Origin of the sequence: Oceanisphaera submarina, assembly GCF_046521305.1 — a bacterium.
GTDB lineage: Bacteria > Pseudomonadota > Gammaproteobacteria > Enterobacterales > Aeromonadaceae > Oceanimonas > Oceanimonas submarina.
In genome coordinates this window covers 57,062-114,091 of sequence record NZ_JBKGFN010000008.1, presented here as the reverse complement: position 1 = coordinate 114,091, position 57,030 = coordinate 57,062, and the positions used below count along the sequence as shown (strand labels likewise).

At 56.9% G+C, this 57,030-nt stretch carries 50 protein-coding genes (1 of these 50 running past the window's edge); 25 read left to right on the top strand and 25 right to left on the bottom strand.

Annotated features, from left to right (window positions below):
- The first annotated feature begins 139 nt into the window (after window positions 1-139).
- The 8 genes from cpaB to ACLEIV_RS09660 all read left to right on the top strand — a co-directional run bounded on the left by cpaB (window position 140) and on the right by ACLEIV_RS09660 (window position 7,829).
- On the top strand, window positions 140-1,078 hold the full coding sequence (cpaB, locus tag ACLEIV_RS09695) for a Flp pilus assembly protein CpaB (RefSeq protein ID WP_410456447.1): 939 nt from the start codon (window positions 140-142) through the stop codon (window positions 1,076-1,078).
- Window positions 1,079-1,093: 15 nt separating this feature from the next.
- On the top strand, window positions 1,094-2,341 hold the full coding sequence (locus tag ACLEIV_RS09690) for a type II and III secretion system protein family protein (protein ID WP_410456446.1): 1,248 nt from the start codon (window positions 1,094-1,096) through the stop codon (window positions 2,339-2,341).
- Window positions 2,342-2,352: 11 nt separating this feature from the next.
- Window positions 2,353-3,525 (top strand): CpaE/TadZ family protein, encoded by a 1,173-nt coding sequence (locus ACLEIV_RS09685; RefSeq protein WP_410456445.1) that lies wholly within the window; start codon window positions 2,353-2,355, stop codon window positions 3,523-3,525.
- On the top strand, window positions 3,522-4,772 hold the full coding sequence (locus ACLEIV_RS09680; protein WP_410456444.1) for a TadA family conjugal transfer-associated ATPase: 1,251 nt from the start codon (window positions 3,522-3,524) through the stop codon (window positions 4,770-4,772). The genes ACLEIV_RS09685 and ACLEIV_RS09680 overlap by 4 nt, the downstream gene beginning before the upstream one ends.
- Window positions 4,773-4,805: 33 nt before the next feature.
- Complete coding sequence (locus ACLEIV_RS09675; protein WP_410456443.1) at window positions 4,806-5,681, top strand: type II secretion system F family protein; 876 nt, start codon at window positions 4,806-4,808, stop codon at window positions 5,679-5,681.
- 1 nt (window position 5,682) lies between these two features.
- Window positions 5,683-6,570 (top strand): type II secretion system F family protein, encoded by an 888-nt coding sequence (locus tag ACLEIV_RS09670; protein WP_410456442.1) that lies wholly within the window; start codon window positions 5,683-5,685, stop codon window positions 6,568-6,570.
- Complete coding sequence (locus ACLEIV_RS09665) at window positions 6,567-7,481, top strand: tetratricopeptide repeat protein (protein ID WP_410456441.1); 915 nt, start codon at window positions 6,567-6,569, stop codon at window positions 7,479-7,481. Before ACLEIV_RS09670 ends, ACLEIV_RS09665 begins: the two co-directional genes overlap by 4 nt.
- A 66-nt stretch (window positions 7,482-7,547) precedes the next feature.
- Window positions 7,548-7,829, top strand: a complete 282-nt coding sequence (locus ACLEIV_RS09660; protein ID WP_410456440.1) for a DUF3613 domain-containing protein — start codon at window positions 7,548-7,550, stop codon at window positions 7,827-7,829.
- A gap of 2 nt (window positions 7,830-7,831) precedes the next feature.
- Here ACLEIV_RS09660 and ACLEIV_RS09655 read toward each other — a convergent pair whose 3' ends face one another.
- The 3 genes from ACLEIV_RS09655 to ACLEIV_RS09645 form a co-directional block, all read right to left on the bottom strand.
- Window positions 7,832-8,575 (bottom strand): response regulator, encoded by a 744-nt coding sequence (locus ACLEIV_RS09655; protein ID WP_410456439.1) that lies wholly within the window; start codon window positions 8,573-8,575, stop codon window positions 7,832-7,834.
- A gap of 125 nt (window positions 8,576-8,700) precedes the next feature.
- Window positions 8,701-11,358: a PAS domain-containing sensor histidine kinase gene (locus ACLEIV_RS09650; RefSeq protein ID WP_410456438.1), complete on the bottom strand. Its 2,658-nt coding sequence runs from the start codon at window positions 11,356-11,358 to the stop codon at window positions 8,701-8,703.
- Window positions 11,359-11,367: 9 nt separating this feature from the next.
- A complete protein-coding gene (locus ACLEIV_RS09645) occupies window positions 11,368-11,838 on the bottom strand; it encodes an A24 family peptidase (RefSeq protein ID WP_410456437.1) in 471 nt (156 codons plus the stop codon).
- A gap of 212 nt (window positions 11,839-12,050) precedes the next feature.
- On the opposite strand from ACLEIV_RS09645, the gene ACLEIV_RS09640 reads away from it, so the two are divergent.
- Window positions 12,051-12,212, top strand: coding sequence for a transposase (locus ACLEIV_RS09640; RefSeq protein WP_410456436.1), 162 nt, complete (start codon window positions 12,051-12,053; stop codon window positions 12,210-12,212).
- A 98-nt stretch (window positions 12,213-12,310) separates the two neighbouring features.
- On the opposite strand, the gene ACLEIV_RS09635 is transcribed toward ACLEIV_RS09640, so the two are convergent.
- From ACLEIV_RS09635 to ACLEIV_RS09615, 5 genes are all read right to left on the bottom strand, one after another.
- Entirely contained in the window at window positions 12,311-14,272 is a 1,962-nt protein-coding gene (locus tag ACLEIV_RS09635; protein WP_410456435.1) for an acetoacetate--CoA ligase, read from the bottom strand.
- Between the two features lie 2 nt (window positions 14,273-14,274).
- Window positions 14,275-14,928, bottom strand: a complete 654-nt coding sequence (gene maiA / locus ACLEIV_RS09630; RefSeq protein ID WP_410456434.1) for a maleylacetoacetate isomerase — start codon at window positions 14,926-14,928, stop codon at window positions 14,275-14,277.
- Window positions 14,915-15,901 (bottom strand): fumarylacetoacetate hydrolase family protein, encoded by a 987-nt coding sequence (locus ACLEIV_RS09625; RefSeq protein WP_410456433.1) that lies wholly within the window; start codon window positions 15,899-15,901, stop codon window positions 14,915-14,917. Before ACLEIV_RS09625 ends, maiA begins: the two co-directional genes overlap by 14 nt.
- Before the next feature lie 38 nt (window positions 15,902-15,939).
- Window positions 15,940-17,070: a homogentisate 1,2-dioxygenase gene (locus ACLEIV_RS09620; RefSeq protein WP_410456432.1), complete on the bottom strand. Its 1,131-nt coding sequence runs from the start codon at window positions 17,068-17,070 to the stop codon at window positions 15,940-15,942.
- 174 nt (window positions 17,071-17,244) lie between these two features.
- Window positions 17,245-17,814 carry a DUF2939 domain-containing protein gene (locus ACLEIV_RS09615; RefSeq protein WP_410456431.1) on the bottom strand — a complete coding sequence of 190 codons (570 nt, stop codon included), beginning with the start codon at window positions 17,812-17,814 and terminating at the stop codon, window positions 17,245-17,247.
- Window positions 17,815-17,988: 174 nt separating this feature from the next.
- Between ACLEIV_RS09615 and ACLEIV_RS09610 the strand changes: the two genes are divergently transcribed.
- The 4 genes from ACLEIV_RS09610 (at window position 17,989) to bfr (ACLEIV_RS09595) (ending at window position 20,980) form a co-directional block, all read left to right on the top strand.
- Window positions 17,989-18,381, top strand: coding sequence for a SpoIIAA family protein (locus ACLEIV_RS09610; protein ID WP_410456430.1), 393 nt, complete (start codon window positions 17,989-17,991; stop codon window positions 18,379-18,381).
- Window positions 18,382-18,562: 181 nt separating this feature from the next.
- Window positions 18,563-19,762, top strand: a complete 1,200-nt coding sequence (locus ACLEIV_RS09605; RefSeq protein WP_410456429.1) for a CehA/McbA family metallohydrolase domain-containing protein — start codon at window positions 18,563-18,565, stop codon at window positions 19,760-19,762.
- A 268-nt stretch (window positions 19,763-20,030) separates the two neighbouring features.
- Complete coding sequence (bfr, locus tag ACLEIV_RS09600; protein ID WP_410456428.1) at window positions 20,031-20,495, top strand: bacterioferritin; 465 nt, start codon at window positions 20,031-20,033, stop codon at window positions 20,493-20,495.
- Window positions 20,496-20,509: 14 nt separating this feature from the next.
- On the top strand, window positions 20,510-20,980 hold the full coding sequence (bfr, locus tag ACLEIV_RS09595) for a bacterioferritin (RefSeq protein ID WP_410456427.1): 471 nt from the start codon (window positions 20,510-20,512) through the stop codon (window positions 20,978-20,980).
- A gap of 100 nt (window positions 20,981-21,080) precedes the next feature.
- Here the strand turns inward: bfr (ACLEIV_RS09595) and ACLEIV_RS09590 are convergent, their stop codons facing one another.
- The 3 genes from ACLEIV_RS09590 to ACLEIV_RS09580 all read right to left on the bottom strand — a co-directional run bounded on the left by ACLEIV_RS09590 (window position 21,081) and on the right by ACLEIV_RS09580 (window position 25,169).
- Entirely contained in the window at window positions 21,081-22,562 is a 1,482-nt protein-coding gene (locus tag ACLEIV_RS09590; protein WP_410456426.1) for a helicase HerA-like domain-containing protein, read from the bottom strand.
- An 84-nt stretch (window positions 22,563-22,646) separates the two neighbouring features.
- A complete protein-coding gene (gene putP, locus ACLEIV_RS09585) occupies window positions 22,647-24,140 on the bottom strand; it encodes a sodium/proline symporter PutP (RefSeq protein ID WP_410456425.1) in 1,494 nt (497 codons plus the stop codon).
- Window positions 24,141-24,401: 261 nt separating this feature from the next.
- A complete protein-coding gene (locus tag ACLEIV_RS09580; protein WP_410456424.1) occupies window positions 24,402-25,169 on the bottom strand; it encodes a helix-turn-helix transcriptional regulator in 768 nt (255 codons plus the stop codon).
- A 295-nt stretch (window positions 25,170-25,464) separates the two neighbouring features.
- Between ACLEIV_RS09580 and ACLEIV_RS09575 the strand changes: the two genes are divergently transcribed.
- Window positions 25,465-26,589 (top strand): S-(hydroxymethyl)glutathione dehydrogenase/class III alcohol dehydrogenase, encoded by a 1,125-nt coding sequence (locus ACLEIV_RS09575; protein ID WP_477529387.1) that lies wholly within the window; start codon window positions 25,465-25,467, stop codon window positions 26,587-26,589.
- A gap of 154 nt (window positions 26,590-26,743) precedes the next feature.
- Window positions 26,744-27,580: an S-formylglutathione hydrolase gene (gene fghA, locus ACLEIV_RS09570; protein ID WP_410456423.1), complete on the top strand. Its 837-nt coding sequence runs from the start codon at window positions 26,744-26,746 to the stop codon at window positions 27,578-27,580.
- A 33-nt stretch (window positions 27,581-27,613) separates the two neighbouring features.
- Here the strand turns inward: fghA and ACLEIV_RS09565 are convergent, their stop codons facing one another.
- The 3 genes from ACLEIV_RS09565 to ACLEIV_RS09555 form a co-directional block, all read right to left on the bottom strand.
- Window positions 27,614-28,393, bottom strand: a complete 780-nt coding sequence (locus ACLEIV_RS09565) for a response regulator transcription factor (RefSeq protein ID WP_410456422.1) — start codon at window positions 28,391-28,393, stop codon at window positions 27,614-27,616.
- Window positions 28,394-28,493: 100 nt separating this feature from the next.
- A complete protein-coding gene (locus ACLEIV_RS09560) occupies window positions 28,494-29,600 on the bottom strand; it encodes a class II histone deacetylase (RefSeq protein WP_410456421.1) in 1,107 nt (368 codons plus the stop codon).
- Window positions 29,601-29,620: 20 nt separating this feature from the next.
- Window positions 29,621-31,066, bottom strand: a complete 1,446-nt coding sequence (locus ACLEIV_RS09555; RefSeq protein ID WP_410456420.1) for a Na+/H+ antiporter NhaC family protein — start codon at window positions 31,064-31,066, stop codon at window positions 29,621-29,623.
- Window positions 31,067-31,330: 264 nt separating this feature from the next.
- On the opposite strand from ACLEIV_RS09555, the gene ACLEIV_RS09550 reads away from it, so the two are divergent.
- The 3 genes from ACLEIV_RS09550 to ACLEIV_RS09540 are packed head-to-tail and all read left to right on the top strand — an operon-like array spanning window position 31,331 to window position 34,337.
- Window positions 31,331-32,293, top strand: a complete 963-nt coding sequence (locus ACLEIV_RS09550; RefSeq protein ID WP_410456419.1) for an HlyD family secretion protein — start codon at window positions 31,331-31,333, stop codon at window positions 32,291-32,293.
- Entirely contained in the window at window positions 32,286-33,215 is a 930-nt protein-coding gene (locus ACLEIV_RS09545; RefSeq protein WP_410456418.1) for an ABC transporter ATP-binding protein, read from the top strand. Before ACLEIV_RS09550 ends, ACLEIV_RS09545 begins: the two co-directional genes overlap by 8 nt.
- A 36-nt stretch (window positions 33,216-33,251) precedes the next feature.
- A complete protein-coding gene (locus ACLEIV_RS09540; RefSeq protein ID WP_410456417.1) occupies window positions 33,252-34,337 on the top strand; it encodes an ABC transporter permease in 1,086 nt (361 codons plus the stop codon).
- Here ACLEIV_RS09540 and yjeH read toward each other — a convergent pair.
- Complete coding sequence (gene yjeH / locus ACLEIV_RS09535) at window positions 34,318-35,592, bottom strand: L-methionine/branched-chain amino acid transporter (protein WP_410456416.1); 1,275 nt, start codon at window positions 35,590-35,592, stop codon at window positions 34,318-34,320. The genes ACLEIV_RS09540 and yjeH overlap by 20 nt on opposite strands.
- A gap of 140 nt (window positions 35,593-35,732) precedes the next feature.
- On the opposite strand from yjeH, the gene ACLEIV_RS09530 reads away from it, so the two are divergent.
- From ACLEIV_RS09530 to ACLEIV_RS09515, 4 genes are all read left to right on the top strand, one after another.
- Window positions 35,733-36,158 (top strand): Lrp/AsnC family transcriptional regulator, encoded by a 426-nt coding sequence (locus tag ACLEIV_RS09530; RefSeq protein ID WP_410456415.1) that lies wholly within the window; start codon window positions 35,733-35,735, stop codon window positions 36,156-36,158.
- A 9-nt stretch (window positions 36,159-36,167) separates the two neighbouring features.
- Window positions 36,168-38,183 carry a UvrD-helicase domain-containing protein gene (locus ACLEIV_RS09525; RefSeq protein ID WP_410456414.1) on the top strand — a complete coding sequence of 672 codons (2,016 nt, stop codon included), beginning with the start codon at window positions 36,168-36,170 and terminating at the stop codon, window positions 38,181-38,183.
- A 263-nt stretch (window positions 38,184-38,446) separates the two neighbouring features.
- Complete coding sequence (hppD, locus tag ACLEIV_RS09520) at window positions 38,447-39,526, top strand: 4-hydroxyphenylpyruvate dioxygenase (RefSeq protein ID WP_410456413.1); 1,080 nt, start codon at window positions 38,447-38,449, stop codon at window positions 39,524-39,526.
- A 176-nt stretch (window positions 39,527-39,702) separates the two neighbouring features.
- Window positions 39,703-41,070 carry a sodium-dependent transporter gene (locus ACLEIV_RS09515; RefSeq protein ID WP_410456412.1) on the top strand — a complete coding sequence of 456 codons (1,368 nt, stop codon included), beginning with the start codon at window positions 39,703-39,705 and terminating at the stop codon, window positions 41,068-41,070.
- A 68-nt stretch (window positions 41,071-41,138) separates the two neighbouring features.
- Here the strand turns inward: ACLEIV_RS09515 and ACLEIV_RS09510 are convergent, their stop codons facing one another.
- Complete coding sequence (locus tag ACLEIV_RS09510) at window positions 41,139-42,239, bottom strand: FAD-binding oxidoreductase (RefSeq protein WP_410456411.1); 1,101 nt, start codon at window positions 42,237-42,239, stop codon at window positions 41,139-41,141.
- A gap of 87 nt (window positions 42,240-42,326) precedes the next feature.
- Window positions 42,327-43,634: an NAD(P)/FAD-dependent oxidoreductase gene (locus ACLEIV_RS09505; protein ID WP_410456410.1), complete on the bottom strand. Its 1,308-nt coding sequence runs from the start codon at window positions 43,632-43,634 to the stop codon at window positions 42,327-42,329.
- A gap of 222 nt (window positions 43,635-43,856) precedes the next feature.
- Between ACLEIV_RS09505 and ACLEIV_RS09500 the strand changes: the two genes are divergently transcribed.
- On the top strand, window positions 43,857-44,810 hold the full coding sequence (locus tag ACLEIV_RS09500) for a LysR substrate-binding domain-containing protein (RefSeq protein ID WP_410456409.1): 954 nt from the start codon (window positions 43,857-43,859) through the stop codon (window positions 44,808-44,810).
- A 76-nt stretch (window positions 44,811-44,886) separates the two neighbouring features.
- On the opposite strand, the gene ACLEIV_RS09495 is transcribed toward ACLEIV_RS09500, so the two are convergent.
- The 7 genes from ACLEIV_RS09495 to ACLEIV_RS09465 form a co-directional block, all read right to left on the bottom strand.
- The gene (locus ACLEIV_RS09495; RefSeq protein WP_410456408.1) at window positions 44,887-45,249 is read right to left on the bottom strand and encodes a RidA family protein; all 363 of its coding nucleotides are present in this window, start codon (window positions 45,247-45,249) and stop codon (window positions 44,887-44,889) included.
- A 78-nt stretch (window positions 45,250-45,327) separates the two neighbouring features.
- Window positions 45,328-46,956 carry a BCCT family transporter gene (locus ACLEIV_RS09490; RefSeq protein ID WP_410456407.1) on the bottom strand — a complete coding sequence of 543 codons (1,629 nt, stop codon included), beginning with the start codon at window positions 46,954-46,956 and terminating at the stop codon, window positions 45,328-45,330.
- A 157-nt stretch (window positions 46,957-47,113) separates the two neighbouring features.
- Entirely contained in the window at window positions 47,114-48,364 is a 1,251-nt protein-coding gene (locus ACLEIV_RS09485; RefSeq protein WP_410456406.1) for a M24 family metallopeptidase, read from the bottom strand.
- A gap of 51 nt (window positions 48,365-48,415) precedes the next feature.
- Window positions 48,416-49,651 carry an aromatic ring-hydroxylating oxygenase subunit alpha gene (locus tag ACLEIV_RS09480; protein WP_410456405.1) on the bottom strand — a complete coding sequence of 412 codons (1,236 nt, stop codon included), beginning with the start codon at window positions 49,649-49,651 and terminating at the stop codon, window positions 48,416-48,418.
- 504 nt (window positions 49,652-50,155) lie between these two features.
- Window positions 50,156-50,767, bottom strand: coding sequence for a LysE family translocator (locus tag ACLEIV_RS09475; protein ID WP_410456404.1), 612 nt, complete (start codon window positions 50,765-50,767; stop codon window positions 50,156-50,158).
- 114 nt (window positions 50,768-50,881) lie between these two features.
- A complete protein-coding gene (locus ACLEIV_RS09470) occupies window positions 50,882-52,246 on the bottom strand; it encodes a sigma-54-dependent transcriptional regulator (protein WP_410456403.1) in 1,365 nt (454 codons plus the stop codon).
- Entirely contained in the window at window positions 52,240-54,108 is a 1,869-nt protein-coding gene (locus ACLEIV_RS09465) for an ATP-binding protein (RefSeq protein ID WP_410456402.1), read from the bottom strand. Before ACLEIV_RS09465 ends, ACLEIV_RS09470 begins: the two co-directional genes overlap by 7 nt.
- Before the next feature lie 350 nt (window positions 54,109-54,458).
- Here ACLEIV_RS09465 and ACLEIV_RS09460 point away from each other — a divergent pair, with 350 nt between their 5' ends.
- Both ACLEIV_RS09460 and cydB read left to right on the top strand, forming a co-directional pair.
- Window positions 54,459-55,865 (top strand): cytochrome ubiquinol oxidase subunit I, encoded by a 1,407-nt coding sequence (locus ACLEIV_RS09460; protein ID WP_410456401.1) that lies wholly within the window; start codon window positions 54,459-54,461, stop codon window positions 55,863-55,865.
- Between the two features lies 1 nt (window position 55,866).
- Window positions 55,867-56,856: a cytochrome d ubiquinol oxidase subunit II gene (gene cydB / locus ACLEIV_RS09455; RefSeq protein ID WP_410456400.1), complete on the top strand. Its 990-nt coding sequence runs from the start codon at window positions 55,867-55,869 to the stop codon at window positions 56,854-56,856.
- 158 nt (window positions 56,857-57,014) lie between these two features.
- On the opposite strand, the gene ACLEIV_RS09450 is transcribed toward cydB, so the two are convergent.
- On the bottom strand, window positions 57,015-57,030 hold the end of the coding sequence (locus ACLEIV_RS09450) for a Na+/H+ antiporter NhaC family protein (protein ID WP_410456399.1). 1,466 nt of this gene lie beyond the right edge of the window; only the last 16 of its 1,482 coding nucleotides appear in the window; its start codon lies beyond the right edge, outside the window — the gene reads right to left on this strand; the stop codon is at window positions 57,015-57,017.

Here is a 57,030-nt window from a genome sequence, read left to right as displayed (position 1 = left end):
GCTCTCTGGTCCGTGGTCGTTAGTGAATAAGCTGTCGTTAATAAATAGTGATATTCGCATTCCATACCGACTGACTCATATCTCGTTGCATATGGATGCTCTGCTATGTCGATAACAATACCAAATCAAGGAGCACGGGATGAACAGTCGACTGACCCTGGTGTTGGCCGGTATGCTGCTGGTGGGAGCCGTGGTGGCCGGATATCAGGGTATCAAGATCAGCAACCAGATGGCGGAGGCAGAGCAGCCGGTGGTATCGGAACGGACTTTCGTTACTGAACCGGAGCCAGGCATTCCGCAACAATTGGTGCAGCGAGTAGATGAAGAGCAGCGCAGCCCGGTGGTGGTACTGGCAAAACCGCTGCAACCCTTCGAAGTGATTTCCGCCGAGCATTTGGCGACGGAGCAGCTGAAAATAGCCCCTCCCGATACCTTTTCCGATCCCTCGTCGTTAATCGGCCGTCATGTCTGGCAGGCGCTGCCGGCCGGCATCATCTTGAATCAGTCTTTGCTCCAGGCCGGCGGCCCGCTGGCCCGTCTTATTGGTGATAAAGAACGAGCCCTGGCCATCGCCGTCGATGAGGTCATTGGCGGCGGCGGCTTTATCAGCCCCGGTGATTACGTCGATGTACTGCTCTACCTGCGTGAAACCGGCCGAAACCGGAATCAAACCGCCCAGGTGGTGGTGCCGGCGTTACGGGTGTTGAGCTTCGGTGAGCACGTGTCGGTTACCGTCAGCGGAGAGCCGGCGTTGTACCCGACACCGGATGACGACAAGGCCCGCCGGCAACGGCCGGCCAGCACAGCGGTGTTGGCGGTACCGGCTCCTCTGCTGACCCGTTTCATGCTTGCTTCCCAGGTTGGAACCCTGCGACTGGCCGTGCGCAGTGCCAGCGAGCAGCGCCTGGCCGGCTATTACAGGAATGGTATTGAAGACAACGAAATCAAGGAAATGGAGCGGCAGCTGTTTCAGTTTGAAACGCTGGCTTTGCGCCAGGCCAGACCGGCGGTACGGGCTCGCCGCGCATCCAGCGTAACCATTCATCGTGGGCCGGAAGTATCCCGGCAGACTCCTTAAACAGTAGAGCAGATCATGAAACGAGCTATTTCTTCTTCACTATGTTCTCCGTTGAGCTGGGTGGCCGTGTTGGCCTTATGGGTGCCGCTTGATGCCAGTGCCAACAATTGTGCGGCCTTGTCATCGGTGCCTGCGGTGATCGAAATCAATCAGGGAATGCAACAGGAACTCCGCCTGCCGGTGCCGGTGACCCGCCTGGCGGTGGGGGATCCCAAGGTGGCCGATGTGCGACTCGTCGATCGTAGTGCTGTGCTGCTCAGCGGTGTCAACAGCGGGGTAACCAATCTGAATATCTGGACCCGTTGCTCGGCCACTCCGCGGCCGAGTATGGTGTTTGTGCAAGGCCTGGCGACCCAGGCGCTGTTACCCTCCGTGTTACCGGCCGGCCACACGGCGGCGTTGCCCAGCCAGGTACAGACCGATATCCGCTTTGTGGAGGTTAACCGAAGCAAGTTGAAGGACGTGGGAGTGTCGTTGTTTGGCAAGCGTGGCAGTTTTCTGTTTGGCGCGCCGGGCAATACTACCGGCAGCGTGGGTCTTGGTGGCCTGCTGCCTGATGGCAGCGCCACCCCGGTCCCTTTGCAAAACAGCGGCTTCAATATTGCTTGGGGCGGCGGCAGCCGGGAAATTCTGGGGGTATTGAATGCCCTGGAAAACAGTAATTTTGCCTATACGCTGGCCAATCCCAGCCTGGTTTCCCTGAGCGGACAAAGTGCCAGCTTTCTGGCCGGCGGAGAGTTTCCGGTGCCGGTACCCAGCAGTGGCAGTGATTCTGTGTCCATCGAATATAAGGAGTTCGGGGTACGGCTGACGCTGACACCGACCGTGGTCGATGAAAACCGGATATTGCTGAAAGTGGCTCCGGAAGTCAGCGAACTGAATTTCAATACAGGTGTTTCTATTGCCGGCACTACAGTGCCTTCGCTAAATGTGCGCCGTACCGATACCAGCGTGGCCCTGGCCAGCGGCGAAAGCTTTGTTATCAGTGGCTTGATAAGCGCCCGCAACTATGCGGACGTCGACAAGTTGCCCGGGTTGGGGGACATTCCCGTGCTGGGCGGCTTTTTCCGTTCCTCCCGTATCGAACGGGAAGAAAAGGAGTTGCTGATGATAGTCACGCCGCACCTGATATGGCCGCTGGCCGCCGAGGCCCGCCTGCCGGAGCTGCCGGGAGAGCGTTTGCGTCAATATAACCCCAACGTGTTTGAGCTGCTGTTTCTGGAGAGCGGTGATTTCGGCATGCATAACGGACTGTCCCGATAAGGAGGATGACCATGGAACAGACTTTTCTTGTTTATTCCTCCAATCAAACGGATGTGGAATGGCTGCAGTCCACCTTGCAGCCGGGCCAGGTGCTGGCGGTGAACGATCGGCTGGATGAAATCCTCGGCCTTATCGATATTACCGAAGCCGGCATCATCTTCGTGGGGTTGGATCCGGAAGACATGACCAGCCAGTGCGGCCTGATTGAAGGGTTGCTCGAGGCCCGTCCCTTGCTGACGGTGGTCGGCTTGGGTGATGGTCTGGACAATCAGTTGGTCATTAATGCGATGCGTGCCGGTGCCCGGGATTTTATCGTGTACGGTATGCGCAGCAGTGAGGTCATGGGGCTGGTGCGCCGGCTCAGCCAGCGAGCGCCGGTGGTGCCGCTGCAAAAGCACAATAACAGCCTGACGCTGCTGTACGGGGTGCAACCAGATCCGGATGCCGCCCTGGTCAGTGCTCATATTGCATATTCTCTGCAAAAGAAAGGGAAGAGGGTGCTGTTGCTCGACCTTGGCTGGCCTGCCGGCGAGAGCCTGGAAATACTGGGGCTGCCGTCCGGTTTTTCCTTTGGTGATGCCCTGCGTAACTTGCGCAGGCTGGACGGCAACCTGATTGAAAGTGCCTTCAACCGGCATGATGGAGGCCTGCATGTGCTGGCGCTGGGAGCGGAAGATCCGGCATTCAACCAGGTGCCTTCAACCGAGCTTTATTTGCTGAAAGGAGCCTTGAGTCAGCACTTTGATCATGTGGTGATCAATCTGGTTGGTCAGAGTGATTGCGAACAGCTGCGCACCCTGGTGAACCAGTGTCAGCAGGTGTATTGGTATGTGGATCAAAGCGTTGCCTGCTGCAAGCGCAATCTGCAAGTACTCGGCAGTTGGCGCGAGCAGGGGATGCGCCTGGAGCAGGCCGGGCTGGTGGTGGATCGTTATATCAAGCAGGTGGCACCTGATGCCGCCACACTGGCTTCCGCCTTCGGGTTGCCGTTGGCGGCGAGCCTGCCCGCAAGCCTGTCGGCCAGGCTCAAGGTGAAGAACAACGGCCAGCCGCTGGATAGGCTGGAGCCGAGAGATCCGCTGAATAAGTCGCTCGGACAGCTGGCCACCCAGGTTGCCAAAAACAGCAGCGGCGCCAATCAGGATAAAGGCTGGCTGCAACGTCTGGTGGGAGCCGTGTCATGAGTCATGAGCCGCTGTTTGGACAAGAAGGCCACCAGAGCCATCATGCTCCTCTGCTGAAGGGGGCCCTGCATCGCTACATTATCGATGCGCTGGAAGAACAGCCCGACCACCTGCTGGACAGCAGCCGCCACCTGCTGGTGCAGTTTGTAAACACCAGGGTAGGGGAGTATACCAAGGTTCGCCATATCCCGCTGTCTCGCTACGAGCAGGACAAGCTGACGGAAGAGCTGGTGGACGAACTGGTGGGGTTTGGTCCCTTGGAGGTACTGCTGCGCGATTCTTCCGTAACGGAGATCCTGGTCAATGGGCCACACCGGATCTTTATTGAGCGGAAGGGGACTTTGCACCGCAGCGATTTACGCTTTATCGACGATGCACATCTGTTAAGGGTGATCCAGCGGATCCTGGCGCCGGTCGGCCGTCGATTGGATGAGTCTTCTCCTATGGTGGATGCCCGCATGCCAGACGGCAGCCGGATCAACGCGGTGATCCCGCCGGTGGCCATTGACGGGCCCTCTCTGTCGGTGCGGAAGTTCCGTCAGGATATGCTCAAGAGTGCCGACCTGCTGGCATCGGGATCGCTCGACAAGGCCATGCTGAATTTCATGGAATTAGCGGTGACGCGGCGTTGCAACATTTTGGTCAGTGGTGGTACCGGTACCGGAAAAACCACCATGCTGAACATGCTTAGTCAGATTGTTTGTCCGGCCGAGCGTATCGTGACGATTGAAGATACGGCCGAATTGCAATTGAAGCACGAGCATGTGGTGCGGCTCGAAACCCGCCCCCCCAACGCCGATGGCTACGGAGAAATTGCGGCCCGGGATCTGGTGCGCAATGCACTCAGGATGCGCCCGGACCGCATCATCCTGGGGGAAATCCGTGGGGGGGAAGTACTGGACGTGTTGATGGCCATGAATACCGGCCACGACGGCTCCATGACCACATTGCATGCCAACAATGCCCAGGATGCCTTGCTTCGCCTGGAAAGTCTGGTGGGCATGTCCGGGCTGCAGGTGGCTGAACGTACCTTGCGCCAGACCATTTGTTCGGCCATTGACGTCGTCATTCAGTTGGTCAGGCTGGCGGACGGTCGCCGTTGTATCAGCGAAATCCTGGAAGTCGTTGCATTGCGGGACAATCAGTATGTCACCAATACCCTGTTTAAATTACAGCGTGACGGGGCCCGCACCTTTGTGCGGGAAGCGGTTAATCCGGGTGGCGAAAAGTTGCAGAATATTTTTTGAAACCCATGAAGCGTAATCAGGATTGAGAGACTTATGGAGATGCCGCTGCTGCTGGGTGTGCTGGCTCTGATATTGTTGCTGGGATCATTTGTGCTGTTTCGTAAGGCGAGGCTGAAAGCGAGGGCCGAGTCTGTTGCCGGACGACTGATGCAAGCCCGCGTATCGGATCCGAAAGCGCTGGGTTCGATAGACAGGACCCTGTTAAAGTCCGGTTTTCAGCTGTCTCCCGTATCGGTATGGTTGCTGAGTGGTTTATTCACTGGCTGTCTGCTGCTGCTGTATATCATCTGGGGAAGCCTGGCTGCTCTGGGCGGCGGGGTTTTGTTATTACTGGCTGCCCGGCTTTACGTGGGGTGGTGCTTCCGGCGCCGGGTAAGCAAGATGATAGTACAGTTACCGGCCATGCTGGATCATATGATCCGCAGTTTGAAGTCCGGGCGGACGTTGGCGGAGGCATTGTCGTTGGCGGTGGCTGCCGCTCCAGCTCCTTTACACCAGGCTCTTGGGCGGAGCCAGCGTTTCATTGAGCGAGGCGGTAGCCTGGAAGAGGCAATGGAGGGATTTGCCGAACTCTACAATAGAACAGAGTTCCGGTTGCTGGCTCTGGCCATCCGGGTAAACCAGAAGTACGGCGGCAATGCTGTCGAAGTGCTGGGCAACCTGATTTCGCAGATACAAGAAAAAGACAAGGCCAGCAGACAACTGAAAGCGATGACGGGTGAAACCCGGATCAGTGCCCTGGTGCTGGGAGGGCTACCGGTAGCGCTGGCGGCGTATATTTTTATCTCCAGCCCGGATTTCTTTATGGGGCTATGGCAGGATCCATCCGGAAAACTGGTGCTGCTGAGTGCGTTTGTTTTTCAGATACTGGGCTTATTAGCCCTGTGGCGCATGCTGAGGAGTATCTGATATGAATGCCTTTATCGTCAGTTCTTTATTGCAACTGAGCTTGGCCATTCTGCTGCTGGTATTACTGGTTCAGGACCGGCGGCAACGCCGTTCGGTAAATCATCGGCTTGGTAAAAGGACAGAGGTCGACAAAGAACGATTGCTGAATGAGTTCGGCCAGAGCCGGCTTGGCAGAAAAGGCCTCAGTCTCGATGTTGAAACATTGAGGCTGCTGGAACAGCTTGGCTGGCGCAAGAACAGCCAGAAAGCCTTGTTTGTGGCTATTCAATTCGGTCTGCCGATTAGCCTGGTCGCCCTTGTCCAACTGGCCAGCTTGTTGTTTCAAGGAACTGGCGGGACGTCTTGGCTGACACTGCTGTTTGTATTTGGTATCGGTTACCTTATTCCGAAGCGTATGTTGGCCGGCTCGGTGAAGCGGCGGCGGCAAAAACTGGCCGAAGAAGTCGAAGCCGCTCTGCCGTTGCTGCGTATCCTGTTCGAGGTGGGCATGGTCGTGGAACAGGCCATAAGAATGCTGGCCGTCGAGGGAAAGCATGTTTTGCCTGAGCTTTCGACCGAATTACGTTTGTTGCTACAACGGGTGGATGCCGGCCTGGATTTACAGGGTGAGCTGCGTCGTACTGCTCAATTGGTTGATGTGGATGAAGTGAGTGACTGTTTTAACGTGCTTGAACAGCTTTCCCGTCAGGGTAGTGGAGCCATGGCATCGTTGCATGCCATGAAGGAACTGTTGACCGAACGGCGTATTACGGCCTTGCAAGAAAAAATATCTAAAATGTCTGCCAAGATGTCGATTGTAATGGTAGGTCTTTTGTTTCCGGCTTTATTGATTGTTTTAGCGGGCCCTGGCTTTCTTGCGATTATCAGGGCCTTTGGGGAGATGGGATGAAGCGAGTAACTGGGCTGGTGTTGATTGCCGGCGTGTTGAGTGGCTGTGTGTCAACACCGGCCAGCAAGGTGAATGAATTATCCGACAGTTCACCTTATCTGATCAATCAGACACAGAATAAGCCCCGAGCTTGTGAGCCGCTAATCAGGGATCAGGAATTGGCCTTGAATCTTTCAAGGGAAATGGTGGCGGGCAAGCGGCTTCATGCCGCTTTGGCCAATCTCGAACGTCTGCCGTCGGAACTGCCCGAAGCGCGTCTGGGCAAGGCGCAGGTTTTGCGCCTGCTGAGTCGTCCCGAGGCGGAGGGGCTTTATCAGAGCCTGCTCGATACCTGTTTGGTGGCTGAAGGGCATCATGGCCTGGCGCAGATGGCCGTGCTCCAGAACGATAATAAAGCAGCGCTGCAACACTTGCAGCAGGCTATCGGTTTGGAGCCAACCAATGAAGCCATGCGCAATGATCTGGGCGTGGTTTACATGAACCAGCGCAAGTTGGATGAGGCGCGGTTTGAATTTCTTACCGCCATTGAACTGAACGAAGGGGAACAGAGGGCGCTGCGCAATTTGCTGGCGCTGGTGCTCTATCAGGATAACTTCGACGCAGCGGCAAAGTTGACATCCCGCTACCAGTTGAGCAGTGGCCAATATCAGGCTGCGCTCGGCCGGGCTCAGGCGATGAAGCTGGAAGATGGCCAAAGGCAGCTCGTCCGCGGGACCCTTGCCCCCCGGGCTATCTCTGTGATGGAACGTAATGCACCGGCGCTTGCGCTGCAGCCCAACGAAGAGGGAATCGAGGCTGAGACTGCGGCTGTCTCTTCGCTGCAAGCCATGTCTGTCGGAGTCTCTCGTGTGCAGGGCGTGCAGCGGATAGAGGCAGCTTCTCAGCCTGTAGTGCCCATCATTGTAAGGTGACAGGCTTAGGTTTATGGGGAGTGCGCTCCCCGTGTCATGGCACAACGAAAAACTGAGGGAGTCATTATGAGCGTTAACGGGTATTTGGTCGGTGCTGTGCTGATGGTGGTTTCTGCCAGTGTAACCGCGAACAGTTTACTCGCTCAGGGGCGTGCTATTGGCACCGAGCCCCGTCCGCAGACCGAGCGATGGTTACAGTTACAGAGGGAAGGAAATGCCGCTTCCAGATACAGCCAAGCTGCAACGCCAGCCGAGCGGGAACTCGCAAATCGGCGTTGGCTGGAAAGTTATGAACACCCCATACCAGACTTTTTTGAGCAGGGAATTGAGGGTAGCATTGATAACTGAGGTTATTCTCCCGACAGAGACAAGGCCAGCTGGGTACGGTTACGCATCTTGGTAAGCCGAAGTGTCTGGGATACATAGAGCTTGACGGTATTTTCGCTGATCCCCAGGCTCAGGGCTATCTGGTAATTTGTCATGCCCTTGCCGATGAGCAATGCTACCGATTGCTGGCGTGGCGACAACTTGTCCAGTATTGCCTGGCCGGCTACCGAACGGTGACCCGCCGGCGCTTCAGGATCTGCCGTCGGGGTCGTATTTTGTAACAATGAAACATCCTGCTTAAGACTGTCCATAAAGTCCGATAGCTGGTGAAGTTTGTTGTTGATTTGTTGGATGAAAAGAGGGCTTGCTTCCTGCTGGATACAGTCTCTGAGTCTTTCGACCCCGTGTAATACTTCGTCCATGTCTAACGGTTTGGCGTAATAGTCGGAGATACCGACTCGCAGTGCGCTTATCACGTCCTCTTTTTCGGAGCGACCAGTAAACAGCACTGATTTTAGTGGTCTCTGCTCTTCCATTGCCTGATTCAACAAGATCTTGAGCAATTCCAGCCCGTTCTTCCCTGGCATATGCAGGTCGCTGAGTACGATACAAATATCTTTGTGGTGCTTGAACAAGCGGATGGCACTTTCGGCTTCATAGCAAGAAATGCACTTGAATCCCTGATCGGTGAAGAACTCGCATAGTTCCTCACCGATCAGGGGCTCATCGTCAACGATCAATATGCTATTGAACTGAACCTTGTCCATGGAAACATCCATATATATATCCATAAAGAGTTATATTTTTTAAACTATAACTCTTTATGGATATATATAAAATACTCTAGGTCAAAAAACTGGAATCAGCCCCTTTGTTGTGAAATGCTGTGCTTTTACTTGTTCTTTAATTGTATTTTTATTACAAAAATTGCGCCATTGTCAGTATTTTCCGCTGTCAGGTTGCCGTTCATTTGTCTGATTATGCCAAAGCTAAGGGGCAAGCCCAGGCCGGTTCCTTTGCCTGGCGGCTTGGTAGTGAAGAAAGACTCAAAAATATGCTCCAAGTGATGACTCTGTATGCCGCCACCGTTATCTTCAACCTGAATGATGAGGCTGCCTTCTGACGGATATGTAGTGATGTCGATTTGGCCCTGAAACCCCGGCTCTTTTTCCTGACGCTGAACTATGGCATCTTTTGCATTGACAAGCAGATTGATCAATACCTGTTCAAGCTGATCATGGTGTCCCATTATCATAGGGGATGGTTTGCTGGAAATGTGAATATCTATACAATTATTTATCAAAGTATCCCGAGTTAGAGAGAGAGCCCCATCGATGGCATGCTGTGGGTTAAAAAGGGTCATCTCGAGTGCCGAGCGTCGACCAAAGAACCTGAGATGCTCTATTATCTTTGAACTCCTTACTATCTGCTCTTCTATTCTGTTCAGTTTCGATTTGACATATTCCTTGTTATATCCATCATTATTTATTTTTCTCAGCAGGTTGGTTAGCGATATTCTCATTACGTTAAGGGGTTGATTCATTTCATGAGCCAGGGTTGTGGCCATTTCGCCTATAATAGCCATCTTTGCGCTCTGGTACATATCAAGCCTGGCTTTATATACCTCGGTGTTATCACGTCCAACAGCCTGGATCTCGTGGAGTTTTCCATTATCATCAAAGACTCCTCGCTCTGCCCATACAACCCATATCGGCTCCCTGTTTGGGAGGTGGAGACATATTTCGGCATTCATAATAGGATCATCGATGGAAAGGGATTCTATACGTTTACGGAAAGAAGAGAATTGCTCTTCTGATAAGTACTGTTTAAGATTAATATTTTTTTCAGAGATTGAATTGATACCTAAATACGAAAGAAAGAGATTATTGGCAAAGGTGAGCTCTAGATTCGTATTGTATCTGCAAATAATTGCTGGCGAGTCTTCTACCAGAACTCGATACCTTTCTTCACTTTTAGACAGCTTATCACTGGTGACAGTGGCGTCGGTAACATCTATATATAGGCCGACCACTTCCTGAGGTTTCCCCCATTGATCATGTAATAATTTGGCCTCATCGATAAACCAGTGATACTTTCCGTTGGTATCAATGAGACGATAGTTGCAACTCACGATTCCATCTTTAAGTAGTGTTTTGTTTTTTTTGTAAAATATATCCTTATCATCAGGATGAATGCATTTTAATAACGACTCGTTATTGAACTCCTCGGGGGCCCACCCCAGTAAAGTGCCAAGGCTGTTGCTGAAAAATACATTTATCAATGCCCCATCATGATACTTTTGAAAATAAATGATAGCGGGTGCATTGGCTACCAATGAGCGTATACGTTCGTTGGCAGCTAAGGCTTCCTGTTCATGAAATAGTATCTTGTCTATATTGATCAAGCTGCCAATAATAGAATGTGAGTCTCTAACAGGTTGGGGAGTGAAACTAAATTGAAACCACTGTTCGGTCCCTTCTATCATGAGCCGTAGATTTTGTTGAAAGGGAAGTTTTTTTGTAGATGTATCAATCAGTCGATCTCTGAACTCATCCAAATCTGCAGGATAAACAAGCTGAAATAACTCACTGCGTGTGCAGTCTCCCATGAACCCCAGTTTTATCTGCATTTGCTCAGAGAACTGGAATATGTCTTTTTCAATATTATATTCCCACCAAAAAACACCATGTGACTGAGAAATACAGTGACTTCTAGCTTTCTCATTTAGGTGGTGCATTTCATTTTTTTTAGTAATTACAGCCGCCAATAAAGTGTTGGCAATGTGGTTCCAATACTTTTCGTTGATGAATTCTTTGTTTCTTGTCGGTGGTAATAGACTTACTAATAACCAGGCATTCACCTCATGTTGTCCATGATATGGAATAGCGATGCAGGTAAAATTATTGTTATGTGTTATTCCAGTGGGTACCCTGACCAGATTTTTATTGTTTTCTCTGTCTAGTAGCCTTGAGAGCTCTTTGTTGTCCAGATAAATAAAACAAGAGTTTGAGAGATGAAGTTGCTGATAAAATGACCATTGGTTCTTGTTATTTCTTGTCAACACCGAAATTCCGGGGACATGTAACAATTCTGTAAGCTCGATCAGGCCCTCTGACAAGGTTTCCGGCATGCGATCAGGTGTGCTTTTTATTATCTTGTCAGCAATGCTCATGGTGCCGGTGAGCAGCTTCAATTTTAATTCCCTCTTTTTATCTCGGGTTACCGACTCTGTGTTGTCAATGAGTATTAGCTTCCAGTTGTCATCTGTCTCGTGCAGGCTTCCCTGCATATGGATGAGCTGTTTGTTTTTAGTTCTCAGGGAGAAGGACAGGTGTTGCCCCAGCCATTGATGAGGTTGGCTGTCAATCAAGGGCGTGGCAATGATGTCGCTCAGCGATTGACAATTTGAGGGGAAAAGAGAGGTAAGTGCGCCATACATACTTAATATGTGGCACTCGTCATTAAGGTGTAAAATAACACCTGGGTGTGAGTGCTCAGCAATCACCCTGTCGACAGGTTTTTTTTTGCCGGATCGAAGCCAGTTCTTCAAGATGAATCCTTACTTTAGTAACCAGGATGAAAACAAAAAACCGGAAAAAACAAAAGGAGCATAAGGGGGGGATTTTATATGTCCTGGCGATAAATGATTTACTTTATTTCTCAAGTATTCCGGCACCAGTTGCCAGGTTTTGTTGATACTCAGGGCCCAGAGTAGCATCGTCAGACCGGCCAGGGCGACAGTCCATAAAAGATGCATTTGATCGGTAGCGAGAGAAAGGGCTAACAGCATTTTCACATCACCTGCCCCCAGCTTTCCCGACAAATATCCTGGCAAGGTAATAAGTAAGGTGAATATGACAGTGATAGCAGCTTGTATTGGTGGGGCGCCGGTAATGGTCAAACCATTGATAAATATCCAGGCTAGGGCAATGGCACAGGCAGGGAGTGTCAGATAATTGGAAATTTTCTTCTGGTTAGCATCCTGTAGGGCACAAAAGAAAGCCCAAAGCATCAAAACGGGATAAGCCATTATCCTGCTCCGTATTTTTATAAAGTGATAATATAATGACAGTAAATACCCCGTGGGTCCATTGGCTACCACCAGTTTTGATGTGGTTAAGTTGGAAAGCACATTGTGTCGCCAGGCCTTTTATTTTTTATTCACTGTTTCTGACAACCTGTTTGAGATTTTTCCTGGATATCGGATGCTGGGAAGATGAAACGAAAAAATATTCCGGTGACATGACCAAAGAGCATTTTCAGAGTATCAGGCCGTTACTGGAAAATGCCAACAAACGCACCAATCCGCATACGGTTGGCCTGTTCGAACTGTGGTGTGCCGTGTTCTACCTGCTACGTACAGGATGCCGGTGGCGGGTATTACCCAGCGATGTCCCCAAGTGACAAACAGTGTATTCGTATTTCGTCAAATGGAATAGGCTCTCTGACCGAGGGATGAGCCTGTCGGAGCGGGCATAGATAGTGGCGGCGGCTTCATGAAATCACTCTGTGAGTTCTGGCAAGTCTTTGAATAATGTCAGCGCCTCAGGGTTAGCCAGGGCGCCGATATTTTTCACCGGCTTGCCTTCCACCACGTTGCGTACCGCCAGTTCGACGATTTTGCCTGACTTGGTTCTGGGGATGTCGGTTACGGCCAGTATTTTGTCCGGCACATGACGCGGACTGCACTGGTTGCGAATGCGTCGGCAAATGGCCGCTTTCAGGGCGCCGTCCAGAGTCTCGCCGTCGGCCAGCTTGACGAACAGCAGTACTCGCTCATCAAAGCGCCAGTGCTGGCCTACCACCACCGCATCCACTATCTGCTCGAAGCGGCTGACCTGACGATAGATTTCGGCGGTGCCGATGCGTATTCCCCCTGGATTGAGTACCGTATCCGAGCGGCCATAGAACACAATACCGCCGTGGGCGGTCTTCGCCACCAGATCGCCATGGTGCCAGCAACCCGGATAGGTCTGCCAGTAGGCGGCATCGTAGCGGTGGCCATCGTCGCCCCAGAACCCCAGGGGACGATTGGGAAAGCTGTTGCAACAGACCAGCTCGCCCTGCTGCTCCAGTAACGGCTGGCCCTGTTCGTCGAATACCCGCACATCCAGCCCCAGACCGATGCCCTGACACTCGCCACGGTAGACCGGGCTGATGGGGTTACCGAGCACGAAACAGCCGCAGATATCGGTACCGCCGGCGATGGACGCCAGTTGCAGATTGGACTTGATGCGGCGGTAAACAAAGTCGAACTGCTCGGGAGCCAGGGCCGAGCCGGTGGAGCACAGAGTACGCAGTGCCCCAAGATAATGGTGATCCCGCGGGTGGACTTGCTGTTTTTCCATGGCTTCCAGGTATTTGGCGGAGGTACCGAACAGAGTGATGTTTTCCTGTTCGGCCCAGTCCCACAGTACCTTGCCATCGGGAAAGAAAGGCGATCCCTCATAGAGCAGCAGGGTGGCACCGCCGGCCAGGGCCGAAACCAGCCAGTTCCACATCATCCAGCCACAGGTGGTGAAATAGAACACCCGGTCTCCGGGACGAATGTCACAATGCAGCCGATGTTCTTTCAAGTGGTTGAGCAGGGTTCCGCCCGCGGCATGCACTATGCACTTTGGCTGCCCTGTGGTACCCGAGGAGTAAAGTATATAGAGCGGTGCATTGAAGGGCATGGGAGTAAAGCGCAGCGGCTGTCCGGCGTGGCGAGCCAGTAATTCCGGCCAGTGTTGAACCTCGTCGCTCGGGGTGAGCTGAGGCGTGCCTATATAGGGGATCTGTACCCAGTGTTCTATGCTGTCGATGGCCGTGACTATGGTTCTGGCCTTGCTACTGGAGTCATGCAGCTTGCCGTTGTAACGGTAACCGTCGGCACTGAACAGCACCTTGGGCCGGGTCTGACCGAAGCGCTCTATCACGCTGTCGGCGCCGAAGTCGGGAGAAGTCGAGGTCCAGATTGCACCCAGTGCCGTGGTGGCCAGCATGGCCACCAGAGTTTCCGGCAGATTCGGCAGGTAACCGGCCACCACATCACCGGGCTTGACGCCACATTGCTCCAGCCAGGCACGAATGGCCGCGACCTGTTCGGTCAGCTCGGTCCAACACAGGCGCCGCCGGTGCTGGCCCTCTGCCTGAAACAGCAGCGCGTCTTTATCCGGATGTGCTGCGGCATGGCGCAGCAGGTTTTCGGCGAAATTAAGCCGGGCCTCGGGAAACCAGACTGCTTCCCGGGCGCTGGCGGCGTTCAGTACCGGTTGTTCACCTTTTTCACCCACTACCTCGGCGAAGTCCCACATCAGGCTCCAGAAGGAGGCACTATCCTGTACCGACCAGGCGTGCAAGCCTTGATAGTCGGTCAGCTCGAGTTGGCAGCACCGGTTGACCAGTTTCATGAATTCATGCAGTTGGCTGCGTTGTATCCGGGCGGGAGAGGGGCGCCACAAAAGTGACTGTTGTCGGGGCATGTTCATCTCCTGGTCAGGGGGTAGCCAGAATGATCTGACTGCTGTTCCGGTTGAGCCAGCCGAAATGCGTCGAGTCGGTTGCAGGCCTGTTCGATGGCGATGAGCCTGGGGTAGGGCGTCATGTCCAGCTTGAAGCGGCGGGCATTATAGATCTGAGGTACCAGGCAGATATCCGCCAGCGTCGGATTATCGCCACAGCAGTACGGCGTGGCGCTGCCGCTCAGTTGTTGCTCCAGCGGGGCCAGCCCCTGCTTCAGCCAATGGTGATACCAGGTGGTTTTCTGCTCTTCACTGTGCCCGAGCTCGCCGGTCAGGTACTTGAGCACCCGCAGGTTGTTGAGTGGATGAATATCGCAGGCGACCTGCAGAGCCAGCGCCCGGGCCCGGGCTCGCGCAAGCGGGGGGGCCGGCAGCAGGGCCGGCTCGGGATGGCATTCGTCCAGGTATTCGATGATGGCCAGCGACTGGCCTATGATGCCTTCTCCGGTATCCAGACTGGGTACCAGACCGGTCGGATTGAGCGACCGGTAATGTTCTCCCAACTGGGTGCCCTCCAGCAGCGAAATAGGGACGCTTTCATAGGTCAGGCCTTTCAGGTTGAGCGCAATCCGCACCCGGTAGGCGGCGGAGGATCGCATATAATCATAGAGTTTCATGTTTCACTACCTGCTGATCGATGGCGCCGAAGATGGACCGGCCCTGTGCATCGAGCATCTCGATACGCACCCGGTCGCCGAATTTCATGAAAGGCGTGCGGGCTTCGCCCTGTTCGATGATCTCCAGCATGCGCCGTTCGGCCAGGCAGCAGGATCCGGTACTGCGATCTCTGTTTGATACCGTGCCCGAGCCGATGATGCTGCCGGCGCACAGCGCCCGGTTGAAGCTGACATGAGCGAGCAGCCGGGCGAAGTTGAAGGTCATGTCGGTGCCCGCATCCGGTTCCCCGAACAGCTCGTCGTTCAGATGAACCCGCAGACGGTGATGCACCCTGGTGTCTCGCCAGGCATGGCCCAGCTCGTCCGGGGTGATAGCCACCGGCGAGAAAGAGGACGCCGGCTTGGACTGGAAGAAACCGAACCCCTTGCCCAGCTCCTCCGGGATCAGGTTGCGCAGGGACACATCGTTGACCAGCATCAGCAGCTTGATATGAGAGCCGGCCTGTTCGACGCCGGAGCCCATGGGCACATCGTCGGTAATAATGGCGATTTCGCCTTCGAAGTCGATACCCCAGGCCTCGTCGGCCAGGCTAATGTCTTCACGCGGGCCGATAAAGCCGTCGGACATGCCCTGATACATCAGCGGATCGGTCCAAAAACTGGCCGGCATCTCGGCGCCACGGGCCTTGCGCACCAGCTCAACGTGGTTGACATAGGCGCTGCCGTCGGCCCATTGGTAGGCGCGGGGCAGGGGGGAGGCGCAGGCGGCCTGGTCAAACGCGAAGCTGTCGGTACAGGCGTCCTGGTTCAGTTGCTGATAGAGTGCCTGCAATGCCGGCTCGGTTTCGGCCCAGTAATCCAGTGCCGCCTGCAGGGTGGGAGCAATGCCGTCTGCGGCTACCGCCCGGCTCAGATCCCGAGACACCACCAGCAAGCTGCCGTCACGATCTTTTTTCAGAGAAGCCAGTTTCACTATTGTCTCCTTGATGTATTCGACGCTTTTTTTTGGCGCTACGATTTCACCTGCCACGAATTAACATAGTCGATGTTTTCCACCCCGTCCGGCAGCTCGGCCACGTCCAGCGGCAGCCGGGAGTCGATCATTACCGCGACCTCGTCGGTTTCGGTGCGGGCATGGCTGGCGCCGGCGGCGAAGGCCTTGGGGTGAGGGCCGTGAGTAAAGCCGCAGGGATGCAGGGTGATCATGCCCGCCTCTATATTGTCACGGCTGAAGAAGTTGCCCTGATGATAGAAGATGACTTCATCAAAATCGTCGTTGTTGTGGTAGAAGGGCACCTTGAGTGCACCGGGATCGGACTCGATAGGTCGGGGCACGAAGGTACAGATCACGAAGTCGTTGGTGACGAAGGTGGTGTGCGCAGAAGGCGGCAGGTGGTAACGGTGGCTCATCAGCGGGCGAATATCGCGCCAGTTGAGCTTGAACACGGTCAGGTCGCCGGTCCAGCCCCGGGCGTCCAGCGGATTGAAGGGGAAGCTGATGCGGTTTATCTGCTCCCGTGCCTTGAGTAGCACCTGCCATTCGCCGGGCTGAGCGCTCTGGGCCTTGAAGGCGTCATCCAGGCGAGGATATTCGAGTATGGCCGGATCGAATACCGCGTGCCTCCCCACCAGCCCCCGCTCGGCATTCATGTAGGAGCCGTGGGTTGCCTCTATCATCAGCAGGGTAAGCGGCTGTTCGATCTCCAGTCGCCAGCTGGTGGCGCGGGGCAATATGATGTAGTCGCCCTCGCTGAAGCTCAGATGACCGTAGTCGCAAAAAAGCCGGCCCTGTCCCTTATGTACGAACAGACATTCGTCGCCGTCGCCGTTGCGCACCAGATGATTCATCGGTTTGTCGCTCTGCCAGAGTCGTATCCGCAGGCTGGCGTTGTGCAGCAACGGGGTGGCATCCCAGGGACTGGGCCCGAGTGACGGAAGCTTGTTGGTGTCGAAGGCGCGGGGGCGTAGCGGGCCCTCCCAGGCACTCCAGCCGGTGGGCGGGTGACTATGGTACATGTGGCTGGCGGGGCCGAAAAAACCCTCCTTGCCTATTTCTCGTTCGAAGGTTCCCGGCGGCATGTCGCAGTGGGCCTGGCGCGAGGTGTCGCCTTCACGGATGGGAAACTGGAACCAGTGACGCATGGCATGACTCTCCTTGGATCAAGATGGCGCCGGCGAAGCCCGGGCAGGCCCGCCGGTCATATCATCAGTCTGGCATCGATCCACAGGCTCTGCCCGGGTCTTCACCAACAGACGGATCCGGGACGTATTTGGCGATACGCCGGTTAATGCGGCGGCAGCACTACAGGGGAAGTACTACAGGGGCAGTGCTATGGCGGTCAGCTTCCAGTCCAGGCCGCGCCGGCTCAGTACAAAGTCGGCTTCTCTGCCCTTTTCATCGGTCACGGTCACCACAAATCTATCCAGCGTCTGGTAGCCCATGCGGGCATCGGAAAACAGTGTTTTACGCTCCGGTGGGTTCTTTGTATCGTTCGGGTCATGGCCGGCCTCATCACCGGGAGACTGTGGTGGGCTGCTCTCGGGGATACCCGGCGCCGGCGTTTCTCCCCGCATCAGTCGTTCTATGCCGGCCGGGGTCATGTAAGTATCCAGCAAGCCATCTACCATGATGTTGGCCAGGCTGGCACCGAGGGCGGAAAAGGGATTTTGTTTGTTATCCGTGCCCAGCTCACGCAACACCCGGCTGTTCAGCTGTTGTTTCAGGCTCTGGCGCACGCTGTCGAATTCCACCAGCTCGGCCAGGACCACGCTATCGTGTCGGTCGACGGCGTCGCTGATCCGGTAGGCGGTTAACCAGGGCGCGGCCACGACGTAGCCAGCGGCGCACAGGATCAGCAATAGCAGCACATATTTTATTTTGCGCACGGGCTTTAACTCCAGGAGACCAATATTCGCGTCAAGGCTGCCTGCAACGGGATTGTCAGGCAAGTTGAAATCGACGAGCAGGCATTTTTAGTTCCTTTTTAGCGACAACCACAGGCGCAAGCGGCGGTAGCGACCATAATTATGGCCATGAGGTACAGATGGGGAGCAGGTATTATGTTGGAAGCACACGGCATGTCCGTCGAAATGAGCAAGCAGGATAACCATACCCTGTGGCTCACCATCAAGATTTATGGCGATATCGCCTACGACGACTTCAGGGACATGGAGCAACAGCTTGAGCAGGCCCTGGTCGGCATGAACAGCCCCAGGATCAAGGCCCTGGTAGACATGATTGACTTCAATAGCTGGGAGGCAAAAGCCCTGTGGGAAGACATTCAGTTTACCCGCAAGCATGGCGATGAATTCAGCAAGCTGGCGATAGTGGGAATCGATCTCAAGGAAAAGCTGATGGCCATGGTGGTCGACTGGTTTTTGCTCAGCAGTCAGGTGCAGTATTTCGAGCACCTGCAGGATGCCAGGGCCTGGCTGGAGCAAGACGAGCCTTGAGCGACCCCGTTCGTCGCGGCCTCAGGCTAATTGTCACATGGCCGTTGCCGGATATACCAGAGTTAACGGGGGCTGGTGCCGTTTCACGGTCGTGGCTTCCTTCTTGCGGAGCTTGAGTTCTGGTCAATAACTGTCAGAATTCCTGTTCCGTCGCCGTTCCTTTATTCAGGGTTTCTTCAAGATGCGTTTTTATCAATTTGGCCTGTCACTGCTGGCCGCCATGGTTCTGACCGCCTGTTCATCCAACTCCGCAAAAAATGCACCGCCTGCTGGTATCGAAGTGGTGCGTGGCCCAACCCAGATAGCCGGTGGGGATGCCCGCGGGGCCGATGATATGACCGTTCGTACCCCGCATTTTGCCTTTGCCATCGCCCAGGGCGGGATAGTTGATCTGACTATGGTGGAAAACGGTGCCTTTGGCGCGGATCTTGTCGAGTCTGTTGATTTTGTGCCCGGTGAGGGCGAGCTGGCCGTTGAAAAACTGGAGGTGGTCAAGCATACCTCCGAGCTGCTGGTGATTGAGCTGACGCGCCAATGGAACGGACATCGCCTGCTGAGCCGTTACGAAGTGGATAAAGACTACCCGGGGATCAAACTCAGTACCAGGTTGCTGGACCCGGTCAAGGAAACCCTGTTTGCCGGATATCGATTGCAGCGTAACGAGCCGGTTAACCAGGACTTGCCCAGTTATAACGACATGACGCGCATGGTGCAGAGCCACTGGACCGCGGCCCAGCCGCAGAACAGTTTGAACGAATTGTATGAAACCGATGATCTGCGTCGCTCTTATGCTGCAGGCCAGAATGATGATTTTACCGCCTGGCTCAGTGCTGGCTCTCTCGGCAACCTGCTGTCGGATAAAGAGATGTACACCACCTCCAGCCCTCAGGCTGACGTGGGGTTGTTTGAGCTGAAACCGGTGACCGGTAACTTCGAGTCCTATCTGTCGATGATGCGCCAGCGTTGGAACCGGGGCGAGCGGGTTTATCTGAATGCCGTCCCCTTGTTGAAAGATGCGAACCGTAACAGCGGCAAGCTCTATGCCTATACCCCCAAAGGCCGTATTACCGCCGACTTCGCCAGTGCCGCAGCCCGCGGTCACAGCTTTGTCAGCTTTGGCCCCGAGGTTTACCCCATCACCACCAACTTCGGCGGAGAGGCAACGGCTTACAGCGAAACCCAGGTTGAATTCCGCTCTGGTGTGGGGCTGGCCAAGGCCGAGGTCTGGCTGGACGGCAAACAGGTGGCCGGGTGGAATATTAACGGGGCCAAGTGGTTCAGAACCGGGGTGCCGGTACCGCCCAAACGTACCTGGATGCAGTGGGTAGTGGAAGACAAGCAGGGCAACCGGGCTTACTCCAACCCCATCTGGATCAAGTAAAGGTTTTCTTCAAGGGCTTCCCACTTCGGGAAGCCCTTTTCGTTTACAGGAGTCACATCAGCAGGTGGGCAGTTTGCACAAGGCGCCGACCGGATATACGGCTATTCTGTAGTAACCACCAGGCACGATGGACGAGACTGGCTACAAATCAGATTCGTTCTTATTAACACTACGTTATGCAAGTAAAATCAATAACTTATGTGCTTATCTGTTTGTAAAAAAGCTCACTTGAGGCTATGATCGGCGTATTATCCAAAGGGGGACAGATATGAAAGGCGACAAAAAAGTCATTGAGTACCTTAATCAGGTGCTGAGCATTGAGCTCACCTCCATCAATCAGTATTTTCTGCATGCCCGCATGTTCAAGAACTGGGGCTTGCATCAGTTGGACGAGCGCGAATACAAGAAGTCCATCAAGGACATGAAGCAGGCCGACAAGCTGATCGAACGCATCCTGTTTCTCGAGGGCCTGCCCAACCTGCAGCACCTCAATCGCTTGCGTATCGGTGAAAACACCGAGGAAATGCTGCAATGCGACAAGCAGCAGGTCGAGGAGCAGTTGTTGGTGTTGAAAGATGCCATCGCCTATTGCGAGTCGGTGCAGGAATACGTTTCCCGCGAGCTGCTCTCCGAGCTCGAAGAATACGAAGAAGCCCATCTCGACTGGGTAGACACTCAGCTCGATCTGATCGCCAAGGTCGGGCTCGAAAACTACCAACAGTCGCAAATATAAGGGGGGAGCCGAACATGAAAGGTAATGCAAAGGTAATAGCGGCGCTGAACGAGCTGCTGGCCGGTGAACTGAGTGCCATGGATCAGTATTTTATTCACTCCCGCATGTATGACGATTGGGGACTCAAGAAGCTGTTCGAACGCATCGACCATGAATTTGAAGATGAAAAAGGCCATGCTTCCCAGCTGATTGAACGCATCCTGTTTCTGGGTGGAACCCCGGATATGGTCACCCGGGTCCCCTTGAATATCGGTAAGGATGTTCCGGCCATGTTGCAGAGTGACTTGAACCTGGAGTACAAGGTGATTGAGGATCTGCGTAACGTCATGGCCCTGTGTGAACAGGTACGCGACTACCAGAGCCGTGAGATGCTACAGGTGCTGCTGGAAGATACCGAAAACGATCACACCCACTGGTTGGAGCAACAATTGGGCCTGATCAATCGCATCGGTCTGCCCAACTACCTGCAATCGCAAATGGCGTAAAATTTGCCTTTGTAGTGAGAGAAGCTCACGCTTGTTTCGTCAAAGCCTGACACCGGTAATCGGTGTCAGGCTTTTCTCTTTTTGGCGTTCGGCAATGGACTCAGCGTCCGCCCAGCAGCGAGCCGAGCAGGCCGCGGACGAGGCGCCGTCCCAGCTGACTGCCGATGCTGCGCAGGGTACTTTTGGCCACGCTTTCCAGCAGTGAATCCCGTTGTCTGGCACGCCTGGGCTCCGGTGCCGGCGTCGCCGTTGTAACGGGCGAGGTCGCGGCCGGCTCCGGAGTGGCGGCCACAGGTTCAGGTACTCGACGGGCGAGCATCTCGAAGGCCGAGTCTCTGTCCAGTATCGACTCATAGCGGCCGGTGAGGGGAGAGTCCTGCAGCCGGGCGGTTCTCTCTTCTGTAGTCAGCGGCCCTATGCGGGACTCGGGAGGACAGATCAGAGTGATCTCCACCTTGGTGGGGCTACCCTGCTCATCCAGCACCGACACCAGTGCTTCGCCTACTCCCAGTTGAGTGATGGCGGCCTGGGTGTCGAAGTCCGGGTTGGTGCGAAAGGTGCGGGCGGCGGCTCTGACCGCTTGTTCATCACGGGGGGTAAAGGCCCGCAGGGCATGTTGCACACGGTTACCGAGCTGGCCCAGCACGTTGTCGGGAATATCCAGCGGATTCTGGCTGATAAAATAGATGCCGACCCCTTTGGAGCGGATCAGCCGCACCAGTTGCTCGATTTTTTCAAGCAAGGCCCTGGGAGCCGAATCGAACAGCAGGTGGGCCTCGTCGAAGAAGAACACCAGTACCGGTTGTTCCGGATCCCCGACTTCCGGCAGAGTTTCAAACAACTCGCTCAGCAGCCAGAGTAGAAAGGTGGAATACAGCCTGGGCGTTTGCATCAGCCGGGTGGCGTCGAGAATGCTGACGACGCCCTGGCCGGAAAAGTCCTTCTGCATCAAATCGCGCAGATTAAGCGCTGGCTCCCCGAAGAAGCGCTCGGTTCCATCCTGTTCCAGTATCATCAGCCGCCGTTGAATGGCACCCAGGCTGTTGCCGGGCAGGCTACCATATTGTTTGCTCAGAGTTTTGGCATTGTCGGCCACCCAGATCAGCAGGGCGCGCAGATCCTTGAAATCGAGCAGCAGCAGACCCTGATCATCGGCGATGCGAAAACATCCATAGAGAATACCGGTTTGCGTGTCGTTCAGATCCATGATGTTGGCCAACAGCAGCGGGCCCAGCTCCGAAATGGTGGTGCGTACCGGATGACCCCGCTCCCCGAACAGATCCCAGAACAAGGTGGGGACAGCCCTTGGTTGATAGTCTTTCAGTCCGAGTTGCTCCAGCCGTTGGGCGATCTTGCCGCCGGGCTTGGCAGGCTCGGCCAGCCCCGACAGATCACCCTTGATATCGGCCATGAATACCGGGGTGCCGGCGCGAGAAAAACGCTCGGCCAGGCGTTGCAGGGTGACGGTTTTTCCGGTGCCGGTGGCGCCGGCAATCAGTCCGTGACGATTGGCCATGGGTAGGGCAAGCGTTATTGGTTGGCGTTGAGGATTGCTGCCGAGGTAAAGAAAAGGCGGGGTCATGGCATCGGCTCTTGTGTGGGCGAATAGACACAAGTTTAGCCGACGAGGTTGAAAAAGCCCGGCGATGGCCGGGCTGGGTCGAAGTTAATCCAGGGTATCCAGGCTCTTCTGGTAGCTGTCGAAAGTTTTGACGACCGAGGCTTTGGGGCCGCCGGTCATCTTGCTGACCAGCACTATGGCGATGGAGGCGAAGATGAAGCCGGGGACGATTTCATAGATATCGAAGATGCCGCCGGAAACCTGCTTCCAGATAACGACTGTGATACCGCCGACCAGCACACCGGCCAGGGCACCGTTACGATTCATGTCGCGCCAGTACAGGCTGAACAGCAGGGCGGGGCCGAAGGCGGCACCGAAGCCGGCCCAGGCGTAAGACACCAGACCCAGTACAGTGCTGTCCGGGTTCATCGCCAGCATCAGCGCCACCAGCGACAGGGCGACCACCGCAAAACGGCCGATATTGACCAGACTCTTGGGGCTGGTGTTGGGAAACATCTGCTTGTAAAAATCCTCGGCGAGGGCGGAGGAGGATACCAGCAGCTGGGAGTCGGCGGTACTCATGATGGCGGCCAGAATGGCTGCGAGCAAAATACCGGCGATCACCGGGTGGAACACGGCGTTGACCAGCACCATGAAGATGGTTTCCGCATCGGCCAGCTCGCCGCCCATGTTTTTCTGTACGTAGAGCAGCCCAACCAGCCCAACCATGAGGGCGCCGGCCATGGACAGCAAGCTCCAGGTTACGGCGATGCGGCGGGCGGTGGTGATGTCCTTGTTGGTACGGGTGGCATTGAAGCGAGCCAGAATATGAGGCTGACCGAAATAGCCCAGTCCCCAGGCGGCCAGTGAGACAATGGCGATGACGGACAGGGGCTCGCCATCGATGTTGTGCCACAGGGTCAGCAGGTTGGGATTCAGGTTTTGCAGGTCGGTTTCGAGCTGGCCGAAGCCGCCTTCCATCGCCGCTATCGGTACTATCATCAGGGCAGCCGCCATCATCAGGCCCTGTACCAGGTCGGTCCAGGACACGGCGAGGAAGCCACCGAACATGGTGTAGGACACGATGCAGATAGTCCCCAGCACCACGGCAATCTGGTAATCCAGGCCGAACACGGTTTCAAACAGCTTGCCGCCGGCGACCAGTCCCGAACTGGTATAGAACAGGAAGAACAGCAGTATCACAAAGGCGGAGATAATCTGCAGCAGCTTGGATTTGTCTTCGAAACGGCGCGACAGATACTCGGGAATGGTGATGGCGTTATCCACTTCCAGGGTATAGGTGCGCAGGCGTTTGGCACAGAACATCCAGTTGGCCCAGGTCCCCAGCAGCAGGCCGCCGGCCAGCCAGAAGGACTCGAAACCGGCGGCATAGGCAAAGCCGGGCAGGCCCAGCAGCAGCCAGCCACTCATGTCCGACGCGCCGGCGGAAATGGCCGCAGGCCAGGGACCCAGAGAACGGCCACCGAGGAAATAGTCGGCCGAGTTGGAGGTGCGTTTATAGGCGTAGTAGCCGATGGCCATCATGCCGATCAAATACACGAGAAAGGTGCCGGTAATGGCATAGTTGGATTCAATCATTCCCTATTCCTCCAGGATGGATTCCTGTTCGCTATCAAGGCATAGCACAATGTGTGGCTGCGCTTGTACAATGGGTGGTTAAAATTTTGTTACTTCACAAGGATAGTAGGAGGAACCGAGGTCGGGATCTTTTGCTTTACTACGTTATTTTTCAGGAAAACTCCGACAGTGTGAGAAAGGTGATCACAAACATTGGTTTGGGCAGCAGACGGCTATCCGGTGCCGGGTATCGGACATGACTGACTCTGTTGTGGGCACAAGTCAGTGATGCAGCTTGCGGTAGCGGGCGGGAGAAATGTCCAGCCGGCGGGAGAATACCTGGGTAAACAGACTCTGACTGGAAAAACCGCAATGCTGGGCAATATAGGACAGGCTGTGATGGCTGTGGGCCAGCATCTGGCGGGCCTCTGTCAGTCGTTTTTCCAGCAGGTACTGATAGGGTGATATGCCGGTTTGCTCCTTGAACAGCGCATGAAACTGGCTCTCGCCCAGAAAAGCGCAGCCGGCCAGCTGTGCCACCGTGATTTTGCGGCCCATATGCTGTTCGATATAGCTGTCGATTACGTCCATATTAAGGCGCTTTTCCTGAAGGCGTGAGGGAAGCATCATGTGCCGGTGCAGGGCGCACATCAGGGTATGGGCGCAGGCCTGCCCAAGTAGCTCGTCCCCCGGGTTGTGGTTCACCTCGTTACTCAGCACCGAGACCAGTTGCCGGGCCTGGGAATGAAGCTGGAAGTAGCGGGGGTGTTCAAACAGGTTATGCATGCGTTCCTGTTGCCCCGGTAGCGCCGGCGAATGAGTTGGCGACAGGTTGAGTACCAGTATTCTATTGGAGCCGAGACCGCCAAAAGCGTGATTCAGATCCGAAGACACCAGACACCCCTGACCGGGACCAACCAGATTTCCGCTGCCGCCGATGTCGAAGTCGGTCTGACCGTTGAGGCCGATGACAATCTGGTGGTAGTGATGCTGGTGGTGAGCCATTTCCGTGGGCAGGGCCATGACTTCAAAAGGCTTGAAAGCAGACATCTCACTTTCCTTCGGGCTGGGGGGCGGCTTGATGCGGAAGAGGGGGCTTTGTCTCTACACGGCAAGGATTCTACACCCGTATGGTCAATAATGCAGCTTGTCCCGGTTGGATCATGCTGTAGTTCACGGCGATCCTTTCTTAACATTATTACTCTGCTGTAAAAATCATTTGCTTCTGCTCCCATTCTCACTGGTGCTCGAGGTATATACAATGGCTGCATATGTTGTAACGGCAGTGTACTGTCTGTTCGTTATACTGAATCGGTTATCGCACTGCATCTCACTGGAGAGTCTAATGGAAATGATCAAAACCCGTGCCGCCGTCGCCTGGGAAGCCGGCAAACCGCTGAGCATCGAAGAAGTAGATTTGATGCCGCCACAAAAAGGTGAAGTGCTGGTACGTATCGTCGCGACCGGAGTGTGTCACACCGATGCCTTTACTTTATCTGGTGACGATCCCGAAGGTATCTTCCCGGCGATCCTCGGTCACGAAGGTGGTGGTATTGTCGAGGCGGTAGGCGAAGGCGTGACCACGCTGGAAGTGGGCGATCATGTCATTCCACTGTACACCGCCGAGTGTGGCGAGTGTAAATTCTGTAAATCCGGCAAGACCAACCTGTGTCAGGCCGTACGCGCCACCCAGGGCCAGGGGCTGATGCCCGACGGCACCACCCGTTTCTTCAAGGACGGCAAGCCGATTTTCCACTACATGGGTTGTTCCACCTTCGCCGAGCGCACCGTGGTGCCGGAAATCTCCCTGGCCAAGATCAGCAAGGAAGCGCCGCTGGAGAAGGTGTGTCTGCTGGGTTGTGGCGTCACCACCGGCATGGGTGCGGTCAAAAACACCGCCAATGTGCAGGAAGGCGACACCGTCGCTGTATTCGGCCTGGGCGGTATCGGTCTTGCCGTTATCATCGGTGCCGCCATGGCCAAGGCCAGCCGCATCATCGCCATCGACATCAATGAAGACAAGTTCGACATTGCCAAGCAGCTGGGGGCGACCGAGTGCATCAATCCCAACAACTATGACAAGCCAATTCAGGACGTGATCGTCGAGCTGACCGACGGCGGCGTGGATTACTCCTTCGAGTGTATCGGTAACGTCAAGGTGATGCGTTCCGCCCTGGAATGCTGCCACAAGGGCTGGGGCGAGTCGGTCATCATCGGTGTTGCCGGTGCCGGCCAGGAAATCTCCACCCGTCCGTTCCAGCTGGTCACCGGCCGAGTATGGCGCGGCAGCGCCTTCGGTGGCGTTAAAGGCCGCTCTCAGCTGCCGGGCATCGTAGAGCAGTACCTGAACGGCGAGTTCGAGCTGGATACCTTCATCACCCACACCATGGGTCTGGAAGATATCAACCATGCCTTCGACCTGATGCATGAAGGCAAGTCGATCCGTTCCGTAATCCACTTCGACAAGTAAAATAGTTAAAGCCGTCAGCGATCAGCAGCCCAAGTGATGTGTAGCATCGCTTGGGCTGGCTGCGATTCGACAACACACGGTGTTTGGGTTTGGTTTTTATTGGCAGCTGACGGCTTATCGCTGACAGCTGCCTTTGTGTTTTAAAGGAGCTTTCATGCAACTGATACAAGAACAAAAGAGCTTCGGCGGTCGTCAGATCCGCTATCAGCACGAGTCCAGCAGCCTTAATTGCAGCATGCAGTTTTCGGTGTTTCTGCCACCCCAGGCGGAGCAGGGCCCGGTGCCGGCCATTTACTGGCTGTCGGGTCTTACCTGCAGCGACGAGAACTTTTCCAGCAAGGCGGGTGCCCAGCGGGTAGCGGCCGAACTGGGTCTGGCGCTGATCATCCCCGATACCAGCCCCCGTGGTGAAGGCGTGGCCGATGATGAAAACGCGGCTTACGACCTGGGGCTCGGAGCCGGCTTCTACGTCAACGCCACCCAGGCCCCCTGGAGCACGCATTACCGGATGTACGACTATGTACTGAGCGAATTGCCGGCGCTGGTTGAGGCCGAGCTGCCGTTGTCCGGCCAACGCGCCATCAGCGGTCACTCCATGGGTGGCCATGGTGCCCTGGTGCTGGCGCTGCGCAACCCCGAGCGGTTTGTATCGGTATCGGCGTTTTCACCGATCACCAATCCCTGCGATTGCCCCTGGGGCCACAAGGCACTGGGCGCTTATCTGGGTAACGACAGGCACGCCTGGGCGCAGTTTGACGCCAGTCTGTTGCTGAAAGAGCATGGCTGTGCACTGCCCATGCTGGTGGATCAGGGCGAGGCCGACAACTTCCTGGCCGAGCAACTCAAGCCTCAGGCGCTGTCTCAGGCTGCCGAGCAGGTGGGCGCGAACCTTACCCTGCGCATGCAGCCTGGTTACGATCACAGCTATTACTTCATCGCCAGCTTCATCGAGGACCACCTGCGTTTTCATGCGGAGCATCTGGCCCGGTAAATGATTGGTTTGAGGCCGGCTTAAGGTCGGCCTTCAGTCCAGCCCCTGATGGCGCAGAAACAGCTGGAACAACCCTGCCTGGCTGTTGATGCCGAGCTTGCCGTATATGTGTTTCCGGTGGTTCTTGACCGTACCGGGGCTGATACAGAGGTGATCGGCGATGGCTCTGGCGCTGTATCCCTGCAGAAACAGCTGGGCCACTTCCTGCTCTCTTTCGCTTAAACGCCCGGTTTCAAAAGTGGCCAGCCCCTGGCGTCGCTCGTCTTGTTGTTGTTGTTGTTGTTGCCATTTCCAGCGGTGTCTTTCCAGCAATGCCTGCAGCAGCGGAAACAGGTAGTTCATCTGTGCCGTCAGCAGTCGGCCGTCCAGGTGGGGTGGCCGCTGGTAAAAACCGAAGGAAAAAGCCAGGGTCCACTCGGTATGGCTGGAGAAAAAGCACATCAGCTCATCATGCAAGCCCAGCTCGGTGTAGTAGGTGAGAAAGTATTCCGACCTGCGAAAACCTTCGGGAGCGATTTGATCCAGGCTGACCTGGCTCGGTGCCGGATGATTCAACCAGTATTGGTAGAAGGGATCCAGCAGGTACATACCGGTGCAGTAGGGTTGCAGGGTGGCGGCATACTGTTCGAGACTCAGGTTATGTAACAGGATTTCGGGCCGGCCTTGTCGGTGCAGGCGACACAGCACCAGGTCGATATCCGGAAAGTAGTGCTCCAGGCACCTTCTCAGTTCGGGTAAAAAGTCACGGCCGTCCAGTGTCGGCAGCAGACGGGCCAGGGGCGTCAGTGAGGGGGGAGCAATATCCGTTTGCATTAGGTGGATGATCTTGGGAATGAGTGGTGAATAAAAAGTAACATTGATGCTGGATCCTGACCAGTTTTGCTTGATGGCCGACGTGGCCAGGATCCGTGGGTTATGGATTAATATCCTGCAACAGTGGCAGCAGGGTTTCCAGCAATACCGCCTGGTGCGGTTGCAGGCTTTGTTGCCCCCAGCGGGCAATGTCGGCGCCTGCCGGGTCTGGCACCCTAATGGTGCTTTGACTCAGGGTCTCCAGCACCCGGTGCCCGCAGAAGGGCACATAACCTTCCGAATAACCGCCTTCGTGTACCATGACCAGTCGGCCTTGACACAGCGCATCGGCCGCCGTCATTACTTTTTCGGTGAGCAAACCGAAACAGTCGGCGTTGAGCAGCATGCAGCCCAGCGGATCCATGGCGCCCGCATCATAGCCGCAGGCGACCACGATCAGCTCCGGCTCGAAACGTGTCAGCGCCGGCAACACCAGTTGATCCATGGCGGCCAGATAGGCGCCGATACCAGAGCCCGCCGGCAGCGGAATGTTGAGGTTGTAGCCCTGGCCGTTACCCTGGCCCCGTTCCTCTACGTGACCCGAGTCGAGGGGATAGTTGCTGTCATGATGCAACGAAATGGTGAGTACCTCATTGTCATCGTAAAAAGCCTGCTGGGTACCGTTGCCATGATGAACGTCCCAGTCGATCACCGCGACCTTGCGCACCAGTCCCCTGGCCTGAGCGGCCTTGATGGCGATGGGAATATTACCGAGCAGGCAGAAGCCCATCCCCCGATCCGCTTCGGCATGGTGTCCCGGAGGCCGTGACAGGCAATAGCCATTATCCAGCTCCCCCCTGAGTACCGCATCGAGGGTGGCGATGGCCAGACCTGCCGAACGACAGGCGATGGGAAAGGCATCCTGGCGAAAGGGAGCATACTGGCCGGCATCGCCGAAGCCGCGTTCGCTCATGGCCGACAGTTCGTCGATATAACGACGGGTATGAAAGCGCAGCAGGTCCTCCAGGCCGGCGGGCTCGGCCTGGACCGGTACCAGTTGTTCGAGCAGGCCGCTGACCGCCAGCAGGTTACGCAACCGCCGCTTGGTTTCCGGGTTTTCGGCCGCCGGCGCCGGTTGAATAAAGCCGCCAGGCTGATCAAAAACCGAACAGGGGCCGGCGTCGTGCCACATGCAATGTTCGTGAAAGGCAAATCCGGTACGTTTCATCTTTTTCTCCTTGAATAACATCAGGCCAGCAGCCAAAGCAGCAAAGTAGTGACGGTGGCGGCAATCAGGGTGTAGGGCAGTTGACTCAGGGCGTGCTGCATGGGGCTGATGCCACAGCCTCTGGCAGAAATCACCGTCGAGTCACCAAAGAAGCAGGCGTGGCTGCCGAAGGCACCAGCCGAGATCAGGGCACCAAGGGTCAGTGGCATGTTGGCGTCCAGAGACAGGGCCAGTGGCACCATGATGGGAAAGGCGATGGCGTACACCCCCCAGAAAGATCCGGTGGCAAAGGTCAGCCCGGCCAGTACCAGAAAACTCAGGGCCGGCAGCCAGCCGGCATTCATGTAGGGGGTAATGGTATCGATCAGGTAACTGGCCAGCCCCAGCTGTTCGTTGACGTCCTGCAGCACGAAGGCGGCGAACACGATACCGAGTGGCAGCAGCATGGTAGCTACGCCCTGAATGATTTCGTCGAACAGTCGAGGCAGGCTGGCGAGTCCCTGTAATCGGTATAGAACCAGGCAAACCAGCAGGGCGCAGCACACGCCCATTAACGCATCGATGTCGAAATACCAGGTAGCCAGCAGCAGGGTCAGCACCGGCAGTACGAAATTGAGCAGGCGGGGCGGGTGCCCGTGGCCGGGTTCATCTTGTTCCAATGGCAGGTTTTTCCCCTCGGCTGCGTCCTGCTCGGCCTGTTTCATGGTGCCGAACAGAGGCACTACCCCATAGGCCACCAGCGGTACCAGCAGCAAGGCAACCCAGGGGTAGATCAGATAAGGCAGCAGGCTCAGGTAGTAAGCGAACCCTTCTCCTTCTGCCACCAGGCCGTTGGCTTCAATCAATCCGGCCAGATAAATCACCCAGGTTGAAAAGGGGATGATCAGGCACACCGGCGCCGAGGTGGAGTCCACGACATAAGCCAGCATGTCGCGTGAAATCCTGAGTTTGTCCGACAGTTTGCGCATGGCGGTGCTGACGGTGAGGGCGTTGAGGTAGTCATCGATAAAGATGGCGATGCCGAGCAGCCAGCTGGCCATCAGTGCATGGGAGCGGTGTTTGATATAACGGCCCAGGGTATTGCTGAAGGCGAGGGTAGAACCGGAGAACTGCAATAGCGCGATGAGGCTGCCGAGCAGGCCACATACCAGTATTAGCCAGCCCATGATGGGCCCCTGCATTATGAGCAGAGAACTGGCAACAAAGCCATGCAGGGTACGGCCGGGATCCACCATGGTAAATCCCACCAGGGCGCCGGCCAGCAGTGGTTCCAGGGTGCGGCGGGTGAGCAGAGCCAGCCCCAGCACCACCAGGGTTGGCAACAGCGCGAACATGCCAAAGCCACTTCCGGCGTCACTCCGACCAGAGCCCAGTACAACCAGCATCAGCAGAGACCCGCCCAGTAGGGCAAGTTTGCGCCAGCCTATGGGCAATTTGTCTGCCTTGGGTGTCAGTATTTTGTCCATCCTGATTATCCTTGTCTTTCCGTAGAGAGCTGATGTTAGGTGGCGAAGAGGATGGAGGGATATGTCCCCAAGGGGATATTCACCGTGACGACGATCCGGTTTTAACTTTAAATTAACATTCGCCACCCCAGCGGGAAGACCGGTTTCAGGCGAACGGCAGCTTTGGTTTCAAGCCATGCTCCTTTCCCTTTATCCTGATCCATCGCAATTAACCCCTTCCGTGCTTCGACTAAGCTCTATTCACGAGTTTCGCTGGACACCGATATGTCGCATATTCCCCGTCTGTGCCTGTTGATTTGTTGCCTGTGGCTGGCCGCCTGTGAGCCGTCGGTGAGCGATCGTTGGCTCGGCACCCTGGAACGGGACCGTATCGAGCTGACCGCTACCGCGGCCGAGCTGATACTGGAGCAACCGGTGACAGAGGGTGAGTGGGTGGCGGCAGGCACCCTGCTGGTACGGCTGGATGATGCCCGACAACAGCTGGAAGTCAGCCGTCAGCAGGCCCGGTTGCGTCAGGCCGAGGCCGGGCTGGCGCTGTTGCTGGCGGGCACTCGTACCGAAGACATCAGCACTGCCCGCGCAGAACTGGCCCAGTTGCAGGCATTGTTTACGGAAGCCAGGCGCAATCTGGAGCGGATTCGCACCCTGGCATCCCGCAAGCTGGCCAGCCGGGCCGAACTGGACAGGGTTCGGGCTAATCATGATCAGTTGAAGGCACAGGCAGAGGCGGCTAGCCTGCGGCTGGCGAAAGCCACGGCGGGTAACCGGATCGAAGACATAGATGCCGCTCATGCGGCCCTAGAAGTGCAACAGACAGAGCTGGCGCAGGCTCGCTACCGGCTTGATGAACTGACCATTCACGCCAGCCGGCCCGGTATTCTGGAAACCCTGCCCTACCAGGTGGGCGACAGGGTTGCACCGGGTGCCGTGGTGGCGGTGTTGCAGGCACAAGGCGCGCCTTATGCCCGACTTTATGTGCCGGCCAGCGGCCGACTCGGGCTCAACATCGGTGACTCGTTTCGGGTCTGGGTCGACGGTATCGAGGCGCCTTATGATGGCCGGTTGAGCTGGATTGCCACCGAGCCGGCCTTTACGCCTTATTACGCCCTGACCGAAGGAGAGCGCAGCCGGCTGATGTATCTGGCCAAGGTGCAGTTACCGGATGCTGCCGCCGGTTTGCCGTCCGGCATACCGGCCCAGGCCTTGCCGGAGGCGAGCCATGACTGAGCCGGCTATCCATACCCGAGGGCTGACGCGAAAATTTGGCGAGCTGGTGGCCGTCAGTCGACTGGACTTGACCATTCCCGCCGGCACCATCTTCGGCTTTCTCGGCCCCAACGGTAGCGGCAAGTCCACCTGCATCCGCATGCTCACCGGCCTCTTGCTGCCCAGTGCCGGTGAAATGACGGTGCTGGGACTGGCGATGCCCGAACAGGCCGAGGCCCTGCGTCGCCGGGTTGGCTACATGACCCAGAGGTTCTCGCTCTATGACGATTTGTCGGTGCGCGAAAACCTGCAGTTTATCGCCCAGATCTACGGCCTGAATGCGAAAGACACCCGGGATCGTCTGCGCGAACTGCTGGGCACCTATGAGCTGAGTACCTTTGCCGGTCGTTTCGCCGGCACCCTGAGTGGGGGGCAGAAACAGCGGTTGGCGCTGGCCGCGGCCACCCTGCACAAACCGGATCTGCTGTTTCTCGACGAGCCGACCTCGGCGGTGGATCCGGAAAACCGGCGGGACTTCTGGGAGAAGCTGTTCGATCTGTGCGAGGCGGGCACCAGCATACTGGTGAGCAGCCACTATATGGACGAGGCCGAACGCTGCCACGGCCTGGCCATTCTGGAAAACGGTATCAAGCGCGCCGACGGCTCGCCGGAACAACTGATGAACGGCATGGGCGTGACCGTGCTGGAGGTATCGGCCCCGGGCCTGCGCGGGCTGAAAACCCGCTTGCTGGCGCTGGATGAGGTGCGCTCCGCCGCCCAGCTGGGGCTGCGGCTACGGGTACTGGTGGACGGAGAGCTCGCCGATCCGGTCGGCTGGCTGCGCCAACGACTGCCGCAGCTGGCGACCGGGGCCGAGATCAACCGGGTGCGCCCCAACCTGGAAGACGTGTTTGTCAGTTGCACCGGTGGGCGGCAGCCATGAGCGGGTGGAGACAGCCATGAACCGCAGGAGAAAGCCGTGAACAGCCTGCGGCGCATCAGGGCCATTACCCTCAAGGAATTTCGTCAGCTGTCCCGAGACCGGCTTACCTTCGCCATGGTGGTGATGGTGCCGCTGCTCCAGTTGCTGCTGTTTGGCTATGCCATCAACACCAAGATACGGGATATTCCGGTGGCGTTGGTGGATCAGGCGGCGACCAGCCAGAGCCGGGCGCTGGTGGCCCGGATGGGAGCGAGTCAGCTGGTGGTCTTTACCGAGCGTTTTACTCACCCGGTCGAGGCCGAAACCGCCATTATCGCCGGTCGAGTACGGGCGGCGCTGATCCTGCCCGCCGATCTGGAACGTCGCCGCCAGGACGGGCTCGCCCGGGGGCAGTGGCTGGTAGACGGCACCGACACCCTGATTGCCAGCGCCATATTGCAGCTGGCCAGCCTGCCGGACGATCCCGGAATAAGCCGGCCTCAGGGAGACTTTGAGGTGACGCTGTTTTTCAATCCGGAGCGGCGGGCGGCGGTGAATATTATTCCGGGTCTGATCGGGGTGATCCTCACCATGACCATGGTGCTGTTTACCGCCTCGGCCATAGTACGAGAGCGGGAGCGAGGTAATCTGGAGCTGTTGATCACCACACCGGTGACGCCGATGGAGCTGATGATCGGCAAGATAGTTCCCTATGTGTTCGCCGGCCTGGTGCAGCTGGTGATCATCCTCGGTCTGGGTTTCTTTATCTTCGCGGTGCCGCTCAACGGCAGTCCGTTACAGCTGCTGCTGGCTACCCTGCTGTTTATCGCCGCCAGCCTGGTTCTGGGGCTGGTGATCTCCACCCTGGCCCAAAGCCAGTTGCAGGCCATGCAGATGACGGTGTTTGTGCTGATCCCCTCGATTTTGCTGTCCGGTTTCATGTTTCCCTTCGATGGCATGCCGGTGGCGGCACAATGGCTGGCCGAGGGGTTGCCCGCCACCCATTACATGCGCCTGGCCCGGGGCATACTGCTGCGCGATGCCGATCTGATGGCGCTGGCGCCCGATGCCCTCTGGCTGGGAGGCTTTACCTTGCTGGGACTGCTGGTGGCGGCCCGGCGCTTCAGGAAGCGGTTGGATTAGCTTTGCGCCCGATTTTATGTCTGCGCCATCGGCGCATCAGCACAAAGGCGGCGCCCAGCACCAGCGCGTAACCGGCTTCCAGCCCCAGCGAGACGAATACGCCCAGGCACAAGAGGCTGGCCAGCAGCGCCAGCCAGCGGTAACCGCCGGTGAGCAGCTTGACGCCCGCCACCATGGCAAGCCAATACACCAGAATGAAGTTGCCGTTGGCATAGCGCATCAGTGCCTCGAGCGGCAGCTTGAACAGCCAGGCCGCCAGGGTACAAAGGGTGCAGGCCGCAATGACCCAGGTCAGGGCGCGAAAGGGGGAGCCGTTGCGGTTGAGTTGTGCCAAAGCGGCGGGCAGCTTGCCCTCGTCCGCCATGCTCCACAGCAGGCGGGCAAACCCCTGTACATAGAGGTTTAGGCTGGCGAAGCAGGCCAGATACCCCACCAGAGCCGCGGCCCAGCGGCCTTTTTCGCCCAGCAGGGCGGCCACCAGCACCGGGAAGGAGGTGGTGTTGGTCAGTTCGTTGCCGAACACGCCGAACTTCACCACCGCCATGGCGCAGGCCAGATAGATGAAGCCGGCCAGCAGCACGCCAAACAGCAGCGCCAGCGGAAAGTCCCGCTCCGGATTCTTGAATTCCTCCCCCATGTGGGTAAAGGCTTCCAGCCCCACGAAACACCAGAACATCACCGCCAGCACGGTCGGCAGCGCCGTCCACTGTACCTGTTCGACCGGTGGCAGCGTGGCCAGTGGTTCATGGATCAGCTCACCGCTGACCCACACCAGCGCCAGCAAGCCGATAATGGCCAGGGCGATCAGCAACTGGATCAGCCCCGAGGCGCCGCTCTTGCGACTGCCCAGCACCAGCACCAGCCCCAAAGTACTCAGCTGCACCAGCAGGTCGCCGTTATCCGACAACGGAAACAACGCATGCCAGAAGCCGGCAGTCAGGGTCAGCATGGCGGGCAGACCTACCGGCAGCACCGCCAGAAATAAAAAGGCCGCCAGCTTTTCCATGGGTATGCCCAGGGCCCGGCCAATCAGGTGCGGCGCACCGCCGGCGTGGGGAAAGGCTCGCCCCAGGCGGGCGAAGGTGAAGGCCACCGGCAGCACCAGAATCATCAGTATCAGCCAGGCCCACAAGGAGTCGGCGCCCGCCAGGCTGGCGGCCACCGCCGGTACTACGAAGATGCCGCTGCCCAGCAGGGAGGTGGCCATCATGCCGGTGCCGTAGCTCAGCCCCAGTTCTTTGTTCAAACGCCCCATGTTGTTTCAAATCCGTATGCAAGAATTCTGATATATTAACGCCAGATAACGATAATAAGGCCTGGCACACCGGTGCTTGAGCACGGCGAAACGTCGCTTTTGGCCGACGTTTGGTCGGGGATACTGAAAAAGAGGGTGTAGTGGACAAGTTTGATCAGAAAATCGTCTCCTTGCTGACGGAGAATGCCCGACTGGCGGTGGCCAGTATTGCCCGCGAGGTCAATCTGTCGCGATCGGCGGTATCCGAACGCATCAAGAGTCTGGAAGAGCGGGGCGTTATTCGCGGCTATCACGCCCGGCTCGGCCATCCGCAGACCCTGGTGCGCGCCTACTTCGCCCTCAGCTATCACGTACGCCGGTGCGAGCAATATGCCGAGCCATTGCGCGCCGTGCCCGAAGTGAAACTCTGTTACACCATCAGCGGCGAAACCGACATGCTGGTCTATGTCGAAGCCGTCTCCATGGAGCGGCTGGATGCCATTCGTCATATCATTGAACAGACCCCCCATATCAAGACGGTGCGCACGCACATGATTCTGGGTGAGCTGATCAATACCCGGGCATAAGGCGGTACCATGCCGCTCTTCCGCGCCCACTGGCTGGCCCCCTGGTTCAACCATCCCTTTCTCGCTACCGAACCGACTGCCGACGGTCTGGTGCTGCATCTCAAACGCGAACGTCATGCCCTGGGCTGGACCGAGCTGAACGCGCCACCGATGCTGGCACAGGGGCGGCGGCTCTATCGGCTGCGATTGCCCTGCACTCAGGGCAATATAGAGCTGGGCTGGTTGCCGAAAGTGGTGGCCGAGCCGCTGTGCGAGGCCATCACCCTGGGCTGGTTTCGGCATCATGCCGGGCGGGTGGTCCCGCTGGCCGAGTCTTGTCTGGCGCTGCTGGAACAGGGATATCTGCGAGTGTCCCGCTGGCAACAGCTGAAGCAGTGGCTGCGGCAAGAACCGGTGGACTGGCGTCAATATGCGCCGCCCATCGCCCTGACCGACCGGGAGCGGGCCGCCTTCGAGCTGGTGGCGACCCTGATGGCGGCGGATGAAGGCTGGCGGGAGCAATGCTGTCAGGATTACTGCAAGCAGGCGCTGGCCGAGTACGGTGCCTTATTTGACGGACTGGAAGCCCATCCCCTGACCGAAGCCCAGCGGCTGGCCTGCGTGGTGGACGAAGATCACAACCTGGTGCTGGCCGGCGCCGGCTGCGGTAAAACCAGTGTGATGGCGGCGCGGACGGCTTTTTTGCTGGCGTCGCAACAGGCCCGGGCCGGTGACTTGCTGTTGCTGGCCTTCGGCAACGAGGCGGCGACGGAAATGAGTGAGCGGTTGGCGCGTCGCCCGGAGACCGCGTCCGTCAAGACCAGTACCTTTCATGCTCTGGGGTTGATGATACTGTCGCGGGTAGCGGGCAAGAGCCCGCGGCTCAGCCCCCTGGCGCAACAGGAAAGCAGCCGCATCGATACCTTCGCCGGCTGGCTGGAGCAAGACTGTCAGCAGGACGAGCATTATGGCGTCCAATTGCATGACTGGTTGCGGCGGCATCGCTTTCAGGTCGTGCCACAACCGGACTATCGGCGGCTGGCGCGGGAGTGGGCACCGCTGGTGGCGGCACTCAAGCTCTACGGCGAACCCGAGCCGGAGGAACTGACGCCGGCGCTGAGCGAGCAGCTGACACTGGTGCGGCCGTTGTTGCACCGTTACCAGCAACATCTGGCCAAGCTGGGCGAAATCGACTTCGACGACATGATAGAGCAGGCCACCGAGCAGGTGCGCCGGGGCCGCTTCGAGGTGCTCTGGCGCCATATACTGGTGGATGAATTTCAGGATATTTCCGCTCCCCGGGCCGCCCTGCTGCAGGCATTGCGTGACGCCGCCCCCGGGTTGTCGCTGTTTTGTGTGGGCGACGACTGGCAGGCCATCTATCGCTTCAGCGGTGCCGATGTGTCGCTGACCACCCGCTTTGTCGAGCATTTCGGTGCCAGCCGGATCACCCGTCTCGACAAGACCTTCCGTTTCAACAATCAAATTGAAAAGGTGGCCAGTCGCTTCGTTACCCGCAACCCGGCACAATTGCCGAAGACGCTCGGCACCCATCATCGCAGCGACTCGCCCAGCGTGCATGTGCTGCCGGTCGACAACGACAGCCAGATGGACACCGTGAGCCGGCTACTGGGCCAGATTGCCGCCAACCGGGCCGATGCGTCCGTGTACCTGCTGGCCCGCTTTCGCTTCGGCCTGCCGGACGACGCACAGCTGGCCGGCTGGCGCCGGCGCTTTCCCGAACTGAAGCTGGAGGCCCAGACCCTGCACGGAGCCAAGGGCAAGGAGGCGGACTGCGTGATCATGCTGGGGCTGAATCGGGGCAAGTTCGGTTTTCCGCCCGAGCAGAACGGTTCGGCTCTGCTGGAGTTACTGCTGCCGGAAGCCGAGGCCTTTCCCCATGCGGAAGAGCGGCGGCTGTTCTACGTTGGTCTGACCCGCGCCCGGCAGCAGGTGTTTCTGCTGGCCGATCGGCAAATTCCCTCTCCCTTCATCAAGGAACTGCTCGAAGGCGGTTACCCGGGTGTCAGTCGTTGGCAGGGATAGCCCCTTCGGGAGCTGTAAGCCGTCAGCTGTAAGTTTTAAAAGCCGTCTCTCCGGTGCGGGGGAGCGAAATGACAATATGCCTGCTCCGCAGGTATGACGTTGCGCCTGCAGGCAACACCGGGCGGCTTACAGCTGATCGCTGACAGCTTACGGCTTTGGTTTCGCCTGTAATTCTTTCTTTACATCTTGTTGACCCGGCTCCGGCCCGGGAATGCCCTCCTCCCTTATACTTAATGCGCATCATCAGGGGAAAGGAGAGCATCATGGCGGTGAGCAACAACAAGGGGCTGTGGGACAATCCCATGGGGACCGATGGCTTCGAGTTTGTGGAGTACGCCTCTCATGAGCCCCGGCGGCTGGCCGAGCTGTTTGAACGGCTGGGGTTTGTAGCCATCGCTCGTCATCGAAGCAAAGCGGTGACCCTGTATCGTCAGGGCGACATCAACTTCATCCTCAATGCCGAGCCCCACAGCCGGGCCGAACAATTCACCCACCTTCACGGTCCCGGCGCCAACGCCATGGCGTTTCGGGTCAAAGACGCGGCAACTGCCATCAAAGCGCTGGCGGCGCAGGGCGCCACGGTAGTGGAGTCCGGTGCCGGGCCCATGGAATTGCAGATCCCGGCTATCGAGGGCATCGGCGGCTCCCTTATCTATCTGGTGGATCGCTATGGCGATCAGAGCATCTTCGATGTGGACTTTCGCCCCATTCCCGGCGTGGATCAGCACCCCAAAGGCGTGGGCCTCACCTATATCGACCATCTCACTCACAATGTGGAGATGGGGCATATGGACTTGTGGGCCGGTTTCTACGAGCAGCATTTCAACTTTCGTGAAATCCGCTACTTCGACATCGAAGGCAAGCTCACCGGGCTGCGCTCTCGGGCCATGACCAGCCCCTGCGGAAAAATTCGTATTCCGATCAACGAGTCATCGGACAAAAAAAGCCAGATCGAGGAGTTTCTGCAGCAGTACAGAGGAGAGGGGATACAGCATATCGCCCTGGGCACCGATGATATCTATCGTACGGTGGAAACCTTGCGTGACGGTGGCATGAGCTTCATGACGACACCGGACACCTATTACGAAAAGCTGGATACTCGTCTGCCCGGCCATGGGGAGGATCTGCCCCGCCTGCAGGAAAACCAGATCCTGATGGACGGTGCGCCCACCGAGGGCCAGGGTTTGTTGCTGCAGATCTTCACCGACACCGTGATAGGGCCGATTTTCTTCGAAATTATCCAGCGCAAGGGTAATGAAGGCTTCGGGGAGGGGAATTTTCAGGCGCTTTTCGAATCCATAGAAGAAGATCAGATCCGCCGGGGTGTACTGAAACAGGAGTGAGCCAGGTCAGATTGAGTGATGAAATCGGCATAAAACTGAATTTTCTATAGCAGGCCATTTTTTATCTTAGTCATTAATGGCAAACTAGCAGGACATACTGTCAGCTAACCTTTACACCTGGTGTGGGGGAGAATCGCTGACATTTTTTGTGTCCAGTAACAGGAGTGGCAGCGCCCGTGGCGGAGAACAATCAGCAGGCCGGCAACCCGGCCCAGTGGTCCAGCCGTTTTGCCTTTATCATGGCGGCGGTAGGGTCGGCGGTAGGCCTGGGAAATATCTGGAAGTTTCCCTATATCACCGGTGAAAATGGCGGTGGCGCCTTCGTGCTGGTGTATCTGGCCTGTATCGCCGTGATCGGCCTGCCGCTGATGATGGCGGAAGTGATGCTGGGGCGCCGTGGCGGCAAGAGCCCCATCGGTACCATGGAACGGGTGGCGGCCACCGAAGGTCGCAGCAAGGGATGGGGAGGGATCGGCATTATGGCGACCCTGGCGGCGTTTCTGATCCTCTCTTTTTACAGCGTCATTGCCGGTTGGACCATGCCCTACATAGTGTCGGCGGTCAGCGGTGAATTCAATGGCATAGCGGCGGAAGACTCCGGCGCCCTGTTCGGCGGCCTGCTGGCCTCGCCGGGTGAGCTGCTGTTGTGGCATTCCATCTTCATGGGGCTGACGGTGCTGGTGTCGGCCGGCGGCGTACGGCATGGCCTGGAGCGGGCGGTCACCAAGCTGATGCCGGCGCTGTTCGTACTGCTGCTGATCCTGGTCGGTTATGCCATGACCACGGGTCATTTCGGCGAGGCGGTCAGCTTTCTGTTCAAGCCCGACTTCTCTGCGCTCACCGCCGAGGCGATACTGGTCGCGTTGGGGCATGCCTTCTTTACCCTGAGTCTGGCCAGCGGTGCCATGATGGCCTACGGCGCCTATCTGAAAAAAGATGTGTCCATCGCCCGCACTTCGGTGGTGGTGGCTGTTATGGACACCGGCGTGGCGCTGCTGGCGGGGCTGGCGATCTTCCCTATCGTCTTCGCTAATGGGCTGGAGCCGGGGGCGGGCCCGGGGCTGATCTTCGTTACCCTACCGGTGGCCTTCGGCCAGATGCCCGGCGGCAGCTTCTTCGCTTCCCTGTTCTTCGTGCTACTGCTGTTTGCGGCCTGGACCTCGTCCATCTCCATGCTGGAGTCACTGGTCAGCTACCTGAATGAAAAAGGCGTGAGTCGGGTCAAGGCGGCCATCGGTGGTGGCCTGGTCGCCTGGCTGGTGGGTATTACGACCGTGCTGTCGCTCAACGAATGGTCCGGCTTTACCCCGCTCGACATGTTTGCGCGTTTCGAAGGCAAGACACTGTTCGATCTCTATGATTACCTGACCGCCAACATCATGATGCCGCTCGGCGCCCTGTTTACCGCCGTCTTCGTGGGCTGGAAGATGAAGCCGGCGCATTCCGCTGCCGAGCTGGGCGGCTGGCACTGGGTCTGGTTTCCGGTGATCCGCTACCTGTCGCCCATCGCGCTGTTGATCGTGTTCTATTTCAACCTGAAATAAATACGGCTGCGAGACAAGAATGGGAGTAGCTGGGGCTCGGCCGCCCCCATTCTTGATACCCTTCCTGCTTAATAAGCAACGACTAGATCTTTCTCCGGGATGCTGCAGCAGCTGAGGATATAGCCTTCGGCGATATCGGTCTCGGAAATGCCTCCGTTATGTTCCATGGTCACCTCGCCAGAGATTTTGAGTACCTTGCAGGTACCGCAGATACCCATGCCGCAGGCTTTGGGGATATAGAGCCCCAGCTTGGAGGCTGCGCTATGTACGGTTTCACCCGGGGCAATTTTGACACTTTTGCCCGATTGGGCGAAATCGACCCGTAGCATATCCTCGCTGACCAGGTTATCGCTTTCTTCTTGGGCCTGCTCAATTTGTTCGGCCACATCTGTCTTGACCTCATCCGGCGTAGCCCCGAAGCTTTCTTCGTGATAGCGAGCCATGGGAAAGCCCTGGCGTTCGAGTAGGGCTTTAACGGCGCGCATATAGGGAGTCGGCCCGCAACAGAAGATTTCCCTGTCCATAAAGTCGGGAGCGATCAGCCTGAGCATGTCTTCTCCCAGGTAACCGGTAAAGCCGCTCCAGGTATCACCGATCTCATAGCGCTCGCAGATCAGGTTCAGGTTGAAGTTAGTTACGCGTGAGTCCATGTGCTCCAACTCGCGGCGGAAGATAATGTCTTTGGGTGTGCGCGCGCTGTGCACAAATACCATGTCCACCTCGGCGTTACTGTCGAACCACCAGCGGGCCATGGACATCACTGGGGTGACACCGACGCCACCGGAAAGCAGTAGCACCTTGTTGGCCGAGTGATCGATACAGTTGAAATTGCCGACCGGACCATGTACTGCAATCTCATGACCTTCCTGCAGGTGATCATGTAGCCAGTTGGAAACCAGGCCGCCCGGGACCCGCTTGATGGTGATAGAAAAGCTGTAGGGAAGCGAGGGAGAGGACGAAATGGTGTAGCTGCGCATTACTGGCCGACCGTCGATTTCCAGCTCCAGGGTGACAAACTGACCCGGTTTAAAGAAAAACATCACCGGCTGCTCGGCCATAAAGCAGAAGGTTCTTACATCCCAGGTTTCCTGGATGACCTTGACACAGCGCACCAGATGACGGCCATTGACCCAGGTCTGGGTATTCACAGAGTGTACGGAAGGGGTCATGATTGTTGCTCTCTTGGGGAATCAATGGATTCGGAGTAAGGGGAAAATCCCCGGCTTGTGCCTGCTGACGATGGCCGGGGACGCGGTTTATATTTCACCGGCCGCCTTGCCGGATTCGTAACGCAGCCGGATACGGGCGCCCACGGAACGAAGGGGATCGGGTGGCACCCAGCTGGGCTGGTTGTGCCGGCGTATAAAGGCGAGTTCGTCACTGTTACGACCGGCAATCCATTCGGCCAGGTAATAGCCCAGGTAGGTGCCCTTTGCGACCCCGACCCCGTTCATGCCGCTGAGCGCATACAGGTTGTCTGCCGACTGCTGGAACAAGGACTGGTGATTGAGAGTCATGCACAGCATACCGCCCCAGGTATATTCGAAGTCGAGTTCGCCCAGTTCCGGGAAGCGGGCGGAGAACGATGCCCGGTGTTGCTTCCAGGCCCGGTCCAGAGTGTGTTGATCGGTCCGCAACGAGGTTTCGAAGCTGAAGCTATTGCGGATAAAAATGCGTCTGTCCGGGGTCAGGCGTACCGTAGTGCCGGCAGGGTGCGCAGAGGTTAGGCCCCAGGGAGCTGTCCCCGGGAAATACTGCTCGCTCATGGGGCGAGTCAGGCTGGCATAGGTGAACACCGGCGCCAGTCGCTGCTGGAACAGGCCAAACTCTTCGCCAAACGAATTGGTGCTGAGCACCAGTGTTTTGGCTTCGATCTCGCCACCCAGGAAACCGGCTCTGTGGGGGCTGCCATATTCGATGCCGGTGACCGGGCTGTTTTCAAACAGGGTGACATTATCGGGCAGCGCCAGCGCCACCCCCTGGGCCAGGGCCGCCGGGTTCATCAGTATGTTATCCGGTGTGTACACGGCCTTCTGGTAATACCCCGTGCCCAGCCGCTGCTGTAATGCGGAGCCTTCGATGACCTCATAGGGGGTATGCAGTGCATCCAGGGTCCTAGTGAAGCTATCGAGATGACACAAATTGCTGGCTTCATGAGCGGAAAAATACTTGCCTGCCTTCTGCCATGAGCAATCAATGCCATTTTGCTGGCGAATCTGATCCAGCCGGCTAATGGCAAAGCGGTTGAGCTGATAGACCTTCTTGTCGATCTCGGGGTCGGCATTGGCATCCAGATTATGGGGCAGATCTATGATAAAGCCGGCATTCCTGCCCGAGGTACCCTGGCCGACACGCAGGGCATCGACCAGGGCGATGCGGCTGTCGGGCCATAGTTCTGCCAGGCGGCTGGCGGTAGAGAGGCCGGTGAAGCCGGCGCCGATAACGAGCGCATCGAATTTATGCTTGCCCTTTAGCCGGTCTCCCTTGGTGCGTCCTGTTAACGGCGATGTTTCATACCAACCGAGTTCACCATCGATGGCAGGAAGGCGGTGTATCTTTTTCATGGTCGGGCTCCTGATATGTTATGTAATCGATACTATGTTTTGACAAAATATTTACAATGGACGAATAAGCACCGATTGATTCCTGTCAGGAATATCAAAAGACAGGTGATACCGGGCGAGAAATATACGGAGGCTCTTTGACTCTGTACTCTTTACCTATGAGACTGGATTACTGGGTAGTATGATGAAAAGGAATGAGTTTAATGACATGGAGTCGAGATAATGAAACCTCTGTTTAAGCAATTGCCACCGTTGCTGACTCTTACCTTTTTCGAAGCCGCGGCCAGGCACGGCAGCTTTACCCGCGCTGCCGACGAGCTGTGCGTGACCCAGAGTGCGGTCAGTAAGCAGATCAAGCTGCTGGAGGAGTACTTAGGGATCGAGGTGTTTTATCGGGAGCGTCGGCAGGTGATGCTGACCGATGATGGCCAGAAGCTGTTTATCGATGTAAAAATGGTGTTGTGGCAGTTAGCGGACAGCTGCAACCTGATCCGTTCCCACGTCTACAGTAAAAACATTACTATCGTTTCAACGGTTGCGATGGCCAATTACTGGTTGTTTCCCCGAATTGCCCGCTTCAACATGGAATACCCTGATATCAACATCAATATCTATGCCACCGACGATATCAATGAAGAACATTGCCGCAAGTCGGATCTGGGGATCCTTTACGGTTATGACAAATGGCAGACAAATCTGACCGGGCACTATCTTTTCCGTGAGCGTATTTACCCTATCTGTGCCTATGATATGTCATTGACCGAGATAAATACGCCCGAAGATTTACTGAATAATCGCATTGTTCATTTTGACCCCTTGAAGTGGCGTTGGATGAACTGGGGCGATTGGTTCAGTTACTTTGGTATTCATTACCATGTCCCTTCAAACTCGTTGATTTTCAATCAGGTCCCTTTGGCGGTCAATGCTGCCCTGAAAGGGATGGGAATCACCCTGGGTTGGGAGTTCATGCTCAAGGAAATGCTGGAAAACCGCTTTATCAAGATAGCCGGAGATTTTTATGTCGAAACCGGCAGGGCCGATTACCTGGTTTACAGCACGACAAAACCCTTGTCGGCTTCGGCCGGTATCTTTCGTGACTGGTTGCTGAATGACGCAGAGAAAGATGTAGCCCAGCTGGATGCCATCGTCAACAATACCGATGTACAGGCCGACTGAGCTCTTGTCAGGGGGCTTGTTACAGAATACAAACAGGGCCCGTCAACCAGGCCCTTTGAATCATGGTAAGTACGACTCAAGCTTGCGGCGTTGCCAACGCTACGGCCTGAGCTTCGATAAGATAGCTCGGGTCGGCCAGTGCCGACTGGACACAGGCCCGGGTGGGTTGGTGGGCATTGTCCAGCCAGGCTTCATAGACTTCATTCATCGCATCGAAATGACTCATGTCACTGAGCCAGATATTGATGCTGATTAATCGCGATTTATCGGAGTGGGATTCTGATAACAGCCTTTCTATTTTTGTCAGAACCTCTGTGGTCTGTTGTCTAATATCACCCTGCAGGTTGTCGGAGACCTGACCCGACAGGAAGACGAAGTTATTGACCGCTACCGTCTGGCTCATGCGCGGGCTGCTTTTTTTACGTAAGATAGTCGTCATCTCGGTTTCCAGTAGTATGTATGGATTTTGGTTTATATTATTTTTAATAAATGAGGTGGGAATTACCCGCCCCGTATATCACACCGGCTCACTCTGTATTTTCGCTCCCTGTCTTCTGGTAAACGCAGATTTTAGGGTGCCGAGACACATCAGTATCATGATCACCGAGAAGGGTAGCGCACCTATGACCATGGCCGTTTGAATGGCACTGAGGCCTCCAGCCAGCATCAGTGAGCCCACCACCAGGGTAAGGATGGTTCCCCAGATCACGCGGTGACTGACACCAGGTTGGTCGTTACCGCCCGCCATTATGGTGTTCAATACCAGCACGCCGGAGTCCGCCGAGGTAACCAGGTAGGTCAGGATCAGCAGGATCACCATCAGCGACATGCCCATGGCTGCCTCGGCCGGTAGCAGCTGCTGCAGAGTAACGAACATCTGGGATTCGATGGCCGAGCCTATTATGCTGCCGTTGGCGCCACCGTTCAGCTCCAAATCCAGGGCGGTACCGCCTAGCAGGGCGAACCAGAAAGCACACATCAGGGTCGGAATTATCATGGCACCCATGACGAACTCTCGTATGGTGCGGCCCCTCGAAATTCGAGCCAGAAACAGCCCGACGAAGGGAGCAAAGGCGATCCACCAGGCCCAGTAATAGATAGTCCAGCTACCCTGCCATTGACCCAGTTCTGACTCTCTGTCCCAGACGGTAAAGCTCATTGCCGGCAGCTCGATCAGATAATCGGCCAGACCGCTGATATAGGTTGAGAAAGCAAATCCGGTGGAGCCGAAGATAATAAACACCGCCAACAGGATAAAGGACAGCGTCAGGTTGATATTACTCAGCCATTTGACGCCCTTGCCGACGCCGGTCATGGCTGACAGGGTAGACAGGCCCATCACCAGTAGCAGGGCGAGCACCATGGCCGTGCTGGTGGGTTTACCCGCGTCATTCAATAACCAGGAAGCACCGGTGACGCTTTCAAAGCCGGAAATCAGCTGCAGCACGCCGGTGCCGACCGTGGTGGAGATCCCCAGTACGGTCGCCACCACGGCGATGATATCGATGGCATGGCCCAGAGGGCCGTTCAGTCGGTCACCAAACAGCGGGGTCAGGGCGGAGCGGATGGTCAGCGGTTGGTTCAGTCGATAGGCGAAATAAGCCATGGCCAGGCCGACAGAAACATAAATGCCCCAGGCATGCAGCCCCCAGTGGAGGAAGGAGAAGCGCATGGCAGATTCTACGGTGTCGGCGGTTTTGGCGCTGACCGCCCCCTTGATGACTTCTGGATTACCGGAAAAGTGATACATGGGCTCACCGATGGAGTAGAACATCAGCCCTATGCCCATGCCGGCACCGAACATCATAGCAAACCAGGAAAAGTTGGAAAATTCCGGACGTTCCTGATCCTGGCCCAGCTTTATTTTACCCAGCGGGCTAAGAGCCATGGTAAGACAGAAAAGAAGGAATAGACTGACCGAGATAATATAATAGGAATTAAACATCGAAAGCAGTGCGGTATTGACTACACCCAGGGCTTCTGTCGCTTTGTTTGGCATGACGATGGCAAACAACACTAGCGTAACAATAATAACCTTGCTGATAATGGTAATCGTTGGATTCAGGCCTTTATAGAATCCCTGTTTAGAGGTGTGTATGTTGACTTCTATATCAACTGGGTTGTTTACTGTGTTTTCCTTAAGCATTTTCTCTCCTTGATCACATTAAAATAAATTTAAGTGAATCATCCTTGGCGGTGTAAATTGGTGATGTAAATCTATAGGCGCCCTAACGGTAAATGTTTTTAAATTAACAGAGTGTAAATGAACAAGGCTGTGAGTCATATAACCCACAGCCACATGGTTAGATGAGCCAGCCTTCTTCCCAGCGGTAGCTGGAAAGCGGCACGCATCCATCTTTGGTGATCAGTACCTGTTCCTCCAGCTTGATACCTTCTTTTCCACCTTCTACGGCGATACAGCTTTCGATGCAAATAGTCATATTTTCTTCGAAAACACCGTCATAACCCGACTTTTCCCAGTCGTCGCCTGCATGGGCAATGGCCGGATACTCATCCGCCATGCCGATACCATGGGCGACGCAGCAATAGCGGTTCTTGTAGAACTCATCGGGAATGGGCCAGCTCTTGTCGACAAATTCCTTGATGCTCATTCCGGCTTTCAGGATATCCATGTTGTGGTGTATTTGCTGATAGGCGGCGCTGTAAAGGCGACGTTGCTCGTCCGTCGGACGTACATGGCCTACTGTCCAAGCGCGGGAGATATCGGCGCAATAGCCATAGGGCCCAATCATATCCGTATCGAAGGCGATAATTTCCCCTTCGTTCATCACCCGATTACTGCATTCCTGCATCCAGGGGTTGGTACGCGGCCCCGAGGCCAGCAGACGGGTTTCGATCCACTCGCCGCCATTACGGATGTTCTCGAAGTGCAGATAGGCCCACAGTTCCTGCTCTGTCATGCCCGGGCGCAGTTCGTCGGACATGCGTTGTATGCCGTGTTCGCATACGGTGATGGTCCATTTCATCAGCTCGAGCTCTTCTGCCGATTTAACGGAGCGGGCCTGCTCCAGCAGGGGTTGCCCCTGCTGGAGCTGAACTCCCAGGGCATTGAGGCAGGGCACGCCTTCCGGCTCCATCTTGTCGACCGCCAGGCGCATGTTTCCGCCTCCGTGTTGCCGGAGCAGATCGGCGATCTCTGCCGCCCATACCTTGGCCTTTTCCGATACCCGTGGGCCGGCGCCAAAATAGGCCCAGTTGATGGCCATGCGCACTTCATCCACGGTTTCCAGGTGTTCGCACAGGTGCTCACAGTTGTGGAATTCCCAGATGATCACCGGCCCGTCGGCAAAGACCATGGCATAACGGGAGGCGTTGTGGGCGGTCCAGACCTGCATATTAGAGGCATCGGTGGCGTACCGGATATTGACAGGATCATAGAGCAGCACGGCCGCACAGTCGTTCTTGACCAGTTGTTCCCTGACCTGTTGCAGGCGATAGGCCCTGGCCGCCCTGTGTGTTTCTTCCGAGACGGGGTTCCTGAGTGGCTGATCCCGGGCGATATCATTGAGATATGAATGCTTGGTTTCGAACATGTTTTTACCTACCGAAAAAGGTGCGATTGAGCCGATGAGAACGAATCTCTGTTAAATTCCGGATTGTAACTGCTTGATGTACCAGCCGATGAAATTCATCACCAGGCCCTCGGTTTCTTCCGAATACTGTCCCGGCCGGTATGCGTCGGAACGAATGCCGGCATGATTGACCTCTGCCAGCCATCTGTCCTGATCATTGGTCTTGACCCACACATGAGTCAGGTTATCCAGGTCATAGTCGACCCCTTCCCGGGCGTCTTCATGCACCAGCCAGCGGGTGCGTACCAGGGTTTCGTCTTCCGAAATGGGGATGGCCATGGTGGTGACCACATGGTCACACATGAAGTGGTGCCAGGAGTTGTAATGGGTCCACATGGACAGGTCGCTGTTGTCCGGCACACTGAAACCGGGTAGCAGTTTCTTGCAGGCCAGCTCGCCGTTCATGGTCTGCGACAGGGCGCCGTTTTCCAGAATCATCATCATGGCGCGATACCAGCGATCCTCGGTCAGATCCAGCGGCTCGTGAGTCATGCCCATGCTGTCCCACAGGGGGCGCTTGACCGCATAGGCCTCGTCTATCTTCTGGGCGATGGCGGCGGCTTCCCGGGGATCGTCCGGCCAGCCGAACCCGGCACCAAACGGAGGCCAGCTTTTCAACAGCTCGGGGTGGTTGGCGTTGCAGTGGTAGCATTCCCGGTTATTTTCCACCACCAGTTTCCAGTTGGCCTTTTCGATGATGTCGATCTCTTTGGCGACCTTGAGCTTGTCCAGCTGATAGAAGCCCACATAGGGAGCAAGATCCGCTTTCATCTTCTCTATGTCGGCATAGGAGGGGTCTTCCGACAGGTTGATAAACAGCAGGCCGGCGATCGACTCGATGGCGACGGGCTTGAGGCCGTTGCCCTTGCAGGAGAAGGACTCACCCATGCGTCCGGCGTAGATTAAGTCGCCGTTCAGGTTATATGTCCACTGGTGGTAGGGGCAGACCAGGTTGGGCACATTGCCTTTGTCGGTGGTACAGATCTGGGCACCCCGATGACGGCAGGAGTTATGGAAGGCGCGGATCTCGCCCTGTTGATCCCGAACCAGTATGATGGAGTTGTTATCCACCTGAACCACCCTGAATTCGCCCTTCTTCTTGAACTCGGATACCACGCCGGCATAAATCCAGGTTTTCTTGAATACCTGCTCCATATCGAATTTGAACATCTCTTTGGATGTATAAAACTCGGCCGGCAATCCCTGCCCATGGCGATATTGACGTAACAGCTCAGCGATGTTTTCCATTTCTTATTCCTCGAAAATAATCTATTGATGCCAAGAGGTTAAATAAAACAGTCAATACTTATCCGGCTGTTGAGCAGGATGTTCAATGTGTTCGATTTAATCCGAGTTAACGGTTTTTTATTAAATTAAAACGGCTGTTGATTATTGGATTGCTTCATCCAGCACAGCCGATGTTCCCTGCGCCTTGCAGTTAATGCATTGTTCATTAATGAGGTGTTATCAACAAGTGACAAATAAGACTCTGTTGATGAGTGTCAGGAATGTGTCGTGACGGGATTTTGATGTGTTTCGTGAGTGTTGTTGAAATAAAATATTAATTATTGAGTAATTTGAAATGGCATGTCCATTTGCGACCGGTTTATTCCCGAAAGCGAAATGGACCACATGTAGCTACCTGAATAAATTACCATCTTGTGATGATATTGGATTCGCTCTGATATGGCTGGCAAGCAGGTTATTACTTCCATATCACCATTGCGGGCAAGGTATGCGAGCGTTCCCCCCTTAACGAGCCAGCGGCAGCCAGCCGCCGAGCAGCACGAACAATCCGGCGCAAATTCGGTTGAAACGACGTCCGCTCCGGACGAGCCAGGCGCGGGTACGCTGGGCAAAACTGGCAATAAAGACTTCGGTCACGAACTCGGTCAACGCAAAGGTGGCCGCCATCACCATAAACTGGGTAAACAGCTCGCGATCCGGGTCGATGAACTGGGGCAGAAAGGCGGCGAAAAACAGCACCGCCTTGGGGTTGGTCAGCGCCGACAGCAGGCCCTGGCGAAACAGGGAGCCGCCGCTGCGATAACTGCCTTGCTCATGAGGATCGGCACTGGGGGCGGGCGCCCGCCACAGCTGAATGCCGAGCCAGATCAGGTAGGCCCCGCCGATGATTTTCAGGGCGGTAAACAGGGTTGCGGAGGCCTGCAGCAAGGCACCGATACCGAACAGCGACAGGGCGATGACGATGGTAAAGCCGAGGACGCCGCCGGCCACGGTAAACAGGGTTCTGCGCCGACCGTAGAGGGCGCCGTGGGTCAGCGCCAGCAAGGTGTTGGGGCCGGGAGTGAGCGACAGGCCAATCATGGCCGCCAGAAAGATAAGCCAGGTGTCCAGTGCCATCGGTGGTGCTCTTGTACGTTGGAAGATGGCGCAATATAGCAGCAATATCCATCATGCCGTAACCCCTCGCCCTGCGGGCTGGTGTCGGAATGCTGTCGGCTCCCCGAAAGGGGCTTAAAGTCCATACCTCTCTATCTTCTTCAGCAGCCCCTGGCGGGACAGACCCAGCGCCTGGGCGGCGTGGGTACGGTTGTGGTCGAATTTGGCCAGCGCCTGGCTGATCAGGGTGATTTCCAGTGCCCGCACCTGGGCTTCCAGGCTGTCACCGGGTTGGGCTGCGCTGGCTTCACTGTCAGGCTGGGCATCTGGGTAGAGCAGGGCTATGTCTTCCAGGGTGATGACGCCGTTTCTGGCGATGGCGGCCACGCTGTCGAGGGCGCTTTTCAGTTCGCGCACGTTGCCCGGCCAGCGGCGTTGAATAAACCAGTTGAAGGCGGCGGTGTTCGGGTGCAGCGGCGCTTGTTTATTGTCCCGGGTCTGGAGCTCGAGAAAATGGCTGATCAGCAAGGGTATATCTTCGTGTCTGTCGTCCAGCGGACGGGTATCGATATTCACGCCCTTGATGCGATAGTACAAGTCTTCCCGGAACTCCCCCGTCTTTACCTTCTCCGGCAGATCCGCGTTGGTGGCCGATACCAGCCGCACGTCGATGGTTTCCAGGCTGCGGCCGCCCACCGGGTAATAGCTGCCTTCCTGCAGCACCCGCAACAGCTTCACCTGCATCGGCAGCGGCATTTCGCCGATCTCGTCCAGAAATAGGGTGCCGCCGTCGGCCAGCTTGAGCAGGCCGTCGCGGGCCTTGTCGGCGCCGGTAAAGGCACCTCTGGTATGGCCGAACAGCTCGCTTTCCAGCAACTCGGCGGGAATGGCCCCGCAGTGCACCGAGATAAAGGGGCCGGCGGCGCGATTGCTGAGCGAGTGCACCGCCTTCGATATCACTTCCTTGCCGGTGCCCGAAGGGCCGGTGACCAGCACCCGCACGTCGGTGGGGGCGATGCGGCTGACCAGGGCGCGGATGCTGTTCATCGACGGCGAGGCGCCAATCAGGGTATCCAGCCCCTGCTGGCTACCCTGTTGGTGCTTGAGGCTGTTGAGCTCGCGCACCAGCTGATGCTTGGTGAGGGCGCGTTTGACCACCACCGCCAGCATGTCCGGATCTATGGGCTTGGCCAGAAAATCCCAGGCTCCCTGGCGCAGGGCTTCCAGCGCCAGCTCGCGTTCGCCATGACCGGTGAGGATGATTACCGGCCGGTCGATGAAGCGGGGCAGCGCCGCCAGGGTCTGCTGCGGATCGAAGTGGGGGGGCAGCGACAGATCGAGCAGGATCAAATCTGCATCGAAGTGCGCCAGCCCGGCGTTCAGCTCGTCCAGGCTGGCGCCTGTTTGCACCTGATAGCCTGCCGACTCCAGCCACTGGGAGCTCAGGGTGCGAAAGGCGGGTTCGTCGTCAATCAGTAGGATGCGGGGTGGGTTCAACATGAGCTGTCCTCGGGGAAAAAGAGTTCGAAGGTGACCGGCCAGCCCAGATCGCTGCGGTGACGAATTCGGCCGCCATGGGCATCCATGATCCGGCGTACGATAGAGAGTCCCAGGCCACTGCCGCCACTGCGTCGGCCGACGAAGGGACGAAACAGGTGGCTGAGCATGTCCTCGGCCACAGCGGGGCCGTTGTTGTGCACCCGTACTATGCCGGGCTTGTTACCGGCCTCGATACGGATCATACCGTCCGGCTGATTCCGCACGAAGGCCAGGGCGTTGTCGATCAGATTGACCAGCACCTGTTGCAGTCGATAGGCATCGGCACAGAGGCGGGCGTCTTCGGCCAGGGCGCACTCGAAGCGGGTGTGCTGCCAGTCGAACTGGGGGCGCAGGCTCTCCAGCATGGGGCCCAGCGTTATGAGCTGGCGTTGTACGCCGATATTGCCGGAGTAGGCGAGCATGTCCGAGATCAGCCGGTCGGCGCGCTTGAGCTGGGTCTGGATCATGACCTTGCGCTCGGGCTCGAGCCCGGCGGAGGCCATGGAAATGATATTGAGCGGGTTGCGCAGCTCGTGAGCCATGGCCGCAGACAGTCCGCCCAGCTCCACCAGGTGTTGTTCCGACAGCCGCTTTCGCTCGGCCTCGGCCAGTTGCAGCGAACGCTCCAGCAGGCTGCAACGGGTGGTCAGCAGCGAGGCGAACACCTCCGCCGCCAGCCTAAGTCCGGGCGTGACATCCTCGAATCCCTGCAGCCGGGATTGCCAGCCCTGGTGCTGGTGGCGACAGATAATGCAGGGGCCGTCGACGGTGGGGGGGCTGTCTCCATTCAACAGCAGCCGTACCAGCACCGGCTGACCCATCTGGCGGGCCAGCAGTTGCTCTGCCGCCGTGCTCAGCTCGGTCCAGTGTCCGGCCTCGGCCAGGCGATTGAGCCAGGTGTCCAGCAACTGCTCGTCAAGCCGGCTGCCGGGGTAAATCAGCCGCTCCACCAACTTGCCGACCGGTCGGTACAACGCCAGCGCCAGCATCAGCAACAGCATGGAGTAGAGCCATAGCTGCCACTTGGGCACGCTGGCCAGCGCCTGCAGGCCAAACTGACCGGCCATGGAGCTGAGCAGGGCAATCAGCCCCATCACCAGCACCGTCATCAGTATCCACAGCAGCGCCCGGTTGGCCCAGGCGTTGACCTCCAGCATCTGGTAGCGCACCACGCCGTACACCAGCAAGACCACATAACTCGGTAACAGCAGCATGGGCCAGGGATACCAGTAGAGGCCGAGGGAGGGGAAAATGAAGCTGGTGGCAAGCCACAGGCCCCAGGCGCCGGCGGCGAACATGGCGGCGATGGAACGTCGGCGGTTACCACGATGTACACGCCAACCCCACAGCAAGAGAGCGTGGGCCAGCACCCCTATGCCGATGGTGTAGGCGATGTTGAACCAGCCGGCGCCACTGAACACGAAGTAATGGCTGAAGGGGCCGAAGGCGATAATATTGCCGCCGCCCAGCGCCAGGCTGGCGCCCATTACCAGCAAGGCCGCCAGATAGAAGAGGCCGCGTCGGCGGGCCAGGCGGTCCAGCCAGGGTCTTTGCCCCGGCCCCTGATTGACGAAGCCGACGGCGAAGTCGAGGAAGAAGGTGGGCATCAGGGGATTGGCGAGGATCAGCATCTTGCCCAATCCTTCCCAGCCATAAAACACCGACACATGACCGCTGCACCACAGCGCCATCATGATGCCGAAACCGGCCAGTGCCTTCATGCTGCGTCGGCGGCGCGCGCGCCAGAACAGCCAGGCCGACACCAGCAGGGCACAGCCGCCGGTGAGCAGCATCATCAATTCAAAAGTCAGATCCAGCGCCATGTAGCCTTCCCGTCATGTAAACCCGGTTGTGTAAACCTGTCGTGTAAACACCGTTGACACTTTAGTGGGAAAAGACTGTAAACCTGGTTGTCAGTTGAGGCAAGTTTTGGGCACTTTATTGATCCAGGCCAAGGCGGCTGCAGCTTGTCCGATTGATGGCATGCTTTGTGCTTTATCTATGAATCAACAGGTCAACCCTCGGGTCAACCAATCGGATTGAGTCCATTTTGGAGATAGATTTTATGAACATGACCGCCTTGGTACTGGAATTTTCTGCCATCTTTATTGTTCTGATCCTGGCAGCCCTGCCTGCGGCCGTTAACCGCTTTCAACGTCGTTAAGGAGAGAAGATGGAACTCGATGCCGCCATACTGTCGCGGATTCAATTCGCCTTTACCATCAGCTTTCACATCATCTTTCCCGCCATCACCATCGGCCTGGCGACGGCCATCGCCATCTGGGAAGGCCTGTGGCTGAAAACCCGTAACCCTGTTTACTTCCAGCTGGCCAAGTTCTGGATCAAGCCCTTCGCCATTACCTTCGGCATGGGCGTGGTCAGTGGCATAGTGCTGTCGTACGAGTTTGGCACTAACTTCTCCCGTTTTTCCGAGCTGGTTGGTCCGGTATTGGGCCCTCTGCTGGCCTACGAGGTGCTGACCGCCTTCTTCCTGGAGGCCGGTTTTCTCGGCGTCATGCTGTTCGGCTGGCAACGAGTAGGTGAAAAACTGCACTATTTTGCTACCTGTGTGGTGGCGGTGGGTACCTGGATTTCGTCGTTCTGGATTATCGCCGCCAACTCCTGGATGCAGACACCGGCAGGCTACGAGATTATCGACGGTCGCTTCGAGGTGGCTAGCTGGATGGAGGTGATCTTCAACCCTTCTATGCCCTATCGGCTGGCACACATGTTGCTAGCGGCCATGCTCAGTGCCACCTTCGTCATCGGTGGCGTCTGCGCCTGGTACCTGCGCAAGAACCGGGAGCAGGCATTTGCCCGCAAGGGCTTGTCGATGGCGTTGTGGGCGGCACTGGTGCTGGCGCCGCTGCAGGCGGTCGTTGGCGATTTTCATGGCCTCAACGTGAAAGAGCATCAGCCGATCAAGGTGGCGGCGATGGAAGGCATCTGGCCCGAGAAGGAAGCCGGCGCCCCGTTGCTGCTGTTTGCGGTGCCGGACATGGAAAATGAGACCAACCACTTCGAAATCAAGATCCCCAAGCTGGCTTCGCTGATCCTGACCCATGAGCTGGACGGCGAGCTGCAGGGGCTGAAATCGGTGCCCGCCGACGAACGGCCCTATGTGCCGTTGGTGTTCTATTCCTTCCGTGTCATGGTGGGGCTGGGCATGCTGATGATCGGCGCCGCCTTGTGGGGGCTGTGGTTGCGCCGTCGTGGTGGCCGCTTCGAAAGCAAACCCTTTCTGCTGCTGATGACGTTGATGATCCCCACGGGTGTCATCTCGACCCTGGCCGGCTGGTATGTGGCGGAAGTGGGCCGCCAGCCCTGGCTGGTACACGGCCTGGTGCGCACCATTGAGGTGGTGACGCCGCTGCCGGCGGAGCGAGTCCTGTTTTCGCTGACGCTGTTCGTGTTGACCTACAGCCTGCTGTTCTGTGTGTATCTCTATTTCATGGCCAAGCTTGTCCGCAAGGGCCCGCCGGACATGGCCCGGCTCGAGCAACACATGATTGGCGTCAATGCGCCCGGCTTTGCCCTTGCCTGGGTGAAGAAACTGCAACACCAAGTGGTGGAGGACTGATATGGATCTGGCACTGTTCTATTACCTGTTACTGGGCTTTGCGGTACTGATGTATGTGGTGCTGGATGGTTTCGACCTCGGCCTCGGCATTCTCTATCCCTGGTTCAGGAGCGAAGGCGAGCGCGATCACATGATGCGCTCCATCTCCCACGTGTGGGACGGCAACGAAACCTGGCTGGTGTTTGGCGGCGTAGTGCTGTTCGCCGCCTTTCCCGCCGCCTATGCGGGTATTCTGTCGACCATGTATACCCCCATCATCATCATGCTGCTCGGGTTGATTTTTCGTGGCGTGGCGTTTGAATATCGCTTCAAGTCGCACCGTTCCAAGCCCTGGTGGGACAAGTCCTTCTTTCTCGGCTCGGCGGTGGCCACCTTCTGTCAGGGCACCATACTCGGCGCCGTGGTGCAGGGGGTGGATGCGGGCCCGCTGGGGGCGCTGGACTGGTTGACGCCTTTCAGCGTGTTTACCGGCTTTGCGCTGATGGTGGCCTACGCCCTGTTGGCCTGCTGCTATCTGGTGATGAAGAGCCGGGACAAAATCATGGCCCGCGCCGCCCATCTGGGGCGCAAGCTGGTGCTGACCATCATGGTTGTCATGGTGATCGTCAGCCTCTGGACCTTGTACGCCAACCTTGAGGTACGGGCGCGCTGGTTTGACGGCATCAACTTCCTGCTGCTGTTGCCGCTGCCGTTGCTGAGCGCCCTGTTCGGCTGGTTGCTGTATCGGGATCTGGATGGCGAACCCCACGAGACCCGGCCCTTCTGGCTGGCGGTTGGGCTCTTCATCCTCGGCTTTGCCGGCCTGGTGGTGGGGCTTTTCCCCTATCTGATCCCGCATCAGATGACCCTGTGGCAGGCCAGCGCCCCGGATTCCAGCCTCAAGTTTCTGCTGCCGGGCATCTTCATCTTTCTGCCGTTGATCTGCGCCTATACCCTGTGGGGCTACCGCATCTTCTCCGGCAAGGTCGAGGACTTCGAAGAGGGTTACTGATGGCAAACAATAATAGGGGCTGGCTGTGGTTTGCCGGCCTGTATCTGGCCGGTGTGCTGGCGGTGATGCTGGCAGGCATGGCCATCAAGCTGGCCCTCGGCATCTGATATAAAAAAGGCTCCCTCGGGAGCCTTTGTGCTTGCAGGTAATAAAGGGTATTACACCAGCCAGAAG

What these genes read in the sequence shown, in the direction of transcription:
- ACLEIV_RS09525 (WP_410456414.1), top strand. Translation starts at nt 36,168, where the DNA reads ATGCCGCTCTTCCGCGCCCACTGGCTGGCCCCCTGGTTCAACCATCCC.
- ACLEIV_RS09495 (WP_410456408.1), bottom strand. Translation starts at nt 45,249, where the DNA reads ATGACGACTATCTTACGTAAAAAAAGCAGCCCGCGCATGAGCCAGACG.
- maiA (WP_410456434.1), bottom strand. Translation starts at nt 14,928, where the DNA reads ATGAAACTCTATGATTATATGCGATCCTCCGCCGCCTACCGGGTGCGG.
- bfr (WP_410456428.1), top strand. Translation starts at nt 20,031, where the DNA reads ATGAAAGGCGACAAAAAAGTCATTGAGTACCTTAATCAGGTGCTGAGC.
- ACLEIV_RS09665 (WP_410456441.1), top strand. Translation starts at nt 6,567, where the DNA reads ATGAAGCGAGTAACTGGGCTGGTGTTGATTGCCGGCGTGTTGAGTGGC.
- ACLEIV_RS09485 (WP_410456406.1), bottom strand. Translation starts at nt 48,364, where the DNA reads ATGTTCGAAACCAAGCATTCATATCTCAATGATATCGCCCGGGATCAG.
- ACLEIV_RS09675 (WP_410456443.1), top strand. Translation starts at nt 4,806, where the DNA reads ATGGAGATGCCGCTGCTGCTGGGTGTGCTGGCTCTGATATTGTTGCTG.
- ACLEIV_RS09655 (WP_410456439.1), bottom strand. Translation starts at nt 8,575, where the DNA reads ATGGACAAGGTTCAGTTCAATAGCATATTGATCGTTGACGATGAGCCC.
- ACLEIV_RS09645 (WP_410456437.1), bottom strand. Translation starts at nt 11,838, where the DNA reads ATGGCTTATCCCGTTTTGATGCTTTGGGCTTTCTTTTGTGCCCTACAG.
- ACLEIV_RS09550 (WP_410456419.1), top strand. Translation starts at nt 31,331, where the DNA reads ATGTCGCATATTCCCCGTCTGTGCCTGTTGATTTGTTGCCTGTGGCTG.
- ACLEIV_RS09470 (WP_410456403.1), bottom strand. Translation starts at nt 52,246, where the DNA reads ATGTTGAACCCACCCCGCATCCTACTGATTGACGACGAACCCGCCTTT.
- yjeH (WP_410456416.1), bottom strand. Translation starts at nt 35,592, where the DNA reads ATGGGGCGTTTGAACAAAGAACTGGGGCTGAGCTACGGCACCGGCATG.
- ACLEIV_RS09620 (WP_410456432.1), bottom strand. Translation starts at nt 17,070, where the DNA reads ATGCGTCACTGGTTCCAGTTTCCCATCCGTGAAGGCGACACCTCGCGC.
- ACLEIV_RS09500 (WP_410456409.1), top strand. Translation starts at nt 43,857, where the DNA reads ATGAAACCTCTGTTTAAGCAATTGCCACCGTTGCTGACTCTTACCTTT.
- putP (WP_410456425.1), bottom strand. Translation starts at nt 24,140, where the DNA reads ATGATTGAATCCAACTATGCCATTACCGGCACCTTTCTCGTGTATTTG.
- ACLEIV_RS09460 (WP_410456401.1), top strand. Translation starts at nt 54,459, where the DNA reads ATGGAACTCGATGCCGCCATACTGTCGCGGATTCAATTCGCCTTTACC.
- ACLEIV_RS09590 (WP_410456426.1), bottom strand. Translation starts at nt 22,562, where the DNA reads ATGACCCCGCCTTTTCTTTACCTCGGCAGCAATCCTCAACGCCAACCA.
- ACLEIV_RS09475 (WP_410456404.1), bottom strand. Translation starts at nt 50,767, where the DNA reads ATGGCACTGGACACCTGGCTTATCTTTCTGGCGGCCATGATTGGCCTG.
- ACLEIV_RS09510 (WP_410456411.1), bottom strand. Translation starts at nt 42,239, where the DNA reads ATGACCCCTTCCGTACACTCTGTGAATACCCAGACCTGGGTCAATGGC.
- ACLEIV_RS09670 (WP_410456442.1), top strand. Translation starts at nt 5,683, where the DNA reads ATGAATGCCTTTATCGTCAGTTCTTTATTGCAACTGAGCTTGGCCATT.
- ACLEIV_RS09490 (WP_410456407.1), bottom strand. Translation starts at nt 46,956, where the DNA reads ATGCTTAAGGAAAACACAGTAAACAACCCAGTTGATATAGAAGTCAAC.
- fghA (WP_410456423.1), top strand. Translation starts at nt 26,744, where the DNA reads ATGCAACTGATACAAGAACAAAAGAGCTTCGGCGGTCGTCAGATCCGC.
- ACLEIV_RS09575 (WP_477529387.1), top strand. Translation starts at nt 25,465, where the DNA reads ATGGAAATGATCAAAACCCGTGCCGCCGTCGCCTGGGAAGCCGGCAAA.
- cydB (WP_410456400.1), top strand. Translation starts at nt 55,867, where the DNA reads ATGGATCTGGCACTGTTCTATTACCTGTTACTGGGCTTTGCGGTACTG.
- ACLEIV_RS09640 (WP_410456436.1), top strand. Translation starts at nt 12,051, where the DNA reads ATGACCAAAGAGCATTTTCAGAGTATCAGGCCGTTACTGGAAAATGCC.
- ACLEIV_RS09580 (WP_410456424.1), bottom strand. Translation starts at nt 25,169, where the DNA reads ATGTCTGCTTTCAAGCCTTTTGAAGTCATGGCCCTGCCCACGGAAATG.
- ACLEIV_RS09465 (WP_410456402.1), bottom strand. Translation starts at nt 54,108, where the DNA reads ATGGCGCTGGATCTGACTTTTGAATTGATGATGCTGCTCACCGGCGGC.
- ACLEIV_RS09560 (WP_410456421.1), bottom strand. Translation starts at nt 29,600, where the DNA reads ATGAAACGTACCGGATTTGCCTTTCACGAACATTGCATGTGGCACGAC.
- ACLEIV_RS09685 (WP_410456445.1), top strand. Translation starts at nt 2,353, where the DNA reads ATGGAACAGACTTTTCTTGTTTATTCCTCCAATCAAACGGATGTGGAA.
- hppD (WP_410456413.1), top strand. Translation starts at nt 38,447, where the DNA reads ATGGCGGTGAGCAACAACAAGGGGCTGTGGGACAATCCCATGGGGACC.
- ACLEIV_RS09635 (WP_410456435.1), bottom strand. Translation starts at nt 14,272, where the DNA reads ATGCCCCGACAACAGTCACTTTTGTGGCGCCCCTCTCCCGCCCGGATA.
- ACLEIV_RS09610 (WP_410456430.1), top strand. Translation starts at nt 17,989, where the DNA reads ATGTTGGAAGCACACGGCATGTCCGTCGAAATGAGCAAGCAGGATAAC.
- ACLEIV_RS09660 (WP_410456440.1), top strand. Translation starts at nt 7,548, where the DNA reads ATGAGCGTTAACGGGTATTTGGTCGGTGCTGTGCTGATGGTGGTTTCT.
- ACLEIV_RS09555 (WP_410456420.1), bottom strand. Translation starts at nt 31,066, where the DNA reads ATGGACAAAATACTGACACCCAAGGCAGACAAATTGCCCATAGGCTGG.
- ACLEIV_RS09605 (WP_410456429.1), top strand. Translation starts at nt 18,563, where the DNA reads ATGCGTTTTTATCAATTTGGCCTGTCACTGCTGGCCGCCATGGTTCTG.
- ACLEIV_RS09480 (WP_410456405.1), bottom strand. Translation starts at nt 49,651, where the DNA reads ATGGAAAACATCGCTGAGCTGTTACGTCAATATCGCCATGGGCAGGGA.
- ACLEIV_RS09505 (WP_410456410.1), bottom strand. Translation starts at nt 43,634, where the DNA reads ATGAAAAAGATACACCGCCTTCCTGCCATCGATGGTGAACTCGGTTGG.
- cpaB (WP_410456447.1), top strand. Translation starts at nt 140, where the DNA reads ATGAACAGTCGACTGACCCTGGTGTTGGCCGGTATGCTGCTGGTGGGA.
- ACLEIV_RS09565 (WP_410456422.1), bottom strand. Translation starts at nt 28,393, where the DNA reads ATGCAAACGGATATTGCTCCCCCCTCACTGACGCCCCTGGCCCGTCTG.
- ACLEIV_RS09690 (WP_410456446.1), top strand. Translation starts at nt 1,094, where the DNA reads ATGAAACGAGCTATTTCTTCTTCACTATGTTCTCCGTTGAGCTGGGTG.
- ACLEIV_RS09545 (WP_410456418.1), top strand. Translation starts at nt 32,286, where the DNA reads ATGACTGAGCCGGCTATCCATACCCGAGGGCTGACGCGAAAATTTGGC.
- ACLEIV_RS09680 (WP_410456444.1), top strand. Translation starts at nt 3,522, where the DNA reads ATGAGTCATGAGCCGCTGTTTGGACAAGAAGGCCACCAGAGCCATCAT.
- bfr (WP_410456427.1), top strand. Translation starts at nt 20,510, where the DNA reads ATGAAAGGTAATGCAAAGGTAATAGCGGCGCTGAACGAGCTGCTGGCC.